The sequence below is a fragment of the Nocardia sp. XZ_19_369 genome (assembly GCF_015355715.1).
In the GTDB taxonomy this organism is placed as follows: Bacteria; Actinomycetota; Actinomycetes; order Mycobacteriales; family Mycobacteriaceae; genus Nocardia.
Window position 1 is genome coordinate 1 of the sequence record NZ_JACVED010000017.1, and the last position, 57450, is coordinate 57450.

Consider the following 57450-nt stretch of genomic DNA (forward strand, 5'->3'; position numbering starts at 1 on the left):
TCACCGGTCGCCTATCGGTCGTGTTCCACCGAAACGAAGCCCTGCTCGCTCACGGGGACCATCGTCGCGACATCGGCGAGATCCCTTACCTCGCTGGAGATAACGACACAGCAGTAGTGGCATGGGTCGAAACCCGTTGGGCAGGTGAGGAGATCACCTACGATGCCAAACCGGTACTCCGGGCAGAACTCGGCAACTTCGGCATCGTGGCCCAATTCCTCGACGCGAATTACAAACCTCCCACACCACGGCGCAGACCCGACGGCTCGATCCCCCCCATCGTGGATCACCCCGCAATCGCCGGCCTGCGCGACTTGCTGCGCCAGGCGGGAGTGGTCGACAACCGGTTGGCGGCAGCCACTGCCGGAACTCGCGCAGCAGCCCTGACCAGGGATGCCACGCTTGTCGGCCTTCACATTCGACAGCACACACCACGACGAAAGAACGGCCGAAAGGAGCCAAACCAGATGGTGGTCCGAATCGTCGCGATTCACTCGACTCCGAACGTCGACGAATTCTGGTCTGTTCGGATGTACGACGACACAGAAGGCTGGATGCCCTATCGTGACGCCAACGCTCGATATCATTGCGGCACTATAGGATACGAGAAATTCGGACGATCAGGAGCGAAAGCCGCGCACGTTCGCGACTACGTCGATCAAGCCCTGGACTCCCTGCCCAAGCAGATCCCGCTGGCCATATTCGTGGACGCCGAAGGCGCTCAAGGTCTATGGCCCGGACTCGCCCACTCCCGCTTCGGAAGCCCTCAGCTGCCCGGATCATCGATACTGCACCCGGACCTCGCCGTCGTCCGCTGCGCATCCGGCGACCGAGCGCCACGCCCAACCCACCAAGACCACACGCCCCGCGTCGCCGACCCCCACAAGCCAAACCTCCCCGGCGCCATCCTCTACCGCCATCAGGAACGAAACGTCGAGAGCTGGCTGCTCGCCCAGCCTTCCCGGGTACACCGATCCGGAGCCGCGGGCCGAGCGGGAACCGATCACACACGCTGGACCCTCCCAGCGCACCGCGAGCGCTGGATGCCGGACGACTGGCACGCATTGACCGGGACTGAAATCTCGATACCTAGAGCCGGAGGATGGAAGACCGACCAACTCGCCGCACTCACCGCCCGCCTTTGCCAGCAGGCCGTCTCCTGGGACGACCGGACCCGACTGCCCACACCCCTGCACCTGGCAAAGTGCGCCGACGACGACCATCCACGTCATCAGCCCGAAGGCATCGTTGCCGCAAAGGAGTAGATCAGTCAACCCGGACTGGGTTCTCGTTTATATCATCCACGCAGGCTGACTGATCCGTCGCGCTCGGGTTCGACTTTCTTCGGGATTGTCCGCCATTTGTGCGCAGCAGAGACTCCCTGAGCATGGAGGCCGACGACAATGGGTTTGATACGATCCCACAGAAGATCGATAATCTCGGCAAAGGAATCCGCGACTTCAAGAGCTGTTTTCAGCTGTTCGGCGACTCTTGGGTCACCGCCGGTAAGCCGGGGAAGTCCTTCATACAGGAACTGTTTTCGTATGCTGGCAGGAGGATGCGTCCCCAGCTGCCGCGAGTCCTCAGCGCCGGTCTGCAATAAGGAAACGGCTCGTTCCATCACATCGAGCATGCCAAAGAATATGCAGATACCAGCCAATCCGGTGGCATAGTCGTGCTGCTTGACTGCGACCATCGCTAAACTTGCACCAAGCAGGTCGGCATCCGCCTCCTGCATCCATGAGTAGACAACGGATTCCACGTCCGGGATCGGTGGCAGCCCTTTACGGACATCTGCGTCATCAAGATGCCCCATGAGTACATGTGCATATTCATGACCGACAACAAAGTGATCAACCGCTGTGATTAACATTTCAGAGAGGCGTAAGCGGCCGGGGGACAAGGTCGGCAGTTGAACCCCGCGAAGGTTCCCGATAACAGCATACCTGAGTACTAATTCTGTGAAGCGGTCAACGAGCTTTGAGTTTGCAGCTATCCGCTCTTCAACCTTGGATGCACCAAGGGTCAGCGTTATCTTATCTTGCTCTGCTGGACCATGAGGAACGGTACCGGCAATGACCGTGCAGGTGAATGCGGCAAAGGAAATAACTTCATCTTCCATAACCACAAGGTAAGATCCCGGGTCGCCTGGTACCGGCATCGTCACAGCATTTAGGTTCCCGGTTGCCATGTGCCCTATGATTGGACGATTTTCCTCTAGCCCCAGGCCCGCGAACAGGGTATTCGCAGCTCCCTCGATTTGCTGCATTACTGGAGCGAAATGGGTATCCCAGAAGTTGTCGACGGTGTCGACGCCATTGGAGATCCATTCATCCGCTAGAGTGTGAAAGTTATCGTTGTTGAACTCGTCTGGAGTCATCGCCTGCCGTAGATACCACTCGGCTCCTCGTCGGACGAGTGCCTCGTCAATGACCGCAGTCCCGTCGAAAGCCTGCTCTTGCAGACGTAGCTGCGCAAGAAACCGCCGCGCGGCTTCGGCGGAGTTCACTCGCCGCTTTCCGGACCTGCGATTTGTCTCCGTTCGATGACAACCTGATCGGAATACTCTCTTGAGATCGTGTCGGCGACTTTGTCTATCCCCGAAGGGATATTGGCAAGCAGGCGCGGCAACGCGGCGACGATCTTGCCAAACATTCCCTCGGGCTCTTTGACCTCTACGCTGACCGCTCCATCGTCGGTCACTATGACCACTGTTCCGTACACCACGTCGGAAGTGCGGTAGATCGCTTTAGGTGCTCCGGGCCTCAAGTCGATGACCTGTCCACCTTTGCGCTGGTCCAGAATGTGCATTACCGCGCCAGCGGCAGTGGCCGAGCCTATCAGCACGAGGGTCACGGTCGTTACAGGTTCGATGCCACGCCGTGGGACCTGCTGCACTTCGATGCTGTACGTCCCCGCCAGCGCCTGGACGGTCGGCACTTCGGACGGGTCGACAATCACTACCTCTGTCTGCATTGACGTGCTCACTGATGTCCCCTCTGTCGCAACGATATTGGGCGCACACTCCAGGATGCCAGAACGTCGCGATGTTAGAGCTGACTTCCGCTGCGTGGTACTTCTGGTCGAGGAGACGGCGCCAGCGATCCGCGCGAACAGGCTGGCTGGTGGTCATCTCACCACGCTGGGGTAGCTTCTTCGCATCTGTAGCGTTGTGCGGTGGTCAATCACCTCTCCGCGTGGGCTCGGCGAATCGCTCAAAACCAGCTAGAGACATCTCTGCCCCGGCGTTGGGCGCACACTCAGGGAGTGGCTCGTGGCGCTGCCGCGCTGGAGCCTGTGTTCGCTGCCGATTCTGAAGTGCTCGTTGCCGCAGCATTTCTACACGACGTGGGTTACGCACCTCTGCTCGCGTTGACGGGCTTTCATCCGTTGGACGGAGCCCGGTTCCTGCGGGACGAGCACCGAACAGACGAGCGGTTGGTGCGCCTGGTGGCTAACCACACCTTTGCGCTGCTGGAGGCTGAAGAGCGAGGCCTGCGTGCAGAACTCGAAGCCGAGTTCCCGATCCTCGACGATCAGCTCCTTACCGACGCGTTGACCTACGCGGATATGACCACCACACCCGACGGCGCGCCGACCACCCCGCACGCTCGGATCGCAGAGATCGTGGCGCGCTACGGCCCAGATACGGTGGTAGGCAGATTCATTCAGCGAGCGGAGCCAGAAATCATGGCCACCGCGGCTCGCGTCGAGCAGGCCGTGGCTGCTCAACCGAGGTAGGGATAGTTCCCGGACAAGAAGTCTCCGATCTGCTGGCGCATGCTCGGGTGAATGTCATATTGGTCCAAGTCCTCGGGAGATACCCAGGTGACGCCGTCGGCTTCTTCGTTGATCGTCGGTTCGCCGTCGACCGGTCGGCCGATGTAGCAGTTTTCGTACTGCTGGCGGATCTCGCCATCGGTGTAGGCGACGATGTGGTGGGGATTGCTGTAGACGCCCAGGAATCCGGTGATCTCGGCGGTGATGCCGGTCTCTTCCTCGCATTCGCGGATGGCGCATTGGCCGGCGGTTTCGCCGAAGTCCATGGCACCGCCAGGCAGTGCCCATTGCCCGGTGTCGCGGCGGCGCTGGAGCAAGATCGCTCCCGACTCGTCGGTGACCAGCATATTGCACGCCACCACAAGGGAATTCGGCTTGGGTGCTTTGGGGTCGTGGTAGTACTCGATCCTGCCCATGAACGTTGGCCTCTCACTCAGGGCGCCCAGGGTTGTGCGTCAGCCCAGATGGCGTCGAAGCTTTCGGTGTAGTTATCGAACCATCCGAGCTCTCCGACTCGTTTGAGCTGGAGGACCGGGTTGGCGCTGGCTGGCTGACCCCAGATGTGTGGGTTGACCAGCAGAATTTCGTCATAGCGGAACAGCGAGTTGTACAGCGTGGTGTTGTGGAGCCGGACCTCGCAGCGCTCGTGGGAGAGCAGCGCCCGGTAGTAGCTCAGCGAGGCCCGGATCTTCGCGGCCAGGGTGCCACCGCCGATGCCTTCTTCCTGCCCACGCGCGGCGACGGCGTCGCCGTCCGGGTTGCCGAAACACAGCCGAACGGTGGCGCCCTGTTCTGCCCTCTCGATCAGCATTTTCGCGACGTGCGGGTTGGACTGGGCGAAGAACGTCCCGGAGAAGACGAGGACGTCGATCTGCTCGGTGGCCTCGCGCAGCAGGGTCAGCCAGGTTTCTCGAGGCACCTCAGCTCGGTTGACGTAGGTCGCGATCAGTTCGACATTCTTCTGCACCGGCGTGGCAGGGTCTGTCGGCCATAAGAATGTCTCCTCGACTCGCAGATGGTCGGCTACCCGACGGCGGTGCCGGGGATGCGGCACTCGACCACCGAGCCACCGGCTGACCGTTTTCGGGTCGACTTGGCAAACATCAGCCAGCGACTCGGGCACGATCCCCCGCTGGTCGAGCACGGACTGAAGCCGGACATTCACTTGTCTATAGAACCCAACTGTAAGCAGCTCCTGCAAGCACCGCTGGCCGTAGCACGAAAACGTTCCAGGACGTCCCCGACGGCGTCCCATACGCGGTTACGAGGTCCCGAGCTCACCAGGCACGATGATCTTCCTCAGCGAGAAACCCAAGGGGGCCAACGTGATTCGGGAAACCACTGGCATACACAAGATCAAGATGCTGTACCTGCAGCTGCTCTATCGCTGCAACTTCGCATGCAAACACTGTTTCCACGGCGAGCGCCTGCAATACGCCGACGCGTACACCGCTGAGCAGGCATCCAATCTCATGCGGCTGATGCAGCAGGAGTACAGCACCGAGGCGGTGACGTTGCTCGGCGGCGAGCCGTTCATCTACAAGGACCTTCCGCAGGTGGTCCGCTACGCCAAGCACACACTCGGCCTCTCAGTCGAGATCTGCACCAACGGCTTCCGTATCGGGCCACGCCTGCGGGAACTCGCGCCGTGCATCGACCTGTTACGGATTTCGCTCGAAGGGGTCGGCGCTACCAACGACCTGATTCGCAAAGCCGGAAGCTACACCGCAGCACTGGAAGCCATCGCCTTGGCACGTGATCTCGGCGTGCCGACGGGGGCAACGCTGACCGTGAACCGCTACAACATAGACGAAGTATTGCCACTCGCCGGCACCTTGGCTGCGTTGGAGGTCGCCCAGCTCAAACTGCATCAGCTACGCCCCGTCGGCAACGCCGCCCTGCACCCGGAGATGCTGGTGACCGACTCATCTGACTACGAGCGACTCCGCGTGCAGCTGCGTGCGGCCCGACTAGATATCGAGGTCGTCCTCGACGAGGACCTCTCCGAGAACAGCGCACCGGTCTGCGCGGAACCGGCCCGGCGCGAGGACATCGACCGAATCGAGTCCGACCCGCGCGGCGCGCTCACCATGTCCTGCAAGGCCGTAGGCAAAGATTCACACGCCTTCTGGTACGACAAGGACACCAACGAAATCGCCTACCGGCCATCAGCGAATGACGAACTGGCGCTAGCGATCCCGGATGTGGTGTACGGCAATGCTTGACCACCGGCTGTTCGAAAGCATCGAAGGTCTCCCCGGCACCGGCAAATCGACGATCGCGCCACTGCTCGCCGAAGCCCGCCAGGCGGTGCTCGTGCCCACCGTCCCACCCTGTTACCAGCCGCTGCGGCGGGAACTCGATCTCTACGACAACGCCGACGCCCGGATGTGCTTCTTCCTGTCCGCGCTGTTCACCGCAAGCGATCAGATCGGGCGCTATCTCGATGCCGGAACACCGGTCGTGGTCGAGAGCTACTTCGCTCGCTGCCTCACCAGCCACAGCGTGTTCGGCGCGAAACTCGAACTCGCGCTACCTCAGGATCTGCCGCAACCGGTGACCTACCAGCTGACGTGCGAGCCGAGCGCACGACTCGCACGACTGGGGGAGCGCGACAAACCGATGACCCGCTGGGACGTCCTCGGCGAGCGACGCACCGATCAACTCGCCGCAGCCTACCGCCGGTTTCCTGTTCATCCCGTTGATACGACCAACTCGACACCAGACGAAGTGGTCCGAACGATTCTGTCTCTCAACGTAGCTGGAGCGAACCGTGTCAACCACTAGCATCTGGGAACAGACCCTGACGTTCTTCCCGCAGTTCCATCGGGCGTTGGCCGAGCAGTGCCGCCGCGGCGCGACCGTTGCCGTGATTGGCGCCAGCGACGGCAAATTCGTGCTGCCGCTCGCCGAGGCCGGATACAACGTCGTCGCGATCGAAAAGGATCCGCTGGCGCTCTACGGAGGCGAGGTCCTGCTGCCCGTATCCGGCCTCGGCTACACACCCGGCCTGGTGGAACGAGTAAAGGATGCCGACCTGCAGCACAGCGTGCGCATCGTGGCCGAGGACTTTCTCGACTGCGACCCCGCTGATCTCGCGGCCGAAGCCGTGTGGACGAGCTGCTCATGGCATTACAGCGCGAACCATCGGCGGCCTCTGGTTGAATTCATCACCCACATGCAACGACTCGTCCGCCCCGGCGGGGTGTTCGGGGCAGAGTTCATGATGCCGGTGCAGGAGCAACATCATCGGATCGAGCACTACACCACCCCAGACAGTCTTGCCAGCTACTTCGGCGATGCCTGGGACGTGCTGCTGACCCTGCAAACCGACCCCTTTGTTGAACGTGCCCACATCGGGCAACTGCACGACCACACGCACCGTATGGGCATGCTCATCGCCAGCAGGCATCCGGACGACCACACGAAAGGCTGACCCAGCCACGATGAAACATGAGTACGAAGCCAAATTCCTCGCCGTAGACGTCGAAGCTGTACGAGAGCGGCTGGCTGCTCTCGGCGCCACACTCGCGTTCCCGCGAACCCTTTTGACCCGCAAAATATTTGAACACGAGGCCCTCGCGCGCGGAGCCTGGGTTCGGCTGCGTAACGAAGGAATCCGATCAACCCTGACACTCAAACAGGTCACCGATGCCTCAACGATCGACGGCACAACCGAGATCGAAACCACCGTCGGCGACCTGTCGGCGATGGCCGAGATCCTGACCCGGCTCGGCCTGCGCGAAGTGCGGTATCAAGAAAACTATCGCGAGGAATGGCAGCTGGGCGACACCGTCTTCGACCTCGATACCTGGCCAGACCTGCCCACCTTCCTCGAAATCGAGGGGCCTGACGAAGCTTCGGTCCGCAAGGCTTCCGCCAGCCTCGAACTCGACTACGCCACCGCCCGCTTCGGCAGTGTCGATGAGATCTACAAGATCGAGGTTGGACGGGACATCCTCGTCGAACCGACGCTACTGTTCGCCGATTCAACGAAGGACTAACGCACTCATCACGCCACCGGTCACACCAGCCACCTGCTGGGACTCGACATGTCTGCGGCTGCCGAGCAGGGGTACCACCGTGCGGGTTATGACGCGTGGGCGGCGTGGCAACTGCTGTGCAGGCTCGTCGAGAACCGCGGGTTGAATTGGACCGGACTTGTGAGCGCAGCAGCGCCGAGGAATTTGTTCCCAGGGCAAAGCCGGAAGGTGGACTGTGGTGAGCGAGTCCTGTCTAGAGATCGTAGGTCCGGTCAGGATCGAGTTGAAGGGACAGAGATTGATGTACGACAGCACGCTGTTGGAGACGCTGACCAGCGAAGCCGAACATGACCAGGTGCAACAACTAGTCGTCGGCGCGGTCGTCGTGCAAGACGACCGAGTGTTACTGCTGCAACGACCGGTCGACGATTTCATGGGCGGCATCTGGGAACTGCCCAGCGGCAAGGTCGATCCGGGCGAAACCCTCGATGAGGCGCTGATCCGTGAGGTTAAGGAAGAGACCGGACTCGACGTCGCGAGTATCCGAAAGTACCTGGGCGAGTTCGACTACCGATCCGGCAATGGCAAGAAGAGCCGACAATTCAACTTCACCGTTGACGTGGTTGATCCTGAACCGGTCGAGCTGACTGAACACGATGCGTACACCTGGACCAATCTGGCCGAAGAGCCGCCAGTCACCGACGCTGTGAAGAAAGTGCTGCACCGGTACCGGACTGTCTGATTGAATCGCAGGGGGAAGCCTCCGGTGGCCGGCTGATCGCGTCACGGCCCCAAGTCGATGTCTGGGCCCCCACGCGGTCCGGTTATCGTCAGCTGTGCACGCCGGATCATGGTTTATCGCGCCGTGTACTTACGGCCGGGACCAACAGTCCCGGCCGTAAGTACACGGGAATAGGCCGGACTTCCGCTCTTGAGGACTAGCCCAAATCCGTGGACGCCGAACCCGTATCTTGTGCCCGCTTGAGAGGATCGGCCGGCTCGCGGTCGAGTCCGGGTGCGTCACTGATATTTTGCGGCATCTGAGGTGCTGTAACAACCGGGTCACCGGGCTCGGCCAGAACCCAACGTTGGCCTTCTGCTTCGAAGTACGGTGTCCCGTCTTCTCGGTCTCCGAACGGTGCCACCCTGGCGCTAACCCATTCCCGGTCTTCGGGAATGGGCAGGCCTAGTAAGAGTGCTATTTGACGGTCCCCAGCTGAGTGGCCGAGGATCACAATGCCTTCTTCGATGAGGTTGCTTCGAGCTTCACGTAAACGCCTTGCACCGTGTGCCTGCAACGCGACGGTATAGGCGGCGGTTTCGCTGATCGGTCGGTGCTGTACTCGCCGGAAGAGCTCCTCGACCCTTCGCCGGCCTGTCCGGGGGGCAAAGATTGCGGTGATGTCTGCTTCAGGGAGATGGACGAGGACGTTGTCGGGTAGCGCAGCATCGTGGTGGAGCCAGTGCACCGCCGTTCGCCCTGCCACGTTGAGAAGGGCTCGGCCATCACGATTCCGGTGATCGCTGAGGAACTCCGGGATCGCGCGCACGAGGCCAGCGCTCCACCGAGAGGTTTCGTCGTCGGCGGTGAGCAACAAATTGATGCCGGAGATCGCGCCTGACGGGATGGTCCATCCGCCTGGCCTGGGCGAGAAGGTGCAGTGGAATTCGACTCCGGCGAGTTCGAAGTCGAGCCGGGTTCCTTCTTTGATGCCGAACTCACGGCGTAGCTCGATTCTCACGCGCTCGGTCACTGCGGACTTCTCGGTCCTTGTCAGCTGGGCCCAGCTGAATCGTCCTGTGTGGCTACCGTCCAATTGGAAGTCAATGGCTCGGCGCAACGCAGATGCGAACCGACTGCCATCGGGGTCCATGACGTGTAACTCGTGTTTCAGGATGTCGAACTCCATGTCTGGCTTGCTCACGGGCGAGGTGGTCTGCGGTGGTTCAGTGTCCGTGTGATCGCCCGCGCGACTTTCGAGTTCTTGGATGCGACGGCGAGCCTCGGCCAGGGCCATTCGGGCTGAATCTCGTTGTTGCGTGGTGTGATGGAGTATCCGCTTGATATCGGAGATCTCATTCGGCGATGGCATGGCCGCGCCGTCGTTTGGTTCCGGTCGAGGTGTCAGGAAAGCGAGGAGCCACATAAAATTGGCTGTACTCCATGTCGATTGTTGCAACGCATCGACCCTGAGCTTTCGCTCTGTGAGCAGTTCATCCTTGGTAGCCATGAGTTGTTGACGGACCCGGTCGAGCTTGGTGCGCGTCTCGGCCAGCTCGTGCCCTGGACGAGACTCGAACCTAATGGGGGTCGGGTTCGATGCTGCCTTGCGTAAGAGCCGAATGGCCGTTGTACGAACGGATTCCGCGTCGCTTTCCGGTGTACATACGTCGATGATTGCCTCAATCAACATGCGTGAGTTGGCCAATCCCTCGCCGCTGAGCCTGCGTTGCACCGTGGAGTGCGACGGAGCACGGGCACCGTCGAAATGAGTCACGTCGAAGGCGTTGCAGAGATCGCGTACCGACATCCGTGCTTGGTCAAGCTGGTGTTGTAACAGCGCAGCGAGCTTGTTGATCTCCTCACTGTCGCCGCGGAGTTGCCCGCGTGGTCTGCCGGCGCTCGCCACCTCACCCCCGATTGTCTTGCAAGATGTCGAATTGTCTCTGAGACAAATTTACCCGAGGGTCGACGGTGGGCAAGGTGGGTGTTGTCCGGGCGGGCACACGGCGCGCCAATCCGAAGTACCTCGTCAGGAGAAGAACTGATGCTGCATCGCACCCCGTCACGAGATGGACGCCTCTACGACTTGCTCGCGCTGGCCACCGTTGTGGTTGCTGGAGTCCTGTTGCTCTCGCTCGACGTGGGGGCTACGGACCTTGGCGCAGCGACATTGGCGATGTCGCATCTCTACGAACGATGGTCGCGAATCAATCGAGGCACTCCTGACAGTCGGAGGGGGCCGCGGCGGTCCTCGGCCCGGTCAGTTTCGTAGAGGCGCCCTGACCGCTCCGGGCCGAACTCAGGATCGGCAGCCAACTGACGCCAGTGCCACCGCCCGATCTTCGCACCCGGGGCAGGAGTGCGAGTCTCTGCAGACTCAACCACACGGCGCGGGCCGCGGTCGGATATGGCTTCTGCAGCGTCATTGGCGCAATGTCGGCGGCGATCCTGAGACGTGTCTCGTCGGTGTGTTCAGTCCTCTGCGTCGTGCTCCAAGGGCCATTCGAGCATCCACTGAATCCATTTGATCTTGGCGGCGGGGCCGGGAACGTGGCCTGTCCACACGTCGGTCGCAAGGGTCATCGCTGAACCGATGACCGCCGGCCATGGGCTCGCCACGGCGATGCTGGTGGCGATGCCGCCGGAGGTGTTCGCGATCGACGTGGTCCGCTTCACCGTATCGAAACCTCGGATCTGCGCGGGCAGTCCGATGCGTGCGGCCAATGTCCGTAGCACCTCCCGGTCTACTGTGCCGCCGCCGCGCAGTTGTGAGATCTGGTTTTGTTCGAGAAATCCTTTGGTCTCGTGCAGGGTGCTCGAGAGCCAGTCCCGTCCGCGTTTCTCGGCGAGCTCGGCGATGTAGGGCCCCAGCCGGATCGGGATCGGTCGCTTCGGTGCTGGGTGCGGTGTCAGACTGGCACCTAGGAACTCGAACCTCAGCTTGCTGCGTACGGGATGGCTCAGATAGTAGCCGTTTCCTGATTGTTCGGCGTACAGCAGATACTTCAAGATCAGGTCCGCCAGGTACTGCACGCGTTCGACCGGAACGTTCAGCTGCAGGGCCATCTGCTGCACCCGGTGGTTCTCGCGCAGCGCGGCCACATCGAAAACGTAATGGCCGGCGTGGGTTCTGGACCTGCTTCGAATCTGCTCACCGATCCAATCGGATTCGTGCAGACGAAGGAAGTTGCGGATTGCGGACCGGTTGTTGAGCGCGAACGACCCGATCTCGTCGATCGCCCCGTCGAGCAGATGCGGCGCGAGCAGCCGAGGTTCCTCAACGACAATGGCGTTGGGCACGAACCAGCGCCGCGATTACGCACTCGCCGCGTCGAGACGGCTCGCGGAAACCCCGCTGAGTGAGGAACTCCAGAGCTCCACGTATGGCGCGTTGAAGTTGGTTGCCGCCGAGGCAGCCGCCGGCGCCGGCGACCTGACCACGTCGGACGATCTGCTGGAACAGGCCACCCGAGGCGCCGAACAACTCGGCTCGACCTTGCACCGCACCGTCTGGTTCGGAATTCCCGAAGTCGCCATCACCGGAATGGCTATCGCCTTACAGCTCGGCCGGTTCGATGAGGCAATCCGGCTGTCCGGCGGCGTGAACATTCCGAAGGAGGCTTCCGTCGATCTTCGAGTCCGCTACTACCTGACGACGGCCTACGCCTACAGCCGGAAGGGCGAGGACTTCGCAGCCGCCATCGCCCTGCTGGAAGCCGAACGGGCGTGCCCAGAGGACATCCGCTTCGACTGGATGGCACACCGCACTCTCCAGAAGCTTGCCCGCCGCGACCACCACCTCATCCGACGCGATCTCGCCCATCTGCTCGCACACGCAGGACTCATGTAGCGATTCCTATGGGATGGAACTCCGCGTAAACGCTGAGATCGGGGTTGACCCGGTGGCCCTCATTTCCGCAGGTCGATTCGTGTGTTTAGCGAGTGTGTCCCCCTCCGGACACGATAATTACGCCCACGGGTGGTGGTGGCTGAACTTCAGCCACCACCACCCGTGTTTCGTGGTTGTAGGTCATCTTGAGTCCGAGCTGTCGATAGACCTCGAGCTTGTCGGTCGGATCTGCTGCTCGCAGGATCTTCACGAGGCCGCCGAGCGACTTCACCAGTTCGCGAATTTCGTTGCTGCTCAACGCCGGACGGGCTTTCGCCGTGGCTTCCATTGCTGCCAGTTGTGCGACCACGACCTCCCGTTCGCTTTGAACCTGTCGGGTCCAGGTTGCGATCAGTTGAGGGTCGGTGCCAGCTTCCAACGCGGCCCGATAGCTGTTGAGCTTGCGGTCGTATTCGGTCACTGACTGCCGGATCGAGCGCATCGAGGCAACCGCTGCACTGCCGTCGGGTTGGGCGCTTTCGAGCATGGTGAGGGAGTGCTCGATCTGGTCGGGGCGGAAGATTCGAGCGAGCCAGGAGTCGAGCGGGCCGATAATTTCGTCTTCTCTCACGTATACCGAGGCTGGGTGGTCGATCTGGTTGGCGATGGCGTATTCGGATGGGAATCGACAGCGGTAGTGGGCGCGGTCGTGGCACCAGTTGCCTTGCATCCGGCGCCCACATGTTTGGTGGAGCAGCAGGCCCTTGAAGGCGTAGGGGTGTTGGGGGTGTGGCGCGGTGCGGTTCGAGCGTGGGCTTCGCGACGTGAGGCGCTGCATGGTTTGTTCGAAGATGTCTTTGCTGATGAGCGCTTCATGTGCTGGTTGGTCGGAGTAGATCCAGTCTTTTGCGGGGTTCCAGGCGAGTCGGGTTTAATGACCGAGTGCGACGTCGTCGACGTCGATGAGGGATTCCTGTTTGCGCTGCTTGTTCCACACTTCGTGTCCGGTGTAGCGCGGATTAGTGAGGATCACGCGCACAGCGCTTTTCGACCATGCAATCCCGGAACGGTGTCGGTTGCGGTCGCGGTCATTGGCTGAGGGGCACGGGATGTCTTCGTTGGTCAGGCGCTGCGCGATCGCGAAAAAGCCAAGCCCGGTGAGGTATTCATGAAAGATGCGTTGGACCACCGGTGCGGTGGCGGGGTCGGGTTCGAGGGTGTGGAGGCGTTTGCCGTCGGCGGCTTTGCTGGGGTTGGGGTGGGGGCCGGCGTCGGCGAGGCGGTATCCGTAGGGTGGACGGCCGCCGAGGTAGCGGCCTTCGACTTGGGTTTGGGCGGCCATGGCGGCGCGGACGCGGATTTTGATGCGGTTGCGTTCGCCTTTGGACATGCCGCCGAATACCGACATGATCAGGTCGTGGGCTTCGGACTCGGGGTCGATGGGGCCGCCGACCTCGGGAACCCACAGTTGTACGCCGTAGTGGACGAAGACGGGGAAGGTGAGCCCGAATTGGTTGCCGTAGAAGGCGCGTTGGGGTTCGCCGATGACGACCGCGTCGAACCCGCGGTCGGGGCGTGCGAGCATGTCGAGTAACTGTGAGGCCTGCGGACGGCGCTTCCACGGAATCGACCGGGACTGTCCGACATCGAAGAACTCGGTGACGATGTGTCCGTGATGGTCGATGAGGGCGCGCGCCCGCCCGACCTGCCAGTTGCGGGAGGCGTTCGGGTCCTGCTGGTCTTCGGTCGACACGCGTCCTGCGAATGCGAATCGGATCATGGTTGAGCCGCCTCCTGGTCCTATGGAAGTTCGTCGACACCGACTCTCGGCACGGAATCCATTCGAGCTGAATCTGACCTTGCGGTCACTCAAAGAGCAGCGTCAGAGTCGATTCGAGGGTGTCCGCGGGCGCACTGCAGGATGAGCTGGAGCAGGGCGCTGGCCGCCTCATGATTGAGCTGAGGGGCTGTTCGGGACAGACTACCGCCACTACATCCGAACAGGACTGGTCTCTGCGGTCGACTCCCTCGCGACGACGAGCTTCGTTGGACGTGGTCGGCGATGCGGGAAGGCAACGAGTCCTGCTCGCGGCGGAACGGCGGCGTTGTGGTGATTTCGGCGTGGTCGCGCCGGGAGCACGGCGCGACGTCTTAGGTCCGGTCAACGGCGTGGGGCGCTGGGCTCCGCCACGGCTGACTGCGTTACCGGCGACGGATCTAGTGGAAGCATGGGAGTACCTCCTAGTTTGTCAACGAGTCGTAGGCGATGCGTCCTCGGTGAGGGGGAGTTAATACACGCGCGGTGCAAAACTGGATTTCTCGTTGGCTGAAGGCGCATTGAATAGCGAGTTTGCTAGCGCTGCAACTGAATTCGCTACAGGAAGGAATGGTGCCGAAGCGGCGCTGTCCTCGTTCGTTGCGCCGGGCCGAGCGGGTGGGATCAGATGCATTCGGCTTCATCCGGTTCCGCTGTCGCGGTTGCCGGGAGCCCCGTAGAGGGGGAGTTTAGAATATTATAACGCCATCTGGGCCGGTGAAGCACTGTCAGTTCGCCGTTGAGTGCGGCGACGCTGCCGGATGCAGCAGTTCGTCGTCAACTCTTGCTGAGTGCCCGGTAGGACCACCTGACCCCCAGGGCTGGCCCTCGACCGTTTCCGCACGTGGCGCACGATTCGCATGTACACATCCCGCGTGGACGAACTGGGAATGTTCAGAGCAGAGGATTACGTGTGGTCCCAGATTGGTCCCATGTCGGTGACCTCCCCATCGCGGGGTGGCCGACTGCCCGCTTCACACCGGTCAACCGCTAGACGCTGCGGCGCAATGTAACGCGCATCACATTTGCGCGATCTTCAAGTAGGCGGGTCCAGATGTACGGCAACCCGCCGGTTTGGGGGTAGGGGCAAGCGATAGGGTGTGATCGGTTTGGGAAAACAATCCAATAGCGGAGATGGCCGAGTGTCGGTCATGCATCCGGTTTACCTTGACACGACGATGTTGTTGAGCTTTCTTGCAACCCTTGAGGATGGATTCAGCACTTCCGCCGAATTCACGGAAGCGCAGAAAGCGACGATGATGTCCGATGCTAGTGGGCAGGGTGAGGCTGGCGCGGGCGATTTAGTGAGTGCACTTGGTCTGACGCTGCGTGCAAGTGGTAAGTACTCCAGAGTGAACGGTGGTGATAGCTCGGCAGAGCAACGCTTCAAGCGAGAGCATACATCAGCATCGCTTTTTAACCGACTGTATTCTCGTCTCAGTTCAGCTTCAATGGTGACCTATGTGACCTCGAAGGCAACTCTACAATCGGTACAAATGGGTGATATTGTTGAAATTCCCGGAGTTATTACAGAGAATCCGGCCGAGGAAATTTTGCGGACTATGGACCGATTTCTTCCCTTCTTTGACAAATTTGGTGGCGACGAACAGCAAGTGGAGAATCAGCCGCAGCAGCTAAACCGCGCCCAGCGTCGAAATCTAACTCGCGAGCAGCGTGAGGCATTGGAGCAGCAGGCGGCAACTTTGGTCGATAGTCAAGGCGGAATTACGCAGGTACGCGAACTTGTGGATCTTCTACGAAGAGATCTGCACGAATCCCCTGTGGTCGATCTCAGGTTGAAAGGCGAGATCTCGTCGGGAATCGTCACAGCTAGCCGCGAATTCTTCTCGGAAGCCTCAAGCGCTATGTTGATCGACGGTACTTTTCGTGTGATTGGCAAAGTGACCGGAATAAACACAGATGAAAACGCTGAGACGAACGTCATGAGGCGTGGTGCAGTTGCCGGTATGTCGCCAATTCTGGACGGTTTCGCTGATCTTGAGGAAGAAATGAGAGGGCTCATGAGTTTTCCGCCGACGGATTTTGTCATAACTGGTCCTTGTATTCAGATCATCCCGTTGGCAATTTTTGTTTAGCGGCGCCCTGCGGTTAAACGTCATACGCGCTGGTTCGGTGGAGTCGTCGTTCTGTGAGAGTTGTCAGCTAGACGCCTAACTAGTTCCTTGCCATTTTACGTGCAGCACGTGGCACCCGCCGCGGAGAAGGCCCGCGGCGTAGGCGCGCTCCTGCCGCGCTTCACCCAGGGAAGCGCTACTCCTCGGAGCTCACACGGCGCCAAAATATTCGACCCGCGACTGCGGCGCTCGCGGTAGTCCGGTCAATCCGGGTAAGGGAAGCGCCACTGCCCAAGTGCGTTGAGCCGGGCAGTGGACACCGACCGGACAACCACCCCGCCGCAGGAACCGCGGCACCCGGCGCGCCGTCCACAGAAATAACAGACCGGCCGAGGCTAGATCGAGCACCCCTAATCCGAGCCACCGCCTACAACTGAACCTCTCACCGACGAAGAACAAACTAGAGCACGGGCGATAGTAAATGTCTGGTTCCGGCAACCCGGGGCTCCGCGCGACGAGGTAGCGGCGGACGGACCAAACCATCTGCCCGAGTCGACGCCCTGACTCATCGAGGTGGGGTGAGTTACGCCGCCTGCTCCGCGGCGAGCACCGGCTGGTCAGTTTCCCGGTTGCTTGCGCAGATCTTCGTCGCGGTATCGGCAGCCGGTGAGGCCGGTGAGTAGTGCGGCTTGGGCGGTGCCGAGGGTGATTTCGTTGCCGTGGTCGGGTGAGTGGAGTGTGACGTCGTGGCGCCCTGGTATGTCGGTGCGCACGGTCAGCGCGGTGATGCCGTCCTTGGCCGCGATGTCGCGGGCGATCCGTAGTACGCCGGGCCATTCGCTGTCTGTGATCGGCACCAGGGAGGTGAGCGTGTCGGTCGTCATCGACACGCCGTCGGTTTCCAGGTACGGCGAGGGGCAGCCCAGTGTGCGTTGACCGCGGTCGGGGATGGTGCGCCAATCGAGGCCGGGTGCAACGGTTTTCGCGGCGTCCGCGATCTGCCGGAGCAGGGCCGCGAGTTGGCGTTCGGTGGCTTCGACCGAGGGCCAAGTCCGCATCTTGGCCTCGGCGTGTGCGATGTCTTGCTTGGGCGCTGGGCGGTCGGGCTCGTTCACCCTATCTCCACATCCAGTCAGGATCGTCACGCAGACGATCGCCGCGAACAATCGGGTGCCGGCCGCCATCTCAACGCACCACCAGTTCGGGCAGTCCGGCGATCACGACAGCCATGTTGTATCCACCGGTGCGTAGCTCACCGTTGTCGCTGGGTCGTGGGTATTCACAACAAACAAGACTGTTTCCGCGCGGCCTGCGACTACTTTGTCGCCGCATTCGACACCGAACTCCGAACGCGCGCAGCATCACTGGACACCCGTCATTGGCGCACCCTCGTCCACGACTGCCTCGAGCTGTATCTGACCGCGCTTGCCGACAACCCCGCCATCGCTCGAACCCTACACGTCGAAGCACTTGTCGCCGGCCGCAAACTCGCCGAACAACGAGCTCAGGTTCAAGCGATCCTTGCCGACCGAATGCGCCGAGCCCATTACCTCGCCCGCCAATTGCGGTGCTGTCGCATCGATGGCGCGCACGGTGTCCGCCGAGCATTGCCGCAGTCGACGATCCTCGCTCGTCTTCGCTTGCGCGCGCGGGCTTGCGCCGCCTCATCCTGCTGCTGCCGAGCGCGGATCGTGTCACGGACCTCGTCTGACATCGCCATGTATCCATGCTGTCACCAGGCACCGACACGCAGTCGCGTTAGTGCGCCCTCGCCCCTCGGTGGCGCAGACGCACGCACGGCGGCCGTACGCGCGACTACTACCGGAACCCCCAAAGACACGACGCTGGCATGGGCTGCACGCGATTCGGGCAGGTTTAGACAAACTATCGAGGCGTTGACCCAGATCTTCCTGGATGCCTCGCGGCGTCGGCAAGTCACAACGATCGCCGAGGACCTAGGGGTGTGCCGCTCCACGATCAGCCCGGGCCAGTGGACGCGGGACATCAGGTGTCCAACATCCAGGGACACGCCTGATTGGTATGTTGACCAGCGCGGCGATCGAGAACCGGTAGTTTGATGAGGTTCTAGCCGGGAGGGGAAAGATATGCGTCCGAAGTCGCGGTGCACCAGAAACCGGTGGCCTCTACGAGTCGTCGGGATGGTGCTCACCGCCGCTGCCCTGGTCGGCGTGACGAGTTGCTCGCACACGACGACTGGCACTGCCACACCCCTGCCGATTTCGTCGCCGACGGGACCAGGGACCCCGGCCGCTGTGACGACGTCGGAACTGATGTCCAAGATCCGGGGAGTCGATCCCTGCTCGACCTTCGACATGAGTGTGGCAAAGCGGTACGGCGCCAAGACAGCCGCCAGGCGGATCATTCTCGACACGATGTCCTCGTGCACCCTGCTGGTCGGCAATGATGAGGGCACTGTCCTAGCCCGCTTCCGCGTCACTCCCGGCGACACGATCGATCACCAGATCAGCAGCGGTACCGTCGAAGTCGCCGAGCCCGAACGCGTCACCAACGCCGATGGTGACACGTTGGATACCTGCCTGGCCCGGATCGGTACCACCGTCGACAAGGTCGGCCACAAGCTGCAAGGCCGCCTGATCACCCCGGCCGGGCAAACATCCGCCGCGGCACCGACGGCATCGTGCGACGCCGCAAAAGCCATGCTCACGGCGATGATGCCCACCCTCGAACGACTTAACCCCGTACCGCCGAATGCCACCGTTCCGGTCCTTTTCGGTAAAGACCCGTGCGCCCCACTCGACCAGATCGCCCAGACATTGCCCGGGAAATGGCGTGCGGGCACGGTTCGCTGGTATGACCCCTACAGCTGTGTCAGCGTGCTCAGCGATCCTTCGGCCAGCCTCGATGTGCAGGTATGGATGCAGCACAAACGCGACGACGAGCAAGATCCCGGGCCCGAACCGGACGGGCGCCACCTGACACTGGCGGGACTGCCTGCCGTAACGATGCGTTACACGCTGCCCTCCAACTATGGAATCGCGGGCGTTCCCGATGGCGGGTGCACGGCCTATCTCACCTACAAGGCGCCCTCTGGGCCGAAAGCGGGCAATGCCCACCTCATCAAGATCGAACTCGATTTCGTCAAGAAGGGCTCCAAGCCCGACGTGACCAACAACCACGTGCTCGGCGCAGCTGGACTGTTCGATTCCTGCGCCGAAGTTGAGCGCCTGGCACCGATCGCGGTGAGCGCCGCCGGGAAATAGATCCATCCTCACCCGGTGGCAGTGATTTCCGCGCAGGGCCCGGCGGTCATCGTCCGGTGGCAGTACGAACGCGACTGCGCCGCAACGATGCTCAGCCGCACAAAATCAGGCGGCGAAGCACGCACGCGAATCTGGCAGAGCCGGTCGGCTTCCATCGCGATCCCCCCGACCGGTACGCCACGAAAGGGGTTCTCACTCACCGGATGAGCGGATACCGGCGGCCGAATCGCGAAGGCCCAGCCAGGCGGAGCCGGAGACGGTACCGTCGCGTTCGTGTCTGGAGGGGAGAAGCCCGCCCGCGGTCGGCCGGTCGAGTTGCGACGGCGCTCGCTGGGTCTGATGTTGGGCGCGGCCGGCGCTGCTGGGTTCGGCGCGGCCGCGCTGTCGGGGGTCGACACCGGCCTTTCGCACCTTTCGCAGCCGTGGGCCACTCTGCTTGGCGGAACCGGCGTACTCATCGCAGGAATTCTTACCTACCTCAATGGCGTCGACACCGTGAGCAGGCCGAAGAACATCACAACGAACAGATGGCGCGCGAGCTTGACCGACACACTGGCGACACCGAGCGTGCGCGGGAAGCCGCGTTGTGGGAACGATTCGGAGCGGCGGCAGCCCAGCTGGCCGATACGTCCGCGGCAATGCTGCTGGGCAATCGTCGGGGTTTGACGATGTGGATCGCAGGGTTCTCCGCTTCAGCGATATGGCCGTCGGATTGCGCTTGTCGGTAGAGGGCCCGAAGCGCACCGATCATGTGTTCCGCGGCCGAGCGTCCACCGCGATAGTTTCGCCGGACAACGGCTTCTTGCTTTGTCTGCTCGGTGATGGGTCGGGATCCCCACGCCTCGGCGATGCGCCGTCAGTAGGGGCTGTATGTGCGCAATGTGCCTGGAGGGAAGGCGGTTCGAAGTTGTCGAATGTACTCGTGAAAGGTTGGGGCAGGACTGTGCTGGCCAGCTTTCGAGGAGGTCCCGAGGGCATAACCCGAGTCGCTCGAGCAGGAGGCGCACAGCTTCGACCTCGCCTGTGGTCATGATCGGATCCAGAGTCGAGAGTCGAGAGTCGAATAACCACAACGCATTTCGTGTTGCCGCTGGTGAATAGATCGCTAGCGTTCGGAGTTTCTTGCTCGCTGCCAGCAACACCCTGGTCTCCAATGTCGATCATGGCGCAGCGCCCTATTTGTGCAGGAAGGCGTAGGTAATCGCGATCTCCGACCGGGTGTAAGCCAGTTGCAGCATGGGTCAGGACGGCGATCCCCTCGTCGACGTTGATTGTCACGCGGAGTCCTTGCGTCCATCCCAGATGCTTGAGACTGGAACGATCCGACAAGCGTCCGGCGGTAGGGCGTATTCGGATGGGAATCGACAGCGGTAGTGGGCGCGGTCGTGGCACCAGTTGCCTTGCATCCGGCGCCCACATGTTTGGTGGAGCAGCAGGCCCTTGAAGGCGTAGGGGTGTTGGGGGTGTGGCGCGGTGCGGTTCGAGCGTGGGCTTCGCGACGTGAGGCGCTGCCTGGTTTGTTCGAAGATGTCTTTGCTGAATTTAGCCCCGGAGGCAAGGCGGTGGCCGTCGGCGTGGCTGTTCGCGACCTCCTCGCGGGTTCTCTGACGCAACAGGGCTTTACCGGCCCGAGGGTTTGCTGCGCCCCTGGGGCACTTCGGAGGATCATCCCCGGTGTGAGTGGATTCGACGACGCATTACGACGTGCTCGCCAAGTTGAAGGCCTGCGACGGTTTGAAGCAGAAAACGCATAGATACGCCTCGCCAACAGCGTGCGGCAGTTCGCGCAACTAATGAGACAACGTAACGTTCCTACGACCCCGCTCAGAAAGTTGGTTGCGCGAGGGCGGAATTCGTACTGGGCGGAGGACGGCGAGTTTTGGCTGATCGAACGGCCGTTTACGAGCAACGCCGTAACCCCTGGTGGCGAACGGGACTGATGCAGGGATAGGTGACAACCGAGATGGCTTGCCTTCGGGCGGGCTGGAAGGATGTCGCTGTGCCCAAGCCCTACCCTCGTGAGTTCCGTGACGATGTCGTCCGGGTTGCTCGCGACCGTGATGCCGGGGTGACGCTGGAGCAGATCGCCGCCGATTTCGGGGTCCACCCGATGACGCTGTCGAAATGGATGCGCCAAACCGACGTCGACGAAGGCACGAAGCCAGGCAAGACCTCGAGCGAGTCGGCGGAGTTGCGTGCGGCGAAACGCCGAATCCGGTTGCTGGAGCAGGAGAACGAGGTCCTCAAACGGGCCGCCGCCTATTTCGCGCAGGCGAGTCTGCCGGGAAAATGACCTACCCGCTCGTTCGTGAGCTGGCCGAAGACGGGATTCCCGTCGCGGTGACGTGCCGGGTGTTGGGGCTGGCCCGCCAACCGTTCTACCGGTGGCTCGCCGAACCTGTCACACCGGCCGAGCTCGAGCAGGCCTATCGCGCGAACGCGCTGTTCGACGCTCATCGAGACGATCCGGAGTTCCGGCTATCGGTTCCTGGCCGACGAGGCCCGCGCCGCGGGTGAGCCGATGGCAGACCGGACCGCGTGGCGGATCTGTTCGGCCCGAGGCTGGTGGAGCGTGTTCGGCAAGAAGCGCGGTGGAAAGGGCCGGGCCGGGCCGCCGGTCCACGACGATCTAGTGCTCCGCAATTTCACCGCTGATGCCCCGAATCGTTTGTGGCTCACCGACATTACCGAACATTGGACCGGTGAAGGCAAGCTCTATCTCTGCGCGGTCAAGAACGTGTTCTCCAATCGGATCGTCGGCTATTCCATCGATTCCCGGATGAAATCGGTATTGGCCGTCCACGCGCTCAACAACGCGGTCGCCCGCCGCGGCGACGTGGCCGGTTGCGTCCTGCACAGCGACCGTGGGTCGCAATTTCGGAGCCGTAAGTTCGTGCGCGCCTTGACTCGTCACGGCATGGCCGGATCCATGGGCCGGGTCGGTGCGGCTGGCGATAACGCCGCGATGGAGAGCTTCTTCGCGTTGCTGCAGAAGAATGTCCTCGATCGCCGACCCTGGTCCACGCGTGAGGAATTGCGCCTCGCGATCGTCACCTGGATCGAACGCACCTATCACCGGCGGCGGCGACAGGCCGGGCTCGGCCGTTTGACCCCCGTCGAATACGAGGTCATCATGACCGTACCGGCCAGTCAGGCCGCGTGACCGAAACTGTCACCGGATCCTGCATCAGTCCCGTGCATAAGGTAACTGGAGTTCTTGACCATGCGTATTCGTACTGCTGCCGTCACCTTCGGCGCCGCACTCGGCCTCGGCGCGGTCGGCGCGGTCGTGCTGCACTTCTACGATGGCGGGTCCAAGGATCATACGTACCTTCAGGTCGGCGACTGCTGGGACTACAGCACCCGATTCGACGAAGCAGTGCACCTGAAGCCGTGTTCCGGTCCGCATTACGGCGAAGTGATCCTCAGCGGAGACAGTTCCACCCTCGCTCCGCGTCCGTCCGGAGGGCTTGACGCTCCGGGCTCTTGCAAACAGCAGCTGAGCGCAATCCTTTCGAAGAACAGTCATCTGGACTTCTGGATGATCCCAAGCGGCACCACCACCCTTTGCGCGGTAATCTCCGCCGATCATGGTGGCACGCGGACCGGAGGCCTCACCGGCAGAGTCGATCGCTGACCCATGTCGCGATCCCCGAACGCGTTCAGCGCACGCGAGGCCAGTCACGGCCGAGGTTTGAGTATCTGACTGACCAGTGAGAGCGTGACAAGAATTCCAGCAACCCCGACGCGTGCGCTGAACTCGGCATGACGGGAGGTTCTGCGCCGCAGTCGATCTCGTTACGCCGATCGCGCGGAGACGCGGTTTGAGCGGATGTCTGTGATGCTGGTGTCCTGGACGGAGTGAATGACCGCTCGAGGACTAGAGTCGGATTCATGAAAGACCGACCTGTCCTCGTCGCGGCCTTGATCGGGGGCTTCATCGGCGCAATGCTGTCGAGTCCGTTCGCTGTGTACTTCGGCTTCGGCCCTCCTGTGCTCGCTACCGTCATTGTCGGCGTGGGAATCTTGCTGGCGGGAGCCGTAGTGTTCGGCAGTCTCTGTGCTGCACTGGTATTGGCCGTCAAGGCTGATCGGCGTAACGGTGGTTACCGCTGCCGCGGTGCGAGCCAGGCATAGTTTTTCGAAATTACGGTCTGGCGGCGGTGCGGCCAGCAGCCGTAGGGGATGCGCTCATCGGCATAGCGGGATGTCTGTGCTACCCAGCGGGTTACGGGAATCGCTTTGCTATCGCTGCTGTGATCGCGTCCGATGCGTGTTCCTGAATGAAGTGCCGGGCGTGTGGCAGCTCGACGATGTCGAGATCGGTGAAGGCGGCCTTCATCCGCGGGATGCAGTGGTTCGGACGGAACACCATGTCCCGCATGCCCCACACCAGCAGGGTTCGCTTGTCGCCGAGCAGGGCGGGCACGTCTTGGGCGAGTTGGTCCAGCAGCGGGCGCGCGGCACGAATTTCTTTGGGCATCATGGCGAGTCCGCGCCGGGCTTCCGCAGTCGGCCGGTCCGGTGCCCTCATCGATGTAGTGAACCCGGCCGGCGGACGAGTCGAACCAGCGCGACTCGAATGGGTACAGATCCCCGTCGGGAACAAAGTCGATCATCATCAGGCCCCTCCCTCTGGCGCGAGGCTACATGTGGTCCACCGGGGCGCGGTAGACCCCACCGAGAAGACCGTTGAACAAGCCGCGGTTCCGGCGAGTTCCACAGCGCAACTGCTCGATGGTCGGCAATCGGCAGCTGCGGACGTTCGCGAACGCGCGCCATGTCTCGCCCCAGGAACAGACCGATCGGGGGCTGCGTCGCCTCGTGCCTGCCCCACCGGCACGATGCCACCGCTGTAAAGACCAGCGCGATATGGGAGCCACTATCGTGCTCTGTCCATGGTGACTGCCTCAGTTCGATGAAGGCGACGACGGCCTGAAATTGTCGTAGAACTTTCGGCCCGCGGTGCAACGTTTGCAGAGCTCTGGCTCGGCCGGCCGGTGGTCGACACCGTCCATGGCGGGTGGCACGGGGATCGGGTCATCGGTATTACTGATAGCGGACTACCAGCGAAGCAGATGCCGATTTCGTCGTCATCACCATAGAAGACACCGCTGGGCACGAAGCCGAGCTTCTCGTAGAACGGGCCAGGACTGGACGGTCCTTGCCCACAGCCGGCGTAGAGTTCGCTGATACCACGGGCTTTGAGACTCTCGACGATCATTTCGATCGCTCTGCGGCCGACCCCTAGCCCCTGGTATGGCCCTGCCACCATCAGGCGCCAGAGGAACACGCCATGGCATTCGAGACCGTAGTCGTAGTCGTAGCCGTTGTGCAGCATGATGAATCCGGCCGGGTCTTCGCCGACGTAGATAGCGCGGAACCAGGCGCTTTCCGGAGAAATGCGCGTCGGCGATCGAGACCGCGTTGTCGGCGACCATCGCCCGCTGTTCGGTTGTGAGGGTTTCACTCAGGTCGCATATGTCGGCGACGGTGCGCGCGGTGATACGGCGCAGGCTGATCTTTTGACCTCCCTCGGCCGGCGGGCGCTGCGGAGTACATGCGCCTGCTGCGGATCGGGAGCTCGGAGACAACTGAGTGCTCTGGGAAACTGACACGATTCGATCGTATATAGAACGAACGTACATAGAACGATAGTTAGCTGTGGCGATGCTCTCGCTGCCGACTGTGAACCAGCGAGCCGCCCCTGCCGAGCATGCTTCGTCTGCACCTTCGGACCTGCGGCGAAGCGAGCTTCCGCCTACCTGGCGCTCTATCGAGGATGCTGCGCCACCCATGGAAGAAGAAGGGCAATGCGTATGTATGGCGAACGATCGTTTCTGATACGTTAGCTATATGGATAGGTCAGGTGATGCATTGTCTTCCCCCGAAGGATCATCGGCCCGGGGCGCTACGGGCAGGCCCCGGCGGTGGTTACGTCGTACGTTGATCGCGGTCGGCTGCGTGGTGGCGTTGGTGGTGGGTGCGGGCGGGTGGGTGATCTACGCGAACGACTTCGCCATCCGGCAGGAGGAATTGACGATTCCCGGGTCGACCCAGCCGTTGAAAGCGACGTTGGCGCTGCCCGAGCACGGGAAAGGGCCTTTCGGTCTGGTTGTGTTCGTGCATGGGGACGGGCCTGCCAATGCCACCCGTGACTCGTTCTACGAACCGATTTGGGAGTCGCTCGCCAAGGCCGGGTACGCGTCGCTGTCCTGGAACAAGCCGGGAATCGAGGGGGCGCCGGGGAACTGGCTCGATCAGAGCATGCACGATCGCGCGGCCGAGGCCGAGGCGGCGATTGCGTGGGCGCGCCAGCGCGATGATATCGATCCGCGTCGGATCGGTATGTGGGGGATCAGTCAGGGCGGGTGGGTCGTGCCCGAGGTGGCGGCGAATCTGCCCGATCTACAGTTCGTGGTTCTTGTTGGCGCGGCGGTGAATTGGTTGCGACAAGGGGAGTACAACCTGCTCGCCGAGCTGCGGCATCGAGGCGCTTCTCAGGCCGATATCGCCGCTGCTCTCGATCGCCGCAACGCCGGTTCGCAGGCGCTACGCGAGAACGCCACCTATGAGAAATATCGTGCCGCCCAACATGACTCGGACCCGATGTCGGAAGACCGCTGGAACTTCGTTCAGCGGAACTATCGCTCCGATGTGACCACGGTTCTGCCGCAAGTGAAGGTGCCGGTGTTGCTGGTATTGGGCGATGACGATCTCAATGTCGACGTCGACGAGACCGAACGTGTCTACCGCGAAATCCTTCCGCCGCAACAACTCACGGTGCAGCGCTATCCGAACGCCTCGCACAACATCGTCAAGGCCGGCTTCGACAATGACCAGGACTGGCGGGCGGCGGTGGTGGCGCTGTTCGCGCCACGAACGCTGTACGCGCCCGGCTACCTGGATTCCTTGCGTGAGTATGCCGAGAACCAAGTGGTCCGCTGAACAGTGTCACTCCACCGAATCGAGAGGAGCCGGTCCGACATCTGGACCGGCTCCTCTCGACTATCCGATTGATTCCTGCTCGACCAGATAAACAGGGACGCTTCCTGCCTGACGACCCAACACGACATCGAGAACCTCGAAGAACCGCCCGGGGTCGATGACGGCTTCGGGCGGGTGCACGCCCGGCCGACGGGCTGAGCCGTCGATGACCTGCGCCATGCCGATCGCCAACGGGATTCCGGTTACCCGCGCCATATCGGCGAGCAAGGTGTGGGCCGGGTCCTCCGGGGGGCCGGTCAGGTTGAGGTGTGCCAGGACCATGTGCGGGCGCCCTTGCTTGGTGCCGGACACGGCTGCGAAGAACGGCGGCAGCGTGCCGGGCCCCTTGGCGCGCAGCGCTGTCGGCGCCGACCGGAGGATCCGCAGCAGGTTCGGGTCGGCGAAGGCGGCTGCCGCGGCTTCGTTGGTGAGTTTGCCCCGGTCGATATCGCGACGCAGGGTATCGAGGTAGGCCATCGCCCACGTACTCATCACCATCAGATTGATCGCATCGCCGCTGGGTTTCAGGGTGCGTTGCAAGGTGATCGGCTCCGGATGGCCGATGGAGTACGCGGTGCCACGTCGTCCACCGGGAAGCTCCAGCGTGACCGGGCGAAGGGGGCGTTGCTCGCTGAGCCGACCGGCGGTCACACCTTTGATCGTGCCGCTGCTCTGCTGCATCCAATGCACCGATGCGGCAGAGGGGCGACCGTCGGGCCCGAGCAGTTGCGCGTCGTCTCGGGTCGCATCGCCCGCGCCGTCGACGTCGACCGGCCACGCGGTGTAGGCATCGCGAACCGAGTCGAGTTCCGCGGCGGCGATTGCCGCCAGCAAATTGCTGATGCCAGGGCTGGCGCCCATGCCGATGATCGCGCACACGTCCCGGGCCCGCGCCGCCGCGTCGAGTTCGAGCATCTGCAGCGTGGGTTCCCAGTCGTCGCAGATATCGAGGTAGTGCGTCCGGGTGTCGATCGCTGCTTGTAATACCGCCAGCCCGAAGCGGTAGTAGGGCCCTACGGTGTTGAGCACTACGTCGGCCGATGCGAGCGCTGCGCGCAACTGAACATCGTCGGTGACGTCCACCTGGATCGCCCGGACGGCCATGGGTGCGTCGACCAAGCGACGTGCCAAACCTTCGGCTGCGGCCAGATCCCTGTCTGCGACAACGATTTCCGTCACGCCTGGGATATTCACCGCGGTTTGCACGGCCACGGTGCCCATGGCACCGGGCCCACCCAACGCGAGAACTTTCATCGGATGCTCCTGACTTCCAAGACCGGGGGTTGTTTTTTCACGCGCACGGTGCCGCGCACCACTTCGCTCGCGGCCGGCAGAGCGCCGTTCCATCGCCGTCTGGGCGCGGGACCCGCGAGAGCGGGCGTTGGAACCTGCCTCCACACCGCTGATCCCCGGTGCTCGGGTAGTGGTCCGACCTCGGGGACTCGGTGCGGTGATCGTGCGCGGGACTGCTCGCCGGCGCGATGCGTGGGCGGTGCTCCGCGGCCGCAGCCGGGGACGCCAGGACCGTTCCAGTTGTTATCGCTGCGGCCATGAGCAGGAGCGTTGCCCTGCGGTTCAGAGAGTTCATCACCATTCTTTCGTTCGTATTCAATACGAGCGTATCAGCTACGATAGTTTTAACGAGAGACGGAACGGAGCGTGAGATATGGCAGTGCGCCCAGCTGGAATCGCCACCCCATCGACGCCGACGTGGCACCCGGGCATCGATCACCGCTGCGGGATCGACGACGTCCGGCAGCGCAGACCCCACACGCGAGACCTCGAACAGGCGGCGACCGGCGTCATTGTCATAGGAGCGGGCGTGCTGGGAGCCGCCATCGCTTATGCTTTGGCGCGCAACAGCATTCGCGTAACGTGTATCGATCTCGAGGTGCACGGTGCGGGAGTGACCGATAGCGCGTTCGGGTGGATCGGTACTACGCACACCGGCGGCGGCTCCGAACTGCACCACGACGCCATCGCTGACTTCCGCGCGCTGGACGCGGATCTCGAAGGCGCGCTATCGGTCTCCTGGGCAGGGTCACTCACCTGGTTCCGAACGCCGGAAGACACCGAATCGTTCGTGCGAACACAACAGGGGCTGGGATTCCCGATCCAGGCCGTCGATGCCGAAGGCTTCGCACGTCTGGAACCCACCTTGGGTAGCCGACCGGACATCGCGGCGTACGCACCGCACGAAGGTGCTGTTGCGCCGGGACGAATGCGACGAACCCTGCTGGCCGCTGCCCGGGACCTCGGTGCCCGGGTAGTGGAGGCCGCCGTCTCCGAAATCGCTGTCGGGATCGACGGTCGGGCACAGGTCTTCTCCGATGCCGGCGTCTTCCCTGCGCGATATGTGGTGTTGGCGAACGGGCTTGGTGTCCCACGGCTGGCCGCGCAGGTGGGAACCGTGCTCGCGGTCGAGTCCGCACCGGTGATCCGATACACCTTCCGAACCAGTGCGCAGCTGTCGCGGCGAGTCCTGTCCGGTCCGGACTACGAGATCCGGCCCTGGCATCGGGGAACGTATCTCGGTGCGGAGAGCTACACGGCGACGGAAGATCCGTATCGACCGGTGCTGCGGGTACACCGGGCCCTCGACGCCATCCGCCGCGATTTCGGCCTGCGAAATTTCCTGGAGCTGATGGACTTTCGCGTCGGCTTCCGGGCGATGCCCATTGCCGGACGGCCCTATCTGGGCACCCTGCGCACCGCTCCTCAGGTGCTGGTCGCCTGTATGCATTCTGGAGTCACGCTGGCACCTGCCGCTGCTCGCCGGGTGCTGCACCACATCATCGGCACCGCCGAGCTCGCTTCGATCTGATCTTCGCTGAACGGTCCCGAACTACGACGCGTGAGCGGAATCGGTGACCCCTCCGGTGACCTTCGAATACCAGCGGAACAATCGAACAGGTTGCGCGGGTTCGGATTTGAGAAGTTCCGCCCAGCAGGCCGCCACCGCCGCGCGCGCGGCCGTACCGACCCACGGCTGAGGAAGCAGCTGAGGAGGCAGCAGCGGATCCGGCTCCATAGCGTGGGTGAACTCCGCGGCCAACGCGACAGCGATCGTCAGATGCCGAACGGGTGAGGATTCCCGTAGCTCCTGCAAATATTGCTCGGCGGACTCCAGTAGCCGCCGGTGACCGTCGGCGATGCGGCCGAGCGGCCATAACTGCTCGGCGATATCGCGGGGGACGGTATGCCGGCCGGTGGCCAGATCGGTGCTTGTCAGAGTGGTGATGTGATCGGAAACGCCCAGAGTTGTTGCGGCGGAACGGATTCGATCTTCCCACGGATTCGCCGAAACATAGAGGCCACCCTGAATCGGCGCGCCGCCGAGCCGCAGGATGGTATCGCGCATGGAATCGCGGGCATGCCGCGCGGATTCGGGAACGCCGAACGCCACCAGGTGCCAGCGCCCGTCCCAAGAAACCTCGCCGCGATCCTGGGCATACATGTAGCGCACGAAGTCGAGATCCGGTTCGAGACTGTTACGGGTCAGCTCCGTCGCGCGCAGCACAGCCTTGCGGCCGCGACCCTCCTGAACGAACCTGCCCTCCGCCACGAGCCGCTTGATGCAGAGCCGGACCTGTTGATCGCTCATGCTGAGTGCGTTGGCGACATCGTAGAGTTCGCCGGCGGCGATTGTCGCGTCCTCACGAACCAGACTCTCCACCAGCGTGCGGGTGGAGATGTCGGTGTCATGGTACTGGCCCTCGCCCACATTCGCCCCTGCTCTACACGCCGACGAGCTACAGCTATCGTATCTCGTACGTTCGGTTACGTCTCGATCGTCTACTATACGGTAGACCTGTCCGGAGCTGCGTCTACATCGGCGTGATCGCCCGGACGACGAGCATGCGCTGTGGGCTCGGGCAGATCAGGTTGTCCCACGGCAGCCACAGCGATTCGGTGTTGTCGGGCGGGTAGACGCGCAGGGTGTTGGTGCGCAAGGCCGCGCATTCGTTGATCTGCTTGGGATAGGAGATGAACTCGAATTGCGCCGCACCGTCCGGTGCGAGCGTGACCGGAGCTGGCTTGGGTGCTTGCGGGCCCTGATCCCGAACGGCGGGCTCGCCTACCGGCTCACCGGTGGGGCTGTTGGTTTGCGAGATACCCGGGAATCCTTGCAGGACACAGGTTCGTGAGCTGGAGTTGATGAACCTCAGGAACCAGGTCCCGCCCACCGGGCCGCCGACTCCCTTGTCCAGGCGCAGCTGGGCGGTCACGCACTTCGGGGGTGCGGTGTCGGCCGGAGCCGTCGGGTCTGCGACGGCGGTTCTGGTCGCGGGTGCGGGCGCGGGCGCGGGTGCGGGCGCGGCGGTGGCCTCGGGGACACTGCCGCTGGGCTCACTCGTGCGCCCGGGTTGGGTCGGCTGCCCAGGTTGTGCTGACGGCAGCGGGGTTCGGGTGGGCGGCGGCCCGGGTGTCGAGTTCAGGTTGCAACCGCTGGCAGTGATGACGACGCCCGCCGCGAAGCCGGCGACGATCAGTGGCTTGATCCGCATGAGATTCCCTCGAGTTCGATACTGCGACCGTTCGGTTTACAAGCTGCACATCGAGGTGTGCCAGTTCCCGTTACCTGATGTGATCGGCGAGGATCTGGGTAATCGGCTGCAAGTCAATGCAATTCGCCGTAGCTCTGTCCGATACTGCCTGCTCCGGACACCTTCGGGCAAAGTGTTAACGCTGAGCGGTGCAATTCCTGCCCCAGGAAGTGGGGGCCGTCAGAAGTGCCCGAATCAGCGCACCTCATGCATTCGCTCGCTGAACCCGCAGTCGGAGTCGTATGCCAATTCCGGCAGCGCTGTCAGAGGATCTGGTTCCAGATGTGCAGCAGTATGTGTTCGGTGACCTCGATGCCCGAAACCAGGGGCTCGTGTGGACCGGGGACCTCGTACATTCGCACGTGTACACGCGCAGGCCCTGGCGGGGTGATGGGGTCGCGCAGCTGGCCCTGCGTCTCCTCGAGCCAGCTGTGCCGGAGCCGTTGCGCTCCAAGGGCGGTGGTGTAGGTGCACTCATCGATCAGCTCGAGGTCGTCGGGGGGCGCAGGCAACGCTGTGTCGCTGACGGCGACGGTCACACGCGCCATCCCGTCTTCAGTTGCCGTGTGGAGTTGCAGCGCCCCGGCGCCTGGCCGCAACCTCGGCCCCGTCTTCTGGGAGATGGTCCGCAGCTGGTCATCGAGGAGATCGTCGGTCAGGAAAAAGAAACCATCGGCATGATCGACGAGGTCGGTGCGCTCCATGGCTGATCTCCCTACGAGGCTCATCGCGATTCCCGCCACCATGCTAGGTCGTTGCCCGGTGTCGACTCGACCATAAAACTTGTCGCCGTCACGGACAGGGCTCTGGTAGTAGAACTCGCGGATCGCGATTGCTTGGAGGGGGAATCCAACTGGGCCATTGGTCGGCACCGAAAAGGATCTGTTGCCCGCACGGGCACCCGGTTGGGACGGCGCACCAGCGAGACCTGCGGTGTGCGTTCCATTCCGGTATCTGCGGCGGCTGACCCATGCGGACCGTGTAAGGGCTGGCGATGGGTGAGCTCTGCTGGGACACTCTGGTGTTCAGGGCGGAGTTGGAGAAGGGTGGGGGATGACGAAGGCGATGTGGGGGCGGGGCTCCGAGGTGGCGCTTGGTATCCGAGCGTTTCTCTGGGTTGTCGCTGGGCTGGCAGCCGTTGTCGTTGCGTTGCACATTGAGAACGCGAGATCGACTGTTCGCCAAGGTATTCCAGCGAATCCGATCACTGTGCTCGATGGGCTGCTTCGGGGGGAGCTGTATTGGTCGCGCGGCGCGACTGCGATGGTGATCGTAGAGGCCGCGATTGCTGGAATCGGCTGGCTCATACTGGTATTGATCCGTCGGCTCGCTTCTCGCGGACGGCCCGCGATCGACAGCAAGGCTCGGTTCATGGCATCCGGTAAGGCGCTTGGGCCGTTGACCGCAGCCAGTGCACGGCGGAAGGCCGACGAGCTCGGTGTGTGTCTCGGATTCACCGACGCACCGGGCGTTCTGATCGGCACGTCTGTTGCCGGACGACAACGGCTGTACGGCACCTACGAAGACCTCCATCTGGATATTTGGGGTCGGCGGCAAGGGAAGTCGACCTGCCGAGCGATCCCGGCGATTCTGGATGCCATCGGGCCTGTGGTCGCCGCCTCGACCAAGCGCGACATCGTCGACGCGACGCGCGACGTTCGTGCGGGACAAGGGAGTCGGATCTGGGTGTTCGACCCGCATAACGTGGCGGGCGAGGCGCCGAGCTGGTTCTGGGACCCGCTGGCGTGGGTCGGCGGCGACGCCGTTCGGGCTGCTCGTCTGGCAGCTCATTTCGCTGAGGCGGACAACCGCAGCGATGGCGGCGATTACTTCGAGATCGAGGCCGAAGAGTTGCTTGCGACGCTGTTTCTGGCCGCATCGGTGGATCGACGTCCGATTTCACAAGTGTGGGAATGGGTAACATATTCGCAGGACCTAGAACCTGTCGAGCTGCTTCGCCAGCACAGGCATCATTTTGCTGCGGCGGGTCTGGCCGCTGTATACAACGCGGATTGGCGCCCTCGGTACGGCATCTTCGGTACCGCCAAGAAGATGGTCCGTTGCCTACGGTTCCCCGACCTCCACCCCTGGGTCGGCCGGATCAGCGACGACCAGCGGGAGTTCAATGAGCACGAGTTCGTCGATCACAACGAAACGCTGTATGCGTTGTCGGCCGCGGGGACCGGTTCGTCGGCGCCCTTGGTGAGTGCTTTGATCGAATCGGTGCTGGATGTCGCCGTGCGGAAGGCATGGTGGTCCGTTCCCTTGCTCGCGGTTCTGGATGATGCCGCGAATGTGGTGCGGCGCAAGGATTTTCCGCAGTGGTACGAACAACACGGTTCCCGAGGTGCCATTGTGATGGCAATGCTGCAGTCATGGGCCCAAGGCGTCCGACGCTGGGGACACGACGGTATGAACGAGTTGTGGTCGGCCGCCAACATCAAGGTGGTCGGCGCCGGTGTCGACGATGTTCCATTTCTGCGAGACCGGGTGGACGGAATCGGCGGCTGTGGCATCGGGGTATCGGAGCTGCGGTCATTACCGCGCGAGCGAGCAGTGCTGTTCGCATCCGGCGCACCACCGGTGCTGATCGAGACCGCACCATGGTGGACGGGACCTTACGCAGATGACGTAAGGCGATCGATCGATGTTCATCGGCCGAGTAAGCCGACTCTGATGAGTCTGCTCAACACCGCAGCGCCGCCTGAGACGTCACCGAAGTGATCGCCGGTCGACATCGACAAGGTCGAAGGGCCGGCGAGCTATGTTTCAGACCGAGGCAGTTGCACCCCGTGACGCGCATTTATGGCTGTTAGCTTCGACGTATGGAAACTTCGACACCTCCGGACGGCTCTGGCCGTGCTGCGGCCTACGATCCGATCGCGGAAGCTTACGCTGCGGAGAACGCGACCAGTCTCCTCAACGAGTACTACAACAGGCCTGCGATCCGTGATCTGCTCGGTGACGTCGCCGGTAAGCACGTGCTGGACTTGGGGTGTGGCTCCGGTCCAACACTCGTCGACTTGATCAGGGGCGGAGCTACGGCCGTCGGAATCGACGGCAGCAAGGCTCTCATCGACATAGCCCGCGACCGCGTCGGAAGCGCCACAGAGCTGTACGTCGCAGATCTAGCCGAACCGTTGCCCTTCGACGACTCCACCTTCGACGATGTCGTGTGCTCGCTGACGCTCCACTATCTCGAGGACTGGCACTCCCCGCTGACGGAGATACGACGGGTGCTAAAGCCCGGAGGCCGCCTGATCCTGTCTGTGGAGCATCCGCTTGTCATGTGGTTCACCGCCCTCCAGGCAGGCAACACGACGAACTACTTCGCCACGCGGCCCCGGCATGTGACGGACATGGCAGGACAAGACGCCGACCTGACGTTTTGGGACCGGTCACTGTCGACGATGTTCAAGACATTCTCCGACACCGGATTTCGAGTGACCCACCTCGATGAGCCTGGTCCCGCACCGGAAGCGCTGGAGCGGTTCCCAGAATTCTTTGAGAGTAGGGATGACCCCCGCTTTCTGGCCTTCCTGTTCCTGGTCCTGGTCCCGGTAGGTTGACAGTCCGCCAAAAAGTCCCGGCCCGTCCTCTGCCAGCTAACTGACGCACCAGTGCTCGCGACATGTCCCCTGGGCCAACATCTACTCGGATGGATCGCCATCGTCCAGGCCGACGACCTGCCCGGTCGGGCCTCCTTCGCCAACGGGCTCGAGTCCGACCTGAACGCCGTCACCGCCGGCCTGACCATGCGCTGGAACTCCGGCCCGGTCGAGGGCCGCGTCAATGATGTCGCAGACATGTGATGCTGCGGCACAACATCTTTCGTCACGGGAAGTGGGCCAGATCCCAGAAATAACAGACAAAGTCAGCATGGCCCATCAGGGTTGAAGTCCTGAGTCGATGTCTGGTTGCTATGCGCTCGGTGGTGAGGAAGCGACTATGGATGCGAGGACCAAACTATCGTGCAACCTCGGGAGTCCGCCGCCGACATCGGCGGGCCCGTCGCGCCACAGGGTCGGTACGCGGCAGCCGATGACGGTGATCGTGTTTCCCGCGTCGAACGCGTTCATGGTGTGCCACATGAAGCAGGGTTCGACGTCGAACCAGCGCATGCTGCCGCCCCGGCGTGGCATGACACCGAATCGGGCGCCGTGTGTGTCGTCCCACCGCCACGGCAGTCCGGCGGCAGCGGAGGTCAGGTCGAAGACGACGGGCAGGTCGAGGAAGATCACGGACGACGCGGTGATCGCGAAGTCGTGCATCAGGGTGGCACGCGGAACGGGAATTTGCTGTGCTTGCAACAACTTTCCCGTTGCCGCCGCCCGGTAATAGGTGAGAAATGGTGGTCGTTGCCTGGTTCCGAAGAACAGCAGTTCTCCTGTTGTCGGGCAGATCTTGGGGTGGGCGGTCATCGGTGTGTCGAGCGTGCTGCAGAAGGTGAACGGTCCCACGGTGTCGAGCTCGGGAGTGATCTCGTAGGGGAAGCCGCCCTCCTCGAGTGCCAGCAATCGGCCGGCGTGGGACACGATGTGGGTGTTCGCCGTCGTGACTCGGAAATCCATTGTGCCGCTGTGGGAGTCGAAGGCCAGCTCGAACCGGGACTTTCCGGGATTCGCCCACAACGGAGTTCGCACGTATCGGTTGCGATACCAGACCGCCCTGCCCTGCTCGAGTGACACCGCGTGGACCATGCCGTCCCCGGCGAAATAGTGCGGCGACGTTCCCGTGCGCGGATTCGGACCATTGCGCAGGAACACACCGTCGAGGTCGTGCGGGATCGCGCCGATCACCTCGGCCGGTACCGTCGTCACCTCGTCCGCCACCGGGGCGTTGTTGCCCGCCAAATGCAAAGGTCCATCGGTCAGTGTCATGACTGTCCTCCCGCTGCACGCCCAGGATGCAGCGACAATTCGCCGAGAAACAGTCTTGTTCTTCCCGAGTCCGTCAGCCGGTCGGAACATGCGCAGGTCACAGCGCTGCAAAGCGAACCTGCCCAACGTGGGCATGACGATGCTCGTCGTCTACCACGCCTACGCGGCGTTCGACGCTCACAACAAACGACTCGGCGCCGCGGTGATCGTCAGCCCAGACCTCTCGGGCTCGCCGAAACCCCTGCGCCACTCGTCCCGAACGTGACCCGGCAACGGCGGGCGCGGCCTCGACCTCATCGGTACCAAACCTGTTGTGCGGCAATGTCTCGCGCCACAAACATCGTCGCTCGCCCCTCGGGCATGCTCGACGGCCGTTAGTGTCGGTGGATGGATCATGACCTCGTACTCGACTACCTGCGGCGGATCGGAGTCGAGGCATCGGTTCGCCCCGACCTCGACGCCCTGCGCGAACTCCACCGGCGGCATCTCGAGACGGTGCCGTTCGAGAATCTCAGCATTCATCTCGGCGAACGCATCGTGCTCGACGAGAAGCTGTTGGTGGACAAGATCGTGCGACGGCGGCGCGGCGGGTTCTGCTACGAGTTGAACGGAGCGTTCGGCACCCTGCTGTCGGCCCTCGGGTTCCCGGTGACGATGCTTGCCTGCGGTGTGTACGACGGCGGGCACGTCCGGCCGCCGTTCGACCATCTCGTGCTGCGCGTGGACCTGGACCGTCCGTGGCTGGTGGACGTGGGATTCGGCCGAAACTTCTGCTATCCGCTGCGCCTGGACAGCACCGACGACCAACCCGATCCGGCCGGCGTATTCCGGGTCGTCCCGGTCGAGGACGGCAGCGGCGACCTCGACCTGTTGCGCGACGACGCGCGGCAGTACCGGATCGAGGCCCGGCCCCGGCGACTGATCGACTTCGAGCCGTTCTGCTGGTATCACCAGACCTCGCCGGATTCGCACTTCACCGGCAAACTGGTGTGCTCGCGACCCACTCCCACCGGCCGCATCACCCTCAACGACCACACCCTCACTCGCACTGAGAACGGCGAACGCACCGAACAGACCCTGACCGACGAGACGGCGTTGGCCGCCTACCGCGATCTGTTCGGTATCGCGTTGAACCGCCTACCTGCGGTCGCGAAGCGGCGGTAGCTGGTTCCGCGATCGCGCTGCCAGCGGAGGCCGGGACCTCGGCTGATCGAACCAGAAACGCCCTGCTCCGTTGTCGCGGGTCATACCGCTCACGCGTGCGTCGCCGACGCAGTGGAGCCAACTATGTCGAGGAGCCGGTCGACGAGACGGGCCGCTTCGGCGTCGGTCATCGGTTCGGTGAACAAGGCGTGGAAGTACAGGGGCGCCACGACCAGCTCGACCAGGTCGGCCAGCGTGGGGACCGGCTCACCACGCTGTTCGGCACGGTCGAGCATCGCCTGCAGTTGACGCTCGCGTTCGGCGAAGGCCGGCGAACGTCGACGCTGTTGTCCTGGACGGATTTCCATGACCACGGCCCGAAGAATCAGCGGGACATTTCCGTTCCGCAATGAGGTCGCGACCGCGGCGGCGTAGCGATGCAGGTCATCGTGCAGGGCGCCGGTGTCGGGAAGCGACGCGGTGGTGGTCGACCACTCGTCGACCACATCATGCAGCAGGGCTGACATCGTTCCCCAGCGCCGGTAGATCGTCGCCTGGTGCACCCCTGACGCCGTGGCGACCAACGGGACGCTCAGCTCTTCCCACGGATGCGTCTCCAGCAGTTCGAGCACTGCTGCGTGGACTGCGGCGCGCACGCGTGCGGACCGGCCACCGGGCCGCTGCATGGTTCGACCGTCCTCCATACCGAGATCATAACGCGAGATTTCTTGCATTAGTGTGCGACCCTGCGTACCGTCACTAACACGAGGATTTTCGCGTTACAGTTCGGAGGGCATCATGCGACGACAGATCTTCACGTTCGTCGGCCACTACCTCGAGATGGTGCTGGCGATGTTTATCGGCATGGGCCTTCTTGCTCTGCTATGGATGCTGATCTGGCCCGGCCTGCACGACCAACCGGTGGCGAGCACGCTGGTCATGGCAGCCGATATGACGATCGGCATGGCCGGCTGGATGGCAATACGCGGGCACAGCCGACGGATGATCGTCGAGATGTCCGTGGCGATGGTCGCGCCGTTCGTGGTGCTGCTGGTGCCGCTCGTGGCCGGAGCCATCACGGTCGACACCCTGATGATGGTCGGACACGTGCTGATGTTCGGCACGATGCTCGCCGCCATGCTCCTGCGCCGCTCGGACTACTCGCACCGGCGCGGGGCCGTTGTGCAGCCGGCTCGAGTCGAGAACATCGCGACGCCATGACGCCTGCGGATCCGAGAACGAAGAAGGCACCCATGAATCCGTCTACGACCGCGGCCGCCGGTATCGCCCATGCCAAGCGTCCGGTGTCGAGTTACTGGCCTGCCGCGTTGGGGTTGGCAGCCGCGGCCTTCCAGATCGTGACCGGCGTGGCGACCGATGCGGTGGCGATCACGGTGACGGTCGCGGCCTGCTGCTACCTGGCCGCGGCTGCGCTCGGCCGACCCTGGATCGCCTGGGCCGGTATCCCGGTGGGCTCGGTTGTGGTGGTGCTCAGCGAGGTTGCTGGTATCGCCTGGTGGCAGGGCTTGGCGGCGTTCGCGGCCGTGTTGGTCGTGGCCGGTGTGTCGCGCCGGGCACCGGTCCGTCCCTTCACCGCGCAGATTCTGGCGCTGGTGGGGTTCGGTGGCCTCGCCGTAGCCGCAGTGCTGGTCAGCCCGCGCTTGGGCCTTGCCATCGCCGGTATCGCCCTGGCCGGCCATGCCGCATGGGACTACGTGCACTTGCGGCGCAACGCGGTAGCCCCGCGTTCCCTGGCCGAATTCTGCTTCGTGCTCGACATCCCCTTCGGCGTCGCTGCCATCGTCATGGCCATCACCGGATAACTGCCACGCCGCACCCGGCGGGCATCGCGGCAGCGTCCGACGAAGAGCGACGGCGCTTTCCGGCCGACGGCACCCCGGCCGGCAGGTGGTCGGGGTGCGCACCCGGCAGACTGAGGGAATGGGTTCTGGTTCGTCAGCTCGGCCGTCGCCCGCGGATCTGGCCGCGGCGCAGGACAAGACGGTTCCCGATGTGATCGGGCCTGACTTGCGTGTGCTGTTCTGCGGAATCAATCCGGGCCTGTGGTCGGGGGCCACCGGACAGCACTTTGCTCGTCCGGGAAATCGGTTCTGGCCTGCCTTGCATCGGTCCGGCTTCACGCCGCGCCTGCTGCGGCCCGACGAACAGCGAGAACTGCTCGCGCTGGGCTTGGGGATCACGAATGTGGCCGCACGCACGACCGCCAAAGCCGAGCAACTGACCGCCGACGAACTGCGCGCCGGTGGGCGTGCCCTGGTCGATCGGGTCGAGCAGTATCGACCCCGGGTACTGGCCGTACTCGGTATCGGCGCCTACCGCACGGCCTTCGGTCGTCCGCGCACCACGATCGGCCGCCAACCCGAGCGGATCGGTGATACCGCGGTGTGGGTGCTGCCCAACCCCAGCGGGCTCAACGCCCACTACACCCTCGACGCCCTCGCCTCGGAATTCCGCGCGCTGCGCGAGTGGGTCGAAACCGGTTGACCTGCATGGTGACCTCGGAGCCGTGGAGGTCACCTTCGCGGATGAGCTACGGGGTCTCGGTGGTTCGAGACAATAGGCCGCGGTCCAGCGCGACGACGACGGCGTGGGTGCGGTCATTGACGTCGAGTTTGGCGAAAATGCGTAGTAGGTGGGTTTTTACGGTGGCTTCGGCGATGGTGAGGCGTTGGCCGATTTCCGGGTTGGAGAGGCCATCCGCCACTGCGTGCAGGACGTCGATTTCGCGGGGGCTCAGGGCGATCGGGGCGGGGCGGCGGATGCGGGCCACCAGGCGTTCGGCGACCAGGGGGGCCAGGACTGTGCGGCCGCGGGATGCGGCGTGGATGGCCGCGACGAGTTGGTCGCGGGTGGTGTCTTTGAGGAGGTAGCCGATGGCTCCGGCTTCGACGGCGCGTTCGATATCGGAGTCGGTGTCGTAGGTGGTGAGGATCAGTACGCGAGTTGTGCTGCGGGTGGTGATTTCTCGGGTGGCTGCTACACCGTCCAGGATCGGCATTCGTAGGTCGAGCAGTGCCACATCGGGTTTCAGGCGTTCGACCAGTGCGATCGCTTCGCTGCCGTCCGCCGCTTCGCCGACGATATCGATGGACGGCTCGGCGGCCAGCAGGGCCGCGATTCCGGCGCGCATGACGACGTGGTCGTCGGCGAGGATCAGGCGGAGGCGTTCGGCCATGTCAGTTCCGATCGTTCGGCGGTAGGGATGCGAAGATGCGGGTGCCCTCGCCGGGTGCACTCGTCACGGTGAGTTCGCCGCCGAGTTCGGTGAGGCGGTTGCGCATACCTTCGAGGCCGAATCCGCGGGCTTCGTGTGGGGTGAATCCGATTCCGTCATCGGTGATTTCGAGTTCCACGTCGAATGGACCGCGAGTCAGGACGACGGTCGCTGTGCTGGCCCCCGCGTGCTTGCGCACATTCGCCAGCGATTCCTGAGTGCAGCGCAGCAGAGCGATCCGGGTGGGCTGGTCGCACTCGATATCGGCCAACTCCGCATGCACGGTCAGCCCCGTGTCCTCGGCACACCGATCCAGGATCCGCCGCAGCAACTGCGCGATCCGCTCGGTCGCGCCACCGGCCGACGGAGCTGCGCCGACGAGAACTCTCGCCTCCGTGAGGTTCTCGCGGGCCGTGCGCTCGATCGACAGCAACTGTTTGGCGCTCGTCACCGGATCGGTCGCCATGCCGCACCGGGCCGCCTCCGCCAGCACGATGATGGACGCGAAGCCTTGGGCGAGCGTGTCGTGGATTTCACGTGCGAGCCGTTCGCGCTCCTCGGCCGCGCCTTGGCGTTGGTGCGCCGCGGCCAGTTCCGATTGCGTACGTTCCAGTTCGATGCCCAGCAGGTGGGCGCGTTCGTCACCCCGTTTGATCACGCGATCCATCCACAGCCCGAAAAGCACGCCGCCGACCAGGCCGATCAGGGTGAAAACGGCATTGCCCGGCGAGAATCGCGTCCCCGCGACCGTCCCGATCAGCGTGGCCACCGCGCCCGCACCGATGTAACCGATCGCCTGCCGCGGGGTCGCGGTGTAGAGCCAGAACATCGGCAGCGACACGATGAAGAACGCCGCGCCGCCCTCGAGCAGGATGGCCGTCGCGCCGAGCACCAGGACGAGCAGGCCGAGGAAGTCGCTCGACCGCACCCGGGGATTGCTGGGAAACGCCAGCAGGATCAGGTAACTCACGGCGAGCACGGCCATCAGCGCCCACGTCCCGTACTTGACGACGCCGATGCGGTCGTGCACCGCGACCACCGGCGGCCATAGACCGGACAGCACCCAGCACCCGAGGTAGCACCGCCGCAGTATCCGGAACCGGTCGTCGGTGCGCGGCCGTTGGGTCATTTCTACGAGCCTACTTTCACCGGCACGCGGCCCGCGGTGGTGACGGCAGGGCGTGCGGGCCACCAGGTTCGGTCACCCAGCAGGAGCAGCAGCGCGGGCAGAATCACGATCCTGATGACGAAGGCGTCGAGCAGCACGGCCACCGCGAGCGCGAAGCCCATTTGCTTCATCTCCATGATGTGCAGCGGAACGAAACTGGCGAACACCGTCACCATGACGAACGCGGCGCTGGTGACCACGCCCGCCGAACCGCCGACACCGTCGAGCACCGCCTGGCGGGTCGGTGCACCGTTGTCCACGGCTTCCTTGATCCGGCTCAGCACGAAGACCTGGTAATCCATCGACAGGCCGAACAGGATGACGAAGAGCAGCAACGGTACTCGGGATCCGATCGTGCCGGTCGAATCGAAATCGAGCAGGCGCTCGGCCCAGGTGTGCTGAAAAACCAAGGTGAGCAGGCCGAGCGAGGCACCCGCCGAGAGCAGGTTCAGCACCACACCGACCAGGCCGAGGACAATGGAACGGAAGGCCGCGGCGGTCAGCGCGAAGGTCACCAGTAGCAATCCCGCGATGACCAGCGGCAGTTTTTGCTTCTGATGCGCCGGATAGTCCGCGTAGCGGGCCACATCACCGGTTACCGCGTAGTCGATGTTCGGGAGTACGCCGATAGTGGCAGGAACGTAGTCCGCGCGAACCCGTTCGAGTGACCGCAGCGCCGCGTCGTCGCTGACGTGATGCGGGACACGCAGTTCCAGCAGCGTGACCCGGCCGTCGGCCGAGGTGCGGGACTCGTCCGGCCGCATCATCGCCGGATCGTCCGCGGCCCGCTCGGCCAAGGCGCGCAGCGCGTGGGTGACGTCGTTCGCCCGTGCCGGATCCGCCGCGACGACGACCTGGTGCATCGACTTCAGTTCCGGGAAGGCGGCGTTCAGCCGGTCGAAGGTCTGCATGGCCGGGATGGTGCGCGGATGGGTCTCGCGCCCCATATCGGTGAGCTCGAGGCCGAGGACCGGCGCGGTGAGCGCGAGCATGGCGAGAACCGAAACAGCCAGTGCGGCAGCGGGCCTCGCCGCGATCTTGTGCAGCACGAACCCGGTGAACCGCCCGCGCGACGAGGTGCGGCGGACCGGTGCGGCATGCCCGGCCGCTCGGCGCGCGGCCCGGCGCTCGGCCCGATCGGTGAGTACCGTCAACAGCGCGGGCAACGCGGTGAGCGAGCTGGCCACCGAGACCAGGGTCACCAGGATCGCGGCGGTCGCAATAGAAGAGAAGATGACGTCATCGACGAGGTACAGGGTCGCGGTGGAGGCCGCGACGGCGAGCCCCGACACCACCACGGCCCGGCCCGAAGTCGCGGCCGCCACAGCCACCACCGCCCGCGAATCCAGCGCTGCGCCGGGGCGATCGCGCTCCTCCCGTGCGCGCTTCAGGTAGAAGAGCGTGTAGTCGACGCCGACCGCCAGCCCGATGAGCAGGATGATATTGGTGCCGACTCCGTTGTCCGGGAACAGATGTGACGCGGGCATCGCCAGCCCGATGGCGGCAACGATAGAAGAGACGGCCAGCAGCAACGGCACCAGCGCCAGCGCCAACGACCGGAAGACCACCAGCAGCGTGAGCAAGGTGACCGGCACCGCGATCATCTCGGTACGAGCCAGATCCCGGCCGCGCAACGCGTCGACCCCACTACTGATCGAGGGGCCACCCGTCTCTTCGATCAGCAGCCCAGGATTCGCTCGCGCCACCTCCTCGGTCTGTGCCCGCAACGCGCCCACATGCTGATCACCATCAAGCTCCGCACCCACCATGGTCACGTCGACCCGCAACGCCGTCCCATCGGCCGAATACACCGGCACGGCAACAGAATCGACCTCCGGCAGCGCCCGCATCCGGTCGGTGATCTCCCGCGCGGCGCTCTCGGCAGCCGCATCCAACCGCATCCCGTCGTCGGTGATCAGCACCCGCTCCACTGCCCGCTGCTGCAATCCCCCCGAGGCCGCTATGGCCTCCCCGCGTCCCGCCTCACCGATCCGGAAATCCTCGGTCGCCGCGGGTTTCCCGCCGATCCCCACCCCGATCCCGAGGCACAGCGCCACGAAGACAAACCATCCGACGATAGCGGGCCACGGCCGACGCGCACTCCAACCAGCTATGGCTACCAAGCGATTTCGCATGCCCCGAATCCTGCTCGGTCACCTGTCGTCGCCGACAGCCTCGACCGGTCGAACTCGGTGTCCACCGATCGGTGGACACCAGCGGGTGCGACCGCGCATGTCGGCGGTCGTCCCGGCGTACACCCAGGACGGCGGCGATTGGTATCCCGCCATGTGCGCCTCACGCTGGTTCGCCGGCGACCTTAAGGCGGGCTGGATCGTCTGGTGTTACCAAGCAACTCGGAGAGGTTCGCAAGAACGTCTGGAGGCGGATTCGGGCTCCGGAGGGGAGAGCCTCCCGCCTCCAGACGATAAAAGCTCGGGCAGCAACCTGGTCCGTGTCGGGGGAGTGCTGAGCTACGCCGAATATGTTGCTGTGCAGGAAAAGTGGACTGGCTCGCGCCGACCGTCTTGGATGGGACGATGGTCGGCTGTGGCGGGCTGGCGCGGATAGGCCGGCGGTGTCCGGCCGAGATGGGTCGGATGCGGATCGCACGAGGTGGATAGATCGCTTGACCGGGCAGCCAACTGAAGAGGATTCGTCTGCATTGAGTGCGGAAGTGGGCGGGGAGCATCAGGTGTAACGCCGGCACCGAATCCGGTGGGTGCTGGCGGTATCGGAATTGCTCATGCCGTGCTTGGTTCGGCGTGGCCTGGTAACCCGGCCACGCGTGCTTACTTCGGCAACCCGGTGACGTCGGTGAGTGATGTGGGCTGGATCTCCGGGTGCTGCATGCTGTTCCGTCGCGGAGCTTTCGACGCGGTGCTGCGGACCGCGCTGGCGCTGGTCGCTAGTGTCGAACCGCGACCGAATCTCGTGGCTACCACGGCCAGCCCATGGTGAGCTACTGCATCCCCTATCCTCGTCAGCCGATCATCATCTGGAATCTGGCGTTCAGCACGGGCCCGTATGCCTGCCCTGCGCACGCTCGCCCATACGGACTGCTGCTCGCCCGGGAGGTCTCAAATCCAGGACGTACTGCCGGAGTTGGCGCTGGCGGTCGCCAAAGAGGAGCTCGTGTAGCGCCCCGGCCCCTTCCATCGAGCGTTGACCGCGTTGCGGGTGGTGTTTCCGCCTACTGCGCCGTTGCCGCTGTGAGGGTAGTCGCCCGGATCAGTTGAAAGCCGTTGGACAGCGACTGCTTTCGCGGTAGATCGACTCGCTGAGCCGCCTGGCGCCGGCTCAGCGAACCTTCTCTTCGGTGGTGCCTCAGCCGAGGTTCAGTGGTGGGGACGGCGGAAACCGCACGGGAAGAGCGGCCAGCGCGCGGTGGAAACCGCCTGTGCGCCAATGTAACTGGGTTTCCGGTACGGCTAACCGGACCTCCGGTAGCGCATCGAGCAACTGGTCAAGCGCTTCCTGTGCGATGACCATCGCCACCGACTGGGCCGGGCACGAATGCGCGCCCGCGCCCCAGGACAGGTGCGAGCGGTTGCCCGTGCGGTCACCGTCCGCTGCGGCGGGGTCGGCGTTGCAGGCGGCCAGGCTGATGAGGACCGGTTGATCCACCGGCAGCCAGGTGTTTCCGACGATCTGCGGTTGGCGCGGATAGCTGAAACACGAGTTCGCTACCGGCGGGTCGGTGAAGAGCACCTCGTCGATCGCGTCTCTGATGGACAAGGCGCCGCCGAGTAATTCGCCGCCGAACCGGTCATCGCTTGCCAGCAGCAGTACTGTGTTCGCGATCAGATTCCAGGTCGGTTCAGTGCCCGTCACATACAGCGTGGCTACCTGATCTACCAGCGCCTTCTCGTCCGCACCCGCGCCGTGTTGGAGCAGCCACGATATGACGTCTGCGCCCGGCGCGACCTGCTTCGCGGCCACCGTCTCCGCGATCGCCGCGGTCAACATCTCATCGCCCTGTTGCGCGGACGCCGCATCTGCGGCGTTGCGCAATGCGATCAGGCCTGAGAACGCCCTCCGGCCGCTGTCGGGCCCGAATCCCAGCACCTCGTGGAGTACCTCGACGGTCAGCGGAATGGCGTATTGATTGAGCAGGTCGGCCGAGCCGGCCTCGCAGAAACTGTCGATCCGCTTCGACGCGATGCGTTCGACCGTGGCACGCAGCGTGTACAGATCGACCTGGTTCAGACAATCCGTGGTAGCACTGCGGTTTCGCGCGTACTCCGGATCGGTGGTTTGCGGCGCGCCGGGGCGCCACCCCATGGTGGGCAACACCGGACAACTCGATGCGCGACCGGACTGCCATGCCCGCGGGTCGGCCGGAAAATGCAGCGGGTCGCTCAACACTTGCAACGCTTCCCGGTAGCCGATAATCAACGTCGCGGGGACCCCGGGCGCCAGTTCCAACGGAACCAGTGGGCCGTGATGGTCGCGCATGGCTTGATAGGCGCTGTGCGGATCCGCCGCGAACTCCGGCGTATGGAGCGTCACGCGCGAGACTCATCGGAGGGCGGCGCCGTCAGCAGATCGCCTAGCGGGCAAGCTTGCTCGGTCGTCGGTCGTGCCGGAGCAGACAACATGACCATGACAGTTACTCCTCGGAAAATATCGGCTGACGTAGATCTGCACAGCAGCAAGGTCGTCATGCCTCGACTGCCTACGCTGGACCGGCATGGCAGCAGAGACAGGGTCAGCGCACAGATAGCAGGCGAAACCGCAGGAAGTTCAGGGATCGATCTGTTCGGCGTGACCGTGACACGTTGCGCCTCCCTGGTCGTTCGCCCATTGCCGCTCGGCGCGCAAAGCAAACCGACCGGTACATCCAAATATGTTCGACTACAGCATGTTTCGATGGAGCACGTCCGAGCATACTAATCTCGAGCAACGTCCGCAGCCCGAATCGTCGGTCACTGTAGTTCATCGCAGCCGGTGTCGTCGGACGCCTGTGCCTGCCCGCCCGAGACCGTGTGCCACACAGTGCGACAACGATCGGGCGCTGATGACGGCGGCGGCACCGCCGAGCCGGAACAGCTGCGGGCTCCGGAGAGTCGACCGCCGGCCGGGCAAACGGCCGGGCAACGGCTGGGCAACGGTCGAGCAGATGGTGCGCGCGCACTTCGTTACGGGGAGGCTGCTTCGGCGCGGCGGAGGAACCGCAGGGGAGCGGTCGGCGGGTTCTACTGGGGCACTAGGGCGAGATGTCCTACCTCCGCATCTCGCCGTAGATCGCCGATATCTGGGTGGCGGCGTCGTAGAAGGACTAGACCAGCCACGGCCGGATGATGGGGCCGGTCTGGCCGGCCATCAAGAATGCCGGACTGCGGACGTCGCGGACGTCGGCCAGCGGGCCGAGTGCGATCGACAGCACGGTGTCAATGCGTTGTCGCCACCACGACCGCTCCGGCCGCAGCGGCAATCAGCGCGACTGCCTCGTCGCCCAGATGAACGCCGCTACAACCGAAATCATCGCCCGCGCAGTCATTTGCGACGGTGTCCGTCTACTCGTGGCACTCGAACGCGGCAAGTAATGGGCATTCTGCCCGGCGGTCACGCCCAACCCGGCGAGCTCATCGAAGCCGCACTGGTCCGTGCAAACGCCGAGAACTCGGACCGCCGCCAAGGTTGTCGGCATGGTCGCATTGGTCGAGTATGTGGCGGTCTATCTCGCCTGCCGTCGGCACGCGATTGCGGGTCGTGCTGCTGCTCGCCCGCGCAGGGCTGGGCCAAGGTGAGGCACAGATGCGAGTGGCGTGAGGTCACGGAGGTTCCCCATGGCCCGCAACCACTCTGAGATGGACTACCTGACGAAGGGCCGGCTTTGGCCGGCGATGCGGTAGGTCGGCATCGCCGGATCTGATCGATGGCCACGCCCCGTGAGTGGGTGTGGAATTTGCTGGATGCGGATCAGGCGGGTTCGGGGGTGGGGGTTTCGACTTCTTCCCTGGTGCGCAGGGAGGCCCAGAGGGCGGCGGTGGCGGCTACGCAGGCGCCTGCTCCGCCGACGTGGATGACGACTAGGGCTGCGGGGACGTCGGTGAAGTATTGGACGACGCCGACTAAGGCCTGTGAGCAGACGATCGCGAGGAGTACGAGTACGCGTTTGCGGACCGGCGGGGTGATGCCGACCGCGAACAGGCCGAACGCCAAACCGACCAGCAGGGCCAGGTACCCGACGAGCAGCTGGGAATGCAGGTGCACCAGGGTGACGATCTCCACCTCCAGCCGTGCGACCGGACGCTCGATACTCTTGTCGCCCGCGTGCGGTCCGGCGGCAGTCACCAGGGTTCCGGCGATCAGCACGCCGCTCAATGCGACAGCGCTGAGACCGGTGAGCCAGCGCAGGGGAGCGGGTGCGCGCACGACCTCTATGCCGTCGTCGGGTTCGTTGATCTTCGCGTAGAGCACCACGGCCAGCCAGACCATGAGCATCGATGCCAGCAGGTGCACCGCGACGGTCCACCAGAGCAGGCCGGTGCGCACGGTGATGCCGCCGATGATGCCTTGCAGCAGCGTGCCGCCGGGCATCAGCCATGCGTAGAGCAGGACGTCGTTGCGGCGCCGGGCGCGGGTCACCGCGAGCACGATCAGTGCGGCGCACAGCGAGACGACGAAGGTGAGCAGGCGGTTGCCGAACTCGACGGTCTGGTGCAGCACCGGCACCTCGGAGACGCCGATCGGGGTGAAGCTGCCGGGGAAGCATTGCGGCCAGGTCGGGCAGCCGAGACCGGAGGCGGTGACCCGGACGACGGCCCCGGTGACCGCGATGCCCGCCTGCGAGAGGATCACCGCGATAGCGATGATGCGCTGCACCCGCAGCGAGGGCAGCGGCAGCTTGTCGACGAGTCGCAGAAAGGCGCGATACAGCACGTCACGATGGTAGAGCACGGTCAACTACACGCTGTCGTTGGTACGGGTCGGCGATACCCCGTGGGGCGTCGGCGATGCATGAGATGCCGTACGCAGCTCGGAGGCTGGTGGGGTCGAGTTGTTGTACGCAGTTCCGAAGTCGGTGGGGTCGAGTTGTTGGACGCAGCTCGGAAGCCGCTGGGGTCGAGATGCCGTCCGCAACTAAGCCGCTGGGGTGTGGGCGGTGCCGGATGGCAAGCGCAGTCGGCAGCTCCGCGGCGCGGTGCGCAGTTCGAGCGGGTCTACTGGAACCGGAAGTAGCGCGCGGCGAGGACGCCAAAGACTGTGCCCCACGCGGTGAGCACGGCGCGTGCGGTAGCGGTCTACTGGAACCGGCGGTAGCGCGCGGCGGGGATGCCGGAGACCGCGCCCCACGCGGCGAGCACGGCGCGTGCGGCAGCGGTCTACCGGAACCGGCGGTAGCGGGTGGCGAGGATGCCGGAGACCGAGCCCTGCGCGGCGAGCACGGCGCGTGCGGCACCGGTCTATTGGAGCCGGAAGTAGCGGTGGCGAGGATGCCGGGGACCGCGGTGAGCACGGCGCGTACGGCACCGGTCTACTGGAACCGGAAGTAGCGCGCGGCGAGGACGCCGGAGACCGCACCCCACACGGCGAGCACGGCAATACCGAACCAGTCGACGGTGCTGCGCATCGCATCCTCCAGACCGACCGCCAGCGCGCCCGACGGCACAAGGCGGGCAAGCACATTCACCGCGGCGGGCAGATCATCGGACGCGAACACCACGCTGGCGATGCCGAGCATGACGAACCACAGGATGTTCGCCAGCGCCAGCACGACTTCCGCCTTCAACGTGCCACCGAGCAGCAGTCCCATCGCCGCGAAAGTAGCGGTGCCGAGCGCGATCACGAGCGCGCCCAGCGCGAGCCCGGCCGGCTCGGGCCGCCAGCCGAGCGCGAAACCGATGGCGCCGAGCAGGATCGCCTGCAGCACAACGACGATGAGCACCGCTGCGCTCTTGCCGGCGATGATGCCCCAGCGGGGGAGTGCGGTGGCGCCGAGCCGCTTCAGCGCGCCGTAGCGGCGGTCGAAGCCGACGGCGATGGCCTGCCCGGTGAACGCTGTCGACATGACCGCCACCATCATCACCGCGGGCACGATCTTGTCCACCCGGTCGTCGCCGAGATCGCCGAACGGCAGCAGGCTCAGGCCGACCAGCAGCGTGATCGGGATGAACATGGTGAGCAGCAGCTGTTCCCCGTTGCGCAGCAACAGGATCAGCTCGAGCCGCGTCTGCGCGATCATCATCGCGACGCGCGAGCTCGGCCGCGGGTCTGGGGCGAAGGTGCCCGGGGTGAAGCGGTTGGCGGTCAGGTCGGGCTGAGTCATCCGCGTAGCTCCCGTCCGGTGAGTTCCAGGAAGACGTCTTCGAGCCTGCGCTGATCGATCCGAATATCGGTGGCCAGCACGTTCACTCGCGCACACCACGCGGTCACCGTGGCGAGCACCTGCGGATTGATCTCGCCCTCCACCAGATACGTGCCCGGCGTGGTCTCCCGTGGCGAGAAACCTTCCGGTAGCGCCGATTTCAGTAGCTCCAGATCGAGTTTCGGTGGGGCACAGAAGCGTAGCTGCCCGGCGGCGCCGTGCGCGGTCACCTCGGCGGGCGTGCCGGAGGCGACGATCCGGCCGTGGTCGATGATCACCAGCTGGTCGGCGAGCTGTTCGGCCTCGTCCATCAGGTGCGTGGTGAGCAGCACGGTCACGCCGTCGCGGCGCAACGCGTCGATCAGCTCCCACACGATGAGCCGCGCCTGCGCGTCCAGCCCGGCGGTGGGTTCGTCCAGGAACACGATCTCCGGCTTGCCGACCAGCGCACACGCCAGCGCGAGCCGCTGCTGCTGGCCACCGGAGAGCCTGCGGTAGGGCGTACCGCGGTTGTCCTGCAGGCCGAGCGTGCGCAGCAACCAGTCCGGATCCAGTGGATCGGCGGAGTAGGCGGCGACCAGATCGAGCATCTCGCCCGCCTTCGCGCCCGGATAAGCGCCGCCGCCCTGCAACATGACCCCGATGCGTGGCCGCAGCCGATCGGAATCGGCGATCGGATCAAGGCCGAGCACCCGCACCGACCCGGCGTCGGGAGTCACGAACCCCTCGCACATTTCGACCGTGGTGGTTTTGCCCGCCCCGTTCGGACCGAGCAGCGCGAGCACCTGCGCTCGTTCGACATCGAAGCTCAAACCGTCGACCGCCGTGGTCTCGTCGTATCGCTTGACGACACCCTCGACGCGAACGGCCAGTCCGGTTGGGGTCACGATGTCACACCGTAAGAGGTAGCCACCTGTGACGGAGCCGACACCCCCTCCTGGCCACGCCACGGCAGTTTGTTACGGGTGATCACGATGAACAGCACGGCGACGATCACGGTGGCGATGGCGGCACCGACGATCTGGAAGACCTCCAGGTCGGCGCCGCGCGGCATCAGGATGACGCTGACGATCGCCGAGAACGTCACGGCGGGAACGCGGAAGATGGGCCGGGTGGCCCAGGCGGCCAGCGGCACGATCGCCCACAGCAGGTACCAGGGTTGGACCACCGGGAACAGCAGCACGATGGCGCCCAGCGCGACACCGAGGGCGCCGACCGCGTGCAGCCGTCCGATGCCGGTCGCGACGAGCATGCGCAGGGCGAGGAAGCCGGCGACCACCGCGGCGATCGGCCGGGTGATGCTGAGCAGCGCGGTGGTGTGGTCGCCGAGTCCGAGCAGCACACCGCCGAATCCGGTGATGATGCCGAGCACGGTCGGCACCGACATCCAGCTGCGCACCGCATTGGCGACATTCAGGGTGTGTATCCACCCGAAGCCCAGCCCGCTCACCGAACCGATGAAAAGCGTTGTGCTGAGCGCGATCGCACCGAGTAGTGCGGCGGACACGGCGACGGTGCGCAGACTGAACCCCCACCGGCGGGCCAGCGCCATACCGACGAAACCGAGCGCGATAATCGAGGTGAGTTTGACCGCCGACGACAGCGATATGAGGATGGCCCCGCCGATCAACCACGCGTAGGCCCGTCCGTCGAACGGATGGATGTCCTCGATCGCGCGCAGGCACAGCTCCATGCCCGCCAGCATCAGACCGAGCATCAGCGCGTCGTTGTGCACGCCACCGACCAGATGGAACAGCACCAGCGGGTTGGCCGCGCCGAGCCACAGCGCGCTGACCGGCGCGACCCCGCAGCGCTGGGACAACCGCGGCAGTGCCCACACGATCAGCGCGACGCCCGCGATCGCCAGCGCGCGATGCACCCAGACACCCAAAATGATGTTGTCGCCGGTGAGTTCGGCGATGCCGCGACCTATCCATAGGAACAGCGGACCGTAGGGTGCCGGTGTTTTCTGCCAGATGGTCGGCACGTTGTTGGTCAGCACGTTGTCGATGCCGAGCCCGTCGACCGGTCCCTCCTGATAGGGGTCGATGCCGCGGGCCGCGATCTCGCTCTGCGCCAGATAGGAATACACGTCGTTGCTGAACAGCGGCGGCGCGACGCTGAGCGGAATGATCCAGACCAGCAGCGTGCGGTCGAGCTGGGAGCGGCTGAGCCGGTGGCGTGGCGCGCCGCCGAAGCCGCCGACCGCGAACCGGCCGAGCAGCAGCCAGGCGAGCACCACCACGACCGTGCCGGTCATGCACATGGCGAGCGAGCCGGTGTGCGCGCGGGCGAAGATACCGAGCACCCGGACGCCCGAGGTCGGGTTCTGATGCACCGGTTGCGCGCCGATGCCGAGCGCGCTGATCGCCATCAGCACTGTCCCGGTCGCGCCCATCAGCCGGATTCGGTCGAGCTGGACCAGCTCTTTGCGATCGAGCCCGGGCACCTCGGATTCGTCCTGGTGCAGGACCGCGATCGTGTGATCGGCGGCCGGTGCGTCCAACCCGAGTGCTCGGCGCCCGAATGCCAGTGTTCTGCGCCGCGCGCCCTCCAGTACCGCCACGAGACGAAGCGTAGTGTGCGCGCCCCGGCACAGTCCTGTCACAGCCCGGGACGGGCCTGCTCGTTCCGATCGGAAGGGTCGCCGACCGAGGGCACAATCGGACATATGGTTTCGGAGTCCAGGCGGCGGATCGAGCTGGCCGCGTGCGGGCTGCTCGCACAGCACGGGTATCACGGGTTCGGTCTCAAGGCGTTGAGCGAGGCGGCAGGATTGCCGTACGGCTCTATCTACCACCACTTTCCGGGTGGCAAGGAGGAGATCGCGGTAGCCGCGATCACCGGAACGGGCACGGCGGCCGGGCGGATGATCCGGCAGGCGCCGACCGATGTCTTCGCCACCACGGCAACCCTGTTCGACTTCATGGTCGGCAAGTTGGCCGGCTCGGACTGGGACGACGGCTGCCCGATCGGCACCCCCGCGCTGGACGGTGCCAGCGACGTCGAGGCGATCCGCGCCGCCTGCGCCGCGGCCTTCGACGCGATGGAGCAGGCGTTCGCAAGCATGCTCGCCGAATTGGGGCTGTCCGCTCAGGACGCGGGGGAGCTGGCCACCACGGTGGTCGCCGCCTACGAGGGCGCAACCATGCTGGCCAGGGTGCGGCGCTCGGACGCCCCGCTGCGCACGGTCGCGGTGGCGATGGAACGGCTGATCCGGGTGACGTTCACCGAGGCGGGGCTGCCGAACGCGACCACGGGATCGACGGGCACGGGCTCGTCGGATATCGACGCGTGCATGCCCGCGGTGGAGCCCGCGCAACCCGACGTCGACGCGAGCGTGGTGGCCGCGGCCGCGGCATCTACCGAAAATATTCCGGAAGTTGTTGCCGACCAACAAAATCCCGGGTCGGGCATTGACTAGAAAGAACGTTCTATCCACACTCGAGGAATGCAGCGTCTGATGTTGACCGGTCCCGGCGAGCTGCGCTGGGAAGAGCACCCGGAACCCGTGCTCACGCATCCGGATCAGGCGCTGGTTCGCCCGATCGCCCTGGCCACCTGCGATATTGATCCGGCCGTGCTACGCGGCACCTTCCCGCTGCCGGGTCCGTACCCGTTTGGGCACGAAGGGGTCGCCGAGGTGGTCGCGATCGGGGACGACGTGCGGTCCGTCGCGGTGGGCGACCGAGTGGTGGTGCCGTTCCAAATCTCTTGCGGCACCTGCGCTGCCTGCCTGCGCGGGCGCACCGGTAATTGCACGAGCCATCCACCGTTGTCCACCTTCGGTCTCGGCCCGCTCGGCGGCCTGGACTGGGGTGGGTTCTGGGCCGATCTCACGCTGATTCCGCACGCGGACGCCATGCTCGTTCCGCTGCCGCCGGGGGTCGATCCGGTCGCCGTCGCCAGTGCGAGCGACAACATTCCGGACGGCTATCGGGCGGTCGGCCCGCAGCTCGCCGACCATCCCGGGGCCGAGGTGCTGGTGATCGGCGGCTCTGCGGCGCCATCCATCGGCCTGTATGCCGCAGGACTGGCGGTCGCGCTGAACGCGTCCCGGGTCGTCTACCTGGACAACTCCGTCGAGCGGCTGGAGATCGCGAAGGCGTTGGGGGCCGAGGCGATCGAAGGTCCGCGCGATGCCCGCGTCGGCCGGTTCCCGATCACGGTCGAATCCGCGGGCGGTGCCAAGGCGCTGCGCGCCGCGATCGACGCCACCACCTACGACGGCTGGTGCACCAGCGTCAGCGTCCAGCTGACCGACGTATCGCTGCCTGTTTTCGACATGTATTCGCGCTGCTGCACGTTCCACACCGGTTGCGCGCACGCCCGTCCCGTCATCCCCGAGGTATTGGAGCTGGTGGCCGCGGGGCGGTTCGATCCGTCGCTGGTTACCACCCGGACAGCAAACTGGGACGAGGCGGTGGAGGCTCTGGTGGAGACGCCTATGAAGCTCGTCGTTGTCCGCTGAGGGGTCCGGCGGGATAGTCGGATCGACAGATGTGATGTAACGCACTGGACCGAATGCGTGCCGAGAAGATCATCGGAGCGTCCGTCGCGCGGGTAGTCGGTCCGTGGCAGGCGAACTGCTCGCATGCTGCGGCGTCTGCGGAGTCCGCGGTGATTTCGCAGGTCAGAGGCCATGCGAGCGGCCGTGTGAAGACTCAGCTTAAATATGGGCGTGCGGTGAGCTCGATTCGCAACATCACGGCACCGCCCATCTCGCTCTTCGGCACCCCGTATCAGCGGTCTACGCAGGTCACGAGGCCCGAGAACTCAGGGCACCCTTATTAGATTTAGGGAACGAATTCCGCCACACTGATGTTGTGAAAACCGTGGGTTTGCGGAGCGAAGACGAAAGGGCTGGTCGAAAGGCCGGCACCGGGTCGTCTGCTGCGTCCACGACCGTCGCGGAGGGGCACACCCGCGCGGCCATCGTTCAGCTGCTGCTGGCGGAGGGTCCGATCACCGCGACGGCCATCGGAACGACGCTGGGGCTCGCCCCGGCCGGGGTGCGGCGCCACCTCGACGCCCTGATCGACTCCGGTCAGGCTCGGGCCAGCCGGTCCGCGCCGTGGCAGCAGAAGGGTCGCGGCCGTCCCGCCAAGCAGTACCAGCTCACCGCCGCTGGTCGTGGCCAACTGGGTCACGCCTACGACGACCTGGCAGGCGCGGCCATCCGCCAGCTCGGCGAGATCGGCGGCGAACAGGCCATCACCGAGTTCGCCAGGAAACGGGCCAGGACTATCGTGGCCGGGATCGCACCGGTCGAGGAGCACACGCCGCAGGGCACCGAGGCCAAGGCCGAGGAGATCGCGGACGCGTTCACCGACGCCGGTTTCGCTGCCTCCACCCGCAAAGTGGGCACCGGCGTGCAGATCTGCCAGCATCACTGCCCGGTCGCGCACGTCGCGGAGGAATTCCCGCAGTTGTGCGAGGCGGAACTCGAGGCGTTCCGTGACCTGCTCGGCACCCACGTGCAGCGCCTGGCCACCATCGCCAACGGCGACTGCGCGTGCACCACGCACGTGCCGCTGCTCGTACTGCCGATCACCAAGAAAACTTCACCAGAAACCGCTGCACAGCCCGCAGCACTTCGAACGAACGACTCCGGAAGGAGTGCCGAATGACGACAACCACCGACCAGGTGCAGCCGCTCACTCAGGAAGAGACCATCGCGTCACTGGGTAAATACGGCTACGGCTGGGCCGATTCGGATGTGGCCGGAGCCAGCGCGCAACGAGGCCTGTCCGAGGCGGTTGTCCGCGACATCTCGGCCAAGAAGAGTGAGCCGGACTGGATGCTCGACATCCGCCTCAAGGCCCTGCGCATCTTCGATCGCAAGCCCATGCCGAACTGGGGTTCCAACCTCGACGGCATCGACTTCGACAACATCAAGTACTTCGTGCGCTCCAGCGAGAAGCAGGCAGCCACCTGGGACGACCTGCCCGAGGACATCAAGAACACCTACGACAGGCTCGGCATCCCGGAGGCGGAGAAGCAGCGCCTGGTCTCCGGTGTCGCCGCGCAGTACGAGTCCGAGGTCGTCTACCACTCCATCCGTGAGGATCTGGAGAAGCAGGGCGTCATCTTCCTCGACACCGACACGGCGTTGAAGGAGCACCCGGAGATCTTCCAGCAGTACTTCGGCTCGGTGATCCCCGCGGGCGACAATAAGTTCTCCGCGCTGAACACCGCCGTGTGGTCGGGTGGCTCGTTCATCTACGTGCCGCCGGGCGTGCACGTCGACATCCCGCTGCAGGCCTACTTCCGGATCAATACCGAGAACATGGGCCAGTTCGAGCGGACCCTGATCATCGTCGACGAGAACGCCTACGTGCACTACGTCGAGGGCTGCACCGCGCCGATCTACAAGTCCGACTCGCTGCACTCCGCGGTGGTCGAGATCATCGTGAAGAAGGGCGGCCGCTGCCGCTACACCACCATCCAGAACTGGTCGAACAACGTCTACAACCTGGTCACCAAGCGGGCCAAGGCGGAGGCGGGCGCGACCATGGAGTGGGTCGACGGCAACATCGGCTCCAAGGTCACCATGAAGTACCCGGCGGTCTGGATGACCGGCGAGTACGCCCGTGGCGAGGTGCTCTCGGTGGCGTTCGCCGGCGAGGGCCAGCACCAGGACACCGGCGCGAAGATGCTGCACCTGGCGCCGCACACCTCCTCGAACATCATCAGCAAGTCGGTGGCGCGCGGCGGTGGCCGGGCCTCCTACCGCGGCCTGGTTCAGGTGAACAAGGGCGCGTACGGCTCCAAGTCGACCGTGAAATGCGATGCGCTGCTTGTCGATACGATCAGCCGCTCGGACACCTACCCCTACGTCGACATCCGCGAGGACGACGTGACGATGGGGCACGAGGCGACCGTCTCGAAGGTCTCCGAGGACCAGCTGTTCTACCTGATGAGCCGCGGCATGACCGAGGACGAGGCGATGGCCATGGTGGTGCGCGGCTTCGTCGAGCCCATCGCCAAGGAACTGCCGATGGAATACGCGTTGGAACTGAACCGGCTCATCGAGCTGCAGATGGAAGGAGCCGTCGGCTGATGGCGACAGGTGTCATTGGCGCGGTCGAGGGCGAGAACCCCTCGAAGCCGATTCAGAACCCCGGCGCGGGCGCCGCGATCAACAAGGGTGAGGTGTTCACCTCGTTCGATGTGAACGCCTTCGAGATCCCGTCCGGCCGGGACGAGGAGTGGCGGTTCACGCCGCTGCGCCGGTTGCGCGGTCTGCACGACGGTTCCGCTGTGCGTGACGGGCAGGCCACGGTAGAGGTCAGCTCGGTCGAGGGCATCCAGGTGGAGACCGTCGGCCGCGATGACGCGCGCCTCGGTACCGCGGGCACGCCCGCGGATCGTGTTGCGGCGCAGGCGTACTCGGGCTTCGAGTCGGCCACCGTGGTGTCGGTGGGCGCGGAGACCGAGGTCGCCGAACCGGTCGTGGTCACGGTCACCGGCCCCGGCGAGGGCAAGACCGCCTACGGCCACCTCCAGATCCGGCTCGGCAACTTCGCCACCGCCACCGTGGTCATCGACCAGCGCGGCAGCGGAACCTACGCCGAGAACGTGGAATTCGTGCTCGGTGACAGCGCGAAGCTCACCGTCGTCGCAGTGCAGGACTGGGCCGACGACACGGTGAACGCCACCGCGCACCACGCGCTGCTCGGCCGCGACGCCACGCTGCGGCACATCGCCGTCACCCTCGGCGGCGACCT

Annotated in this window: 54 protein-coding genes and 2 pseudogenes (1 of these 56 only partly in view); 29 read left to right on the top strand and 27 right to left on the bottom strand. The window is 64.3% G+C overall.

What is annotated here, in order from left to right; all coding sequences use genetic code 11:
* On the top strand, positions 1-1265 hold a 1265-nt coding region (locus tag IBX18_RS40945; RefSeq protein WP_228542576.1), incomplete at its 5' end, for an RNaseH domain-containing protein.
* 32 nt (positions 1266-1297) lie between these two features.
* Here the strand turns inward: IBX18_RS40945 and IBX18_RS40950 are convergent.
* Both IBX18_RS40950 and IBX18_RS40955 read right to left on the bottom strand, forming a co-directional pair.
* Positions 1298-2509, bottom strand: coding sequence for a hypothetical protein (locus IBX18_RS40950; RefSeq protein WP_194838800.1), 1212 nt, complete (start codon positions 2507-2509; stop codon positions 1298-1300).
* Complete coding sequence (locus IBX18_RS40955) at positions 2506-2988, bottom strand: hypothetical protein (RefSeq protein ID WP_194838801.1); 483 nt, start codon at positions 2986-2988, stop codon at positions 2506-2508. Before IBX18_RS40955 ends, IBX18_RS40950 begins: the two co-directional genes overlap by 4 nt.
* A 189-nt stretch (positions 2989-3177) precedes the next feature.
* Between IBX18_RS40955 and IBX18_RS40960 the strand changes: the two genes are divergently transcribed.
* Positions 3178-3741 (top strand): HD domain-containing protein, encoded by a 564-nt coding sequence (locus IBX18_RS40960; protein ID WP_306796637.1) that lies wholly within the window; start codon positions 3178-3180, stop codon positions 3739-3741.
* Here the strand turns inward: IBX18_RS40960 and IBX18_RS40965 are convergent.
* Both IBX18_RS40965 and IBX18_RS42975 read right to left on the bottom strand, forming a co-directional pair.
* Positions 3729-4196, bottom strand: coding sequence for an NUDIX hydrolase (locus IBX18_RS40965; RefSeq protein WP_194838802.1), 468 nt, complete (start codon positions 4194-4196; stop codon positions 3729-3731). The two genes, IBX18_RS40960 and IBX18_RS40965, sit on opposite strands and share 13 nt — an antisense overlap.
* A gap of 17 nt (positions 4197-4213) precedes the next feature.
* A complete protein-coding gene (locus tag IBX18_RS42975) occupies positions 4214-4747 on the bottom strand; it encodes a DUF5919 domain-containing protein (protein WP_306796638.1) in 534 nt (177 codons plus the stop codon).
* A 358-nt stretch (positions 4748-5105) separates the two neighbouring features.
* Between IBX18_RS42975 and IBX18_RS40975 the strand changes: the two genes are divergently transcribed.
* The 5 genes from IBX18_RS40975 (at position 5106) to IBX18_RS40995 (ending at position 8505) form a co-directional block, all read left to right on the top strand.
* Entirely contained in the window at positions 5106-6005 is a 900-nt protein-coding gene (locus IBX18_RS40975) for a radical SAM protein (RefSeq protein WP_194838804.1), read from the top strand.
* Positions 5998-6567, top strand: a complete 570-nt coding sequence (locus IBX18_RS40980; protein WP_194838805.1) for an AAA family ATPase — start codon at positions 5998-6000, stop codon at positions 6565-6567. The genes IBX18_RS40975 and IBX18_RS40980 overlap by 8 nt, the downstream gene beginning before the upstream one ends.
* Positions 6554-7216, top strand: coding sequence for a bifunctional 2-polyprenyl-6-hydroxyphenol methylase/3-demethylubiquinol 3-O-methyltransferase UbiG (locus tag IBX18_RS40985; RefSeq protein WP_194838806.1), 663 nt, complete (start codon positions 6554-6556; stop codon positions 7214-7216). The genes IBX18_RS40980 and IBX18_RS40985 overlap by 14 nt, the downstream gene beginning before the upstream one ends.
* 10 nt (positions 7217-7226) lie before the next feature.
* Positions 7227-7784, top strand: coding sequence for a class IV adenylate cyclase (locus tag IBX18_RS40990; protein WP_194838807.1), 558 nt, complete (start codon positions 7227-7229; stop codon positions 7782-7784).
* Positions 7785-8064: 280 nt separating this feature from the next.
* Positions 8065-8505, top strand: coding sequence for an NUDIX domain-containing protein (locus tag IBX18_RS40995; protein WP_194838808.1), 441 nt, complete (start codon positions 8065-8067; stop codon positions 8503-8505).
* 196 nt (positions 8506-8701) lie between these two features.
* Here IBX18_RS40995 and IBX18_RS41000 read toward each other — a convergent pair whose 3' ends face one another.
* Together IBX18_RS41000 and IBX18_RS41005 are read right to left on the bottom strand one after the other, a co-directional pair.
* The gene (locus IBX18_RS41000; RefSeq protein ID WP_194838809.1) at positions 8702-10294 is read right to left on the bottom strand and encodes a NaeI family type II restriction endonuclease; all 1593 of its coding nucleotides are present in this window, start codon (positions 10292-10294) and stop codon (positions 8702-8704) included.
* A 665-nt stretch (positions 10295-10959) separates the two neighbouring features.
* On the bottom strand, positions 10960-11589 hold the full coding sequence (locus tag IBX18_RS41005) for a hypothetical protein (protein ID WP_194838810.1): 630 nt from the start codon (positions 11587-11589) through the stop codon (positions 10960-10962).
* Between the two features lie 184 nt (positions 11590-11773).
* On the opposite strand from IBX18_RS41005, the gene IBX18_RS41010 reads away from it, so the two are divergent.
* Positions 11774-12337 (top strand): hypothetical protein, encoded by a 564-nt coding sequence (locus IBX18_RS41010; protein WP_194838811.1) that lies wholly within the window; start codon positions 11774-11776, stop codon positions 12335-12337.
* Positions 12338-12422: 85 nt separating this feature from the next.
* On the opposite strand, the gene IBX18_RS42695 is transcribed toward IBX18_RS41010, so the two are convergent.
* Positions 12423-13046 (bottom strand): hypothetical protein, encoded by a 624-nt coding sequence (locus IBX18_RS42695; RefSeq protein ID WP_228542578.1) that lies wholly within the window; start codon positions 13044-13046, stop codon positions 12423-12425.
* A 201-nt stretch (positions 13047-13247) separates the two neighbouring features.
* Positions 13248-14096, bottom strand: coding sequence for a recombinase family protein (locus IBX18_RS42700; RefSeq protein ID WP_228542579.1), 849 nt, complete (start codon positions 14094-14096; stop codon positions 13248-13250).
* Between the two features lie 1178 nt (positions 14097-15274).
* On the opposite strand from IBX18_RS42700, the gene IBX18_RS41020 reads away from it, so the two are divergent.
* Positions 15275-16228, top strand: coding sequence for a hypothetical protein (locus IBX18_RS41020; RefSeq protein ID WP_194838812.1), 954 nt, complete (start codon positions 15275-15277; stop codon positions 16226-16228).
* Positions 16229-16824: 596 nt separating this feature from the next.
* On the opposite strand, the gene IBX18_RS41025 is transcribed toward IBX18_RS41020, so the two are convergent.
* Positions 16825-17322, bottom strand: coding sequence for an LppA family lipoprotein (locus IBX18_RS41025; protein ID WP_194838813.1), 498 nt, complete (start codon positions 17320-17322; stop codon positions 16825-16827).
* Between the two features lie 339 nt (positions 17323-17661).
* Positions 17662-17799: a hypothetical protein gene (locus IBX18_RS41030; protein WP_194838814.1), complete on the bottom strand. Its 138-nt coding sequence runs from the start codon at positions 17797-17799 to the stop codon at positions 17662-17664.
* Positions 17800-18366: 567 nt separating this feature from the next.
* Here IBX18_RS41030 and IBX18_RS41035 point away from each other — a divergent pair.
* Positions 18367-19449: a hypothetical protein gene (locus tag IBX18_RS41035; protein ID WP_194838815.1), complete on the top strand. Its 1083-nt coding sequence runs from the start codon at positions 18367-18369 to the stop codon at positions 19447-19449.
* 8 nt (positions 19450-19457) lie between these two features.
* On the opposite strand, the gene IBX18_RS41040 is transcribed toward IBX18_RS41035, so the two are convergent.
* Positions 19458-19649, bottom strand: coding sequence for a hypothetical protein (locus IBX18_RS41040; protein ID WP_194838816.1), 192 nt, complete (start codon positions 19647-19649; stop codon positions 19458-19460).
* A gap of 1799 nt (positions 19650-21448) precedes the next feature.
* Here IBX18_RS41040 and IBX18_RS41045 point away from each other — a divergent pair.
* From IBX18_RS41045 to IBX18_RS41055, 3 genes and pseudogenes are all read left to right on the top strand, one after another.
* Positions 21449-22612 (top strand): annotated as a pseudogene (locus tag IBX18_RS41045) (IS3 family transposase).
* 54 nt (positions 22613-22666) lie between these two features.
* Positions 22667-23086 carry a hypothetical protein gene (locus IBX18_RS41050; protein ID WP_194838817.1) on the top strand — a complete coding sequence of 140 codons (420 nt, stop codon included), beginning with the start codon at positions 22667-22669 and terminating at the stop codon, positions 23084-23086.
* A gap of 257 nt (positions 23087-23343) precedes the next feature.
* Positions 23344-23586, top strand: coding sequence for a hypothetical protein (locus IBX18_RS41055; protein WP_194838818.1), 243 nt, complete (start codon positions 23344-23346; stop codon positions 23584-23586).
* Between the two features lie 91 nt (positions 23587-23677).
* Here IBX18_RS41055 and IBX18_RS41060 read toward each other — a convergent pair.
* Positions 23678-23965, bottom strand: a pseudogene (locus tag IBX18_RS41060) (haloalkane dehalogenase); the annotation flags it as partial.
* Between the two features lie 366 nt (positions 23966-24331).
* Positions 24332-24790: a GNAT family N-acetyltransferase gene (locus IBX18_RS42705; RefSeq protein ID WP_373889277.1), complete on the bottom strand. Its 459-nt coding sequence runs from the start codon at positions 24788-24790 to the stop codon at positions 24332-24334.
* A 605-nt stretch (positions 24791-25395) separates the two neighbouring features.
* Here IBX18_RS42705 and IBX18_RS41070 point away from each other — a divergent pair.
* Positions 25396-26397, top strand: a complete 1002-nt coding sequence (locus IBX18_RS41070; protein WP_228542582.1) for a S9 family peptidase — start codon at positions 25396-25398, stop codon at positions 26395-26397.
* Positions 26398-26457: 60 nt separating this feature from the next.
* Here the strand turns inward: IBX18_RS41070 and IBX18_RS41075 are convergent, their stop codons facing one another.
* Complete coding sequence (locus IBX18_RS41075; RefSeq protein ID WP_194838820.1) at positions 26458-27690, bottom strand: saccharopine dehydrogenase family protein; 1233 nt, start codon at positions 27688-27690, stop codon at positions 26458-26460.
* Between the two features lie 412 nt (positions 27691-28102).
* Here IBX18_RS41075 and IBX18_RS41080 point away from each other — a divergent pair, with 412 nt between their 5' ends.
* Positions 28103-29260 (top strand): FAD-binding oxidoreductase, encoded by a 1158-nt coding sequence (locus tag IBX18_RS41080; protein ID WP_194838821.1) that lies wholly within the window; start codon positions 28103-28105, stop codon positions 29258-29260.
* A gap of 21 nt (positions 29261-29281) precedes the next feature.
* Here IBX18_RS41080 and IBX18_RS41085 read toward each other — a convergent pair whose 3' ends face one another.
* The 3 genes from IBX18_RS41085 to IBX18_RS41095 all read right to left on the bottom strand — a co-directional run bounded on the left by IBX18_RS41085 (position 29282) and on the right by IBX18_RS41095 (position 31687).
* On the bottom strand, positions 29282-30160 hold the full coding sequence (locus IBX18_RS41085) for a PaaX family transcriptional regulator C-terminal domain-containing protein (RefSeq protein WP_194838822.1): 879 nt from the start codon (positions 30158-30160) through the stop codon (positions 29282-29284).
* A 103-nt stretch (positions 30161-30263) separates the two neighbouring features.
* On the bottom strand, positions 30264-30944 hold the full coding sequence (locus IBX18_RS41090) for a DUF4232 domain-containing protein (RefSeq protein ID WP_194838823.1): 681 nt from the start codon (positions 30942-30944) through the stop codon (positions 30264-30266).
* A gap of 302 nt (positions 30945-31246) precedes the next feature.
* A complete protein-coding gene (locus IBX18_RS41095) occupies positions 31247-31687 on the bottom strand; it encodes a hypothetical protein (RefSeq protein ID WP_194838824.1) in 441 nt (146 codons plus the stop codon).
* Positions 31688-32036: 349 nt separating this feature from the next.
* Between IBX18_RS41095 and IBX18_RS41100 the strand changes: the two genes are divergently transcribed.
* The 3 genes from IBX18_RS41100 to IBX18_RS41110 all read left to right on the top strand — a co-directional run bounded on the left by IBX18_RS41100 (position 32037) and on the right by IBX18_RS41110 (position 34795).
* Positions 32037-33707, top strand: a complete 1671-nt coding sequence (locus IBX18_RS41100) for a type IV secretory system conjugative DNA transfer family protein (protein WP_194838825.1) — start codon at positions 32037-32039, stop codon at positions 33705-33707.
* A gap of 101 nt (positions 33708-33808) precedes the next feature.
* Complete coding sequence (locus IBX18_RS41105) at positions 33809-34552, top strand: class I SAM-dependent methyltransferase (RefSeq protein WP_194838826.1); 744 nt, start codon at positions 33809-33811, stop codon at positions 34550-34552.
* 51 nt (positions 34553-34603) lie between these two features.
* A complete protein-coding gene (locus tag IBX18_RS41110; protein ID WP_194838827.1) occupies positions 34604-34795 on the top strand; it encodes a transposase in 192 nt (63 codons plus the stop codon).
* Positions 34796-34903: 108 nt separating this feature from the next.
* On the opposite strand, the gene IBX18_RS41115 is transcribed toward IBX18_RS41110, so the two are convergent.
* Positions 34904-35863: a carotenoid oxygenase family protein gene (locus IBX18_RS41115; RefSeq protein WP_194838828.1), complete on the bottom strand. Its 960-nt coding sequence runs from the start codon at positions 35861-35863 to the stop codon at positions 34904-34906.
* An 88-nt stretch (positions 35864-35951) separates the two neighbouring features.
* On the opposite strand from IBX18_RS41115, the gene IBX18_RS41120 reads away from it, so the two are divergent.
* The gene (locus IBX18_RS41120; protein WP_194838829.1) at positions 35952-36128 is read left to right on the top strand and encodes a hypothetical protein; all 177 of its coding nucleotides are present in this window, start codon (positions 35952-35954) and stop codon (positions 36126-36128) included.
* 122 nt (positions 36129-36250) lie between these two features.
* The gene (locus IBX18_RS41125; RefSeq protein ID WP_194838830.1) at positions 36251-37027 is read left to right on the top strand and encodes an arylamine N-acetyltransferase; all 777 of its coding nucleotides are present in this window, start codon (positions 36251-36253) and stop codon (positions 37025-37027) included.
* An 89-nt stretch (positions 37028-37116) separates the two neighbouring features.
* On the opposite strand, the gene IBX18_RS41130 is transcribed toward IBX18_RS41125, so the two are convergent.
* Positions 37117-37710: a TetR-like C-terminal domain-containing protein gene (locus IBX18_RS41130; protein ID WP_194838831.1), complete on the bottom strand. Its 594-nt coding sequence runs from the start codon at positions 37708-37710 to the stop codon at positions 37117-37119.
* Between the two features lie 94 nt (positions 37711-37804).
* Between IBX18_RS41130 and IBX18_RS41135 the strand changes: the two genes are divergently transcribed.
* The 3 genes from IBX18_RS41135 to mug all read left to right on the top strand — a co-directional run bounded on the left by IBX18_RS41135 (position 37805) and on the right by mug (position 39511).
* Entirely contained in the window at positions 37805-38227 is a 423-nt protein-coding gene (locus IBX18_RS41135; RefSeq protein WP_194838832.1) for a hypothetical protein, read from the top strand.
* A 32-nt stretch (positions 38228-38259) separates the two neighbouring features.
* Positions 38260-38829 carry a hypothetical protein gene (locus tag IBX18_RS41140; protein ID WP_228542583.1) on the top strand — a complete coding sequence of 190 codons (570 nt, stop codon included), beginning with the start codon at positions 38260-38262 and terminating at the stop codon, positions 38827-38829.
* A 118-nt stretch (positions 38830-38947) separates the two neighbouring features.
* Complete coding sequence (mug, locus tag IBX18_RS41145) at positions 38948-39511, top strand: G/U mismatch-specific DNA glycosylase (protein ID WP_194838833.1); 564 nt, start codon at positions 38948-38950, stop codon at positions 39509-39511.
* Positions 39512-39557: 46 nt separating this feature from the next.
* Here the strand turns inward: mug and IBX18_RS41150 are convergent, their stop codons facing one another.
* The 5 genes from IBX18_RS41150 to IBX18_RS41170 form a co-directional block, all read right to left on the bottom strand.
* On the bottom strand, positions 39558-40202 hold the full coding sequence (locus tag IBX18_RS41150; RefSeq protein WP_194838834.1) for a response regulator transcription factor: 645 nt from the start codon (positions 40200-40202) through the stop codon (positions 39558-39560).
* A 1-nt stretch (position 40203) separates the two neighbouring features.
* Positions 40204-41370 (bottom strand): sensor histidine kinase, encoded by a 1167-nt coding sequence (locus tag IBX18_RS41155; protein WP_194838835.1) that lies wholly within the window; start codon positions 41368-41370, stop codon positions 40204-40206.
* 2 nt (positions 41371-41372) lie between these two features.
* A complete protein-coding gene (locus IBX18_RS41160; protein WP_306796640.1) occupies positions 41373-43466 on the bottom strand; it encodes an MMPL family transporter in 2094 nt (697 codons plus the stop codon).
* Between the two features lie 1267 nt (positions 43467-44733).
* Complete coding sequence (locus IBX18_RS41165) at positions 44734-45918, bottom strand: cytochrome P450 (RefSeq protein WP_194838837.1); 1185 nt, start codon at positions 45916-45918, stop codon at positions 44734-44736.
* Positions 45919-47331: 1413 nt separating this feature from the next.
* Positions 47332-48294 carry a heme A synthase gene (locus IBX18_RS41170; RefSeq protein ID WP_194838850.1) on the bottom strand — a complete coding sequence of 321 codons (963 nt, stop codon included), beginning with the start codon at positions 48292-48294 and terminating at the stop codon, positions 47332-47334.
* 230 nt (positions 48295-48524) lie between these two features.
* Here IBX18_RS41170 and IBX18_RS41175 point away from each other — a divergent pair, with 230 nt between their 5' ends.
* Positions 48525-48908 (top strand): hypothetical protein, encoded by a 384-nt coding sequence (locus IBX18_RS41175; protein WP_194838838.1) that lies wholly within the window; start codon positions 48525-48527, stop codon positions 48906-48908.
* On the opposite strand, the gene IBX18_RS41180 is transcribed toward IBX18_RS41175, so the two are convergent.
* Genes IBX18_RS41180 through mptB form a run of 3 tightly spaced genes read right to left on the bottom strand, consistent with a single transcriptional unit; the run spans position 48890 to position 52286 of the window.
* Positions 48890-49681 carry an ABC transporter permease gene (locus IBX18_RS41180; RefSeq protein WP_194838839.1) on the bottom strand — a complete coding sequence of 264 codons (792 nt, stop codon included), beginning with the start codon at positions 49679-49681 and terminating at the stop codon, positions 48890-48892. The genes IBX18_RS41175 and IBX18_RS41180 overlap by 19 nt on opposite strands.
* Positions 49678-50607: an ABC transporter ATP-binding protein gene (locus tag IBX18_RS41185; RefSeq protein ID WP_373889278.1), complete on the bottom strand. Its 930-nt coding sequence runs from the start codon at positions 50605-50607 to the stop codon at positions 49678-49680. The genes IBX18_RS41180 and IBX18_RS41185 overlap by 4 nt, the downstream gene beginning before the upstream one ends.
* Positions 50604-52286, bottom strand: coding sequence for a polyprenol phosphomannose-dependent alpha 1,6 mannosyltransferase MptB (gene mptB, locus IBX18_RS41190; RefSeq protein WP_135231971.1), 1683 nt, complete (start codon positions 52284-52286; stop codon positions 50604-50606). Before mptB ends, IBX18_RS41185 begins: the two co-directional genes overlap by 4 nt.
* A 105-nt stretch (positions 52287-52391) precedes the next feature.
* Between mptB and IBX18_RS41195 the strand changes: the two genes are divergently transcribed.
* From IBX18_RS41195 to sufD, 5 genes are all read left to right on the top strand, one after another.
* Entirely contained in the window at positions 52392-53144 is a 753-nt protein-coding gene (locus IBX18_RS41195) for a TetR/AcrR family transcriptional regulator (protein WP_194838840.1), read from the top strand.
* Between the two features lie 27 nt (positions 53145-53171).
* A complete protein-coding gene (locus IBX18_RS41200; RefSeq protein WP_194838841.1) occupies positions 53172-54191 on the top strand; it encodes a zinc-binding dehydrogenase in 1020 nt (339 codons plus the stop codon).
* A gap of 355 nt (positions 54192-54546) precedes the next feature.
* The gene (locus tag IBX18_RS41205; RefSeq protein ID WP_194838842.1) at positions 54547-55350 is read left to right on the top strand and encodes a metalloregulator ArsR/SmtB family transcription factor; all 804 of its coding nucleotides are present in this window, start codon (positions 54547-54549) and stop codon (positions 55348-55350) included.
* The gene (sufB, locus tag IBX18_RS41210; RefSeq protein WP_194838843.1) at positions 55347-56783 is read left to right on the top strand and encodes a Fe-S cluster assembly protein SufB; all 1437 of its coding nucleotides are present in this window, start codon (positions 55347-55349) and stop codon (positions 56781-56783) included. Before IBX18_RS41205 ends, sufB begins: the two co-directional genes overlap by 4 nt.
* On the top strand, positions 56783-57450 hold the 5' portion of the coding sequence (sufD, locus tag IBX18_RS41215; protein ID WP_194838844.1) for a Fe-S cluster assembly protein SufD. Its footprint extends 541 nt past the window's final position; the window shows 668 of its 1209 coding nt (coding positions 1-668); its start codon is at positions 56783-56785; its stop codon lies off the right edge, out of view. Before sufB ends, sufD begins: the two co-directional genes overlap by 1 nt.

What these genes read in the sequence shown, in the direction of transcription:
- IBX18_RS40965 (WP_194838802.1), bottom strand. Translation starts at nt 4,196, where the DNA reads ATGGGCAGGATCGAGTACTACCACGACCCCAAAGCACCCAAGCCGAAT.
- IBX18_RS40980 (WP_194838805.1), top strand. Translation starts at nt 5,998, where the DNA reads ATGCTTGACCACCGGCTGTTCGAAAGCATCGAAGGTCTCCCCGGCACC.
- IBX18_RS40990 (WP_194838807.1), top strand. Translation starts at nt 7,227, where the DNA reads ATGAAACATGAGTACGAAGCCAAATTCCTCGCCGTAGACGTCGAAGCT.
- IBX18_RS40995 (WP_194838808.1), top strand. Translation starts at nt 8,065, where the DNA reads ATGTACGACAGCACGCTGTTGGAGACGCTGACCAGCGAAGCCGAACAT.
- IBX18_RS41000 (WP_194838809.1), bottom strand. Translation starts at nt 10,294, where the DNA reads ATGTCGGTACGCGATCTCTGCAACGCCTTCGACGTGACTCATTTCGAC.
- IBX18_RS41010 (WP_194838811.1), top strand. Translation starts at nt 11,774, where the DNA reads ATGGCGTTGGGCACGAACCAGCGCCGCGATTACGCACTCGCCGCGTCG.
- IBX18_RS42695 (WP_228542578.1), bottom strand. Translation starts at nt 13,046, where the DNA reads ATGCAAGGCAACTGGTGCCACGACCGCGCCCACTACCGCTGTCGATTC.
- IBX18_RS42700 (WP_228542579.1), bottom strand. Translation starts at nt 14,096, where the DNA reads ATGATCCGATTCGCATTCGCAGGACGCGTGTCGACCGAAGACCAGCAG.
- IBX18_RS41035 (WP_194838815.1), top strand. Translation starts at nt 18,367, where the DNA reads ATGGTGCTCACCGCCGCTGCCCTGGTCGGCGTGACGAGTTGCTCGCAC.
- IBX18_RS41055 (WP_194838818.1), top strand. Translation starts at nt 23,344, where the DNA reads ATGAAAGACCGACCTGTCCTCGTCGCGGCCTTGATCGGGGGCTTCATC.
- IBX18_RS42705 (WP_373889277.1), bottom strand. Translation starts at nt 24,790, where the DNA reads ATGCTGCACAACGGCTACGACTACGACTACGGTCTCGAATGCCATGGC.
- IBX18_RS41075 (WP_194838820.1), bottom strand. Translation starts at nt 27,690, where the DNA reads ATGAAAGTTCTCGCGTTGGGTGGGCCCGGTGCCATGGGCACCGTGGCC.
- IBX18_RS41080 (WP_194838821.1), top strand. Translation starts at nt 28,103, where the DNA reads ATGGCAGTGCGCCCAGCTGGAATCGCCACCCCATCGACGCCGACGTGG.
- IBX18_RS41090 (WP_194838823.1), bottom strand. Translation starts at nt 30,944, where the DNA reads ATGCGGATCAAGCCACTGATCGTCGCCGGCTTCGCGGCGGGCGTCGTC.
- IBX18_RS41095 (WP_194838824.1), bottom strand. Translation starts at nt 31,687, where the DNA reads ATGGAGCGCACCGACCTCGTCGATCATGCCGATGGTTTCTTTTTCCTG.
- IBX18_RS41100 (WP_194838825.1), top strand. Translation starts at nt 32,037, where the DNA reads ATGACGAAGGCGATGTGGGGGCGGGGCTCCGAGGTGGCGCTTGGTATC.
- IBX18_RS41105 (WP_194838826.1), top strand. Translation starts at nt 33,809, where the DNA reads ATGGAAACTTCGACACCTCCGGACGGCTCTGGCCGTGCTGCGGCCTAC.
- IBX18_RS41115 (WP_194838828.1), bottom strand. Translation starts at nt 35,863, where the DNA reads ATGACACTGACCGATGGACCTTTGCATTTGGCGGGCAACAACGCCCCG.
- IBX18_RS41120 (WP_194838829.1), top strand. Translation starts at nt 35,952, where the DNA reads ATGCGCAGGTCACAGCGCTGCAAAGCGAACCTGCCCAACGTGGGCATG.
- IBX18_RS41125 (WP_194838830.1), top strand. Translation starts at nt 36,251, where the DNA reads ATGGATCATGACCTCGTACTCGACTACCTGCGGCGGATCGGAGTCGAG.
- IBX18_RS41130 (WP_194838831.1), bottom strand. Translation starts at nt 37,710, where the DNA reads ATGGAGGACGGTCGAACCATGCAGCGGCCCGGTGGCCGGTCCGCACGC.
- IBX18_RS41135 (WP_194838832.1), top strand. Translation starts at nt 37,805, where the DNA reads ATGCGACGACAGATCTTCACGTTCGTCGGCCACTACCTCGAGATGGTG.
- IBX18_RS41140 (WP_228542583.1), top strand. Translation starts at nt 38,260, where the DNA reads ATGAATCCGTCTACGACCGCGGCCGCCGGTATCGCCCATGCCAAGCGT.
- mug (WP_194838833.1), top strand. Translation starts at nt 38,948, where the DNA reads ATGGGTTCTGGTTCGTCAGCTCGGCCGTCGCCCGCGGATCTGGCCGCG.
- IBX18_RS41150 (WP_194838834.1), bottom strand. Translation starts at nt 40,202, where the DNA reads ATGGCCGAACGCCTCCGCCTGATCCTCGCCGACGACCACGTCGTCATG.
- IBX18_RS41155 (WP_194838835.1), bottom strand. Translation starts at nt 41,370, where the DNA reads ATGACCCAACGGCCGCGCACCGACGACCGGTTCCGGATACTGCGGCGG.
- IBX18_RS41175 (WP_194838838.1), top strand. Translation starts at nt 48,525, where the DNA reads ATGGCAAGCGCAGTCGGCAGCTCCGCGGCGCGGTGCGCAGTTCGAGCG.
- IBX18_RS41180 (WP_194838839.1), bottom strand. Translation starts at nt 49,681, where the DNA reads ATGACTCAGCCCGACCTGACCGCCAACCGCTTCACCCCGGGCACCTTC.
- IBX18_RS41195 (WP_194838840.1), top strand. Translation starts at nt 52,392, where the DNA reads ATGGTTTCGGAGTCCAGGCGGCGGATCGAGCTGGCCGCGTGCGGGCTG.
- IBX18_RS41200 (WP_194838841.1), top strand. Translation starts at nt 53,172, where the DNA reads ATGCAGCGTCTGATGTTGACCGGTCCCGGCGAGCTGCGCTGGGAAGAG.
- sufB (WP_194838843.1), top strand. Translation starts at nt 55,347, where the DNA reads ATGACGACAACCACCGACCAGGTGCAGCCGCTCACTCAGGAAGAGACC.